At 60.7% G+C, this 56,078-nt stretch carries 58 protein-coding genes and 2 tRNA genes (1 of these 60 running past the window's edge); 19 read left to right on the top strand and 41 right to left on the bottom strand.

The window, feature by feature from the left end; translation table 11 throughout:
• The 14 genes from M3N55_RS00370 to dusB form a co-directional block, all read right to left on the bottom strand.
• A protein-coding gene (locus M3N55_RS00370) for an ATP-binding protein (RefSeq protein WP_249055309.1) crosses the window boundary here: on the bottom strand, nt 1-687 show its 5' portion. The gene continues 168 nt to the left of window position 1, outside the view; the window shows 687 of its 855 coding nt (coding positions 1-687); its start codon is at nt 685-687; the stop codon falls past the left edge of the window.
• Nucleotides 684-1,562, bottom strand: a complete 879-nt coding sequence (gene tatC / locus M3N55_RS00365) for a twin-arginine translocase subunit TatC (RefSeq protein WP_249055307.1) — start codon at nt 1,560-1,562, stop codon at nt 684-686. Before tatC ends, M3N55_RS00370 begins: the two co-directional genes overlap by 4 nt.
• Nucleotides 1,559-2,110, bottom strand: coding sequence for a Sec-independent protein translocase protein TatB (gene tatB, locus M3N55_RS00360; protein WP_249055305.1), 552 nt, complete (start codon nt 2,108-2,110; stop codon nt 1,559-1,561). Before tatB ends, tatC begins: the two co-directional genes overlap by 4 nt.
• A gap of 57 nt (nt 2,111-2,167) precedes the next feature.
• Nucleotides 2,168-2,404, bottom strand: coding sequence for a twin-arginine translocase TatA/TatE family subunit (locus tag M3N55_RS00355; RefSeq protein WP_249055304.1), 237 nt, complete (start codon nt 2,402-2,404; stop codon nt 2,168-2,170).
• Nucleotides 2,405-2,538: 134 nt separating this feature from the next.
• Complete coding sequence (locus tag M3N55_RS00350; RefSeq protein ID WP_249055302.1) at nt 2,539-3,393, bottom strand: GGDEF domain-containing protein; 855 nt, start codon at nt 3,391-3,393, stop codon at nt 2,539-2,541.
• A gap of 123 nt (nt 3,394-3,516) precedes the next feature.
• Nucleotides 3,517-4,824, bottom strand: coding sequence for a GTPase HflX (gene hflX, locus M3N55_RS00345; RefSeq protein WP_249055300.1), 1,308 nt, complete (start codon nt 4,822-4,824; stop codon nt 3,517-3,519).
• 11 nt (nt 4,825-4,835) lie between these two features.
• Nucleotides 4,836-5,069 carry an RNA chaperone Hfq gene (gene hfq / locus M3N55_RS00340; RefSeq protein ID WP_071470717.1) on the bottom strand — a complete coding sequence of 78 codons (234 nt, stop codon included), beginning with the start codon at nt 5,067-5,069 and terminating at the stop codon, nt 4,836-4,838.
• Between the two features lie 147 nt (nt 5,070-5,216).
• Entirely contained in the window at nt 5,217-6,737 is a 1,521-nt protein-coding gene (locus M3N55_RS00335) for a potassium transporter TrkG (RefSeq protein ID WP_249055299.1), read from the bottom strand.
• A 58-nt stretch (nt 6,738-6,795) separates the two neighbouring features.
• The gene (trkA, locus tag M3N55_RS00330) at nt 6,796-8,172 is read right to left on the bottom strand and encodes a Trk system potassium transporter TrkA (protein WP_249055297.1); all 1,377 of its coding nucleotides are present in this window, start codon (nt 8,170-8,172) and stop codon (nt 6,796-6,798) included.
• A gap of 69 nt (nt 8,173-8,241) precedes the next feature.
• Nucleotides 8,242-9,618, bottom strand: coding sequence for a nitrogen assimilation response regulator NtrX (gene ntrX, locus M3N55_RS00325; RefSeq protein ID WP_249055295.1), 1,377 nt, complete (start codon nt 9,616-9,618; stop codon nt 8,242-8,244).
• A 5-nt stretch (nt 9,619-9,623) separates the two neighbouring features.
• Nucleotides 9,624-11,858: a sensor histidine kinase NtrY-like gene (locus tag M3N55_RS00320; RefSeq protein ID WP_249055887.1), complete on the bottom strand. Its 2,235-nt coding sequence runs from the start codon at nt 11,856-11,858 to the stop codon at nt 9,624-9,626.
• Between the two features lie 125 nt (nt 11,859-11,983).
• Nucleotides 11,984-13,378 carry a response regulator gene (locus M3N55_RS00315; protein WP_249055293.1) on the bottom strand — a complete coding sequence of 465 codons (1,395 nt, stop codon included), beginning with the start codon at nt 13,376-13,378 and terminating at the stop codon, nt 11,984-11,986.
• Nucleotides 13,378-14,484 (bottom strand): two-component system sensor histidine kinase NtrB, encoded by a 1,107-nt coding sequence (locus M3N55_RS00310; RefSeq protein WP_249055291.1) that lies wholly within the window; start codon nt 14,482-14,484, stop codon nt 13,378-13,380. The genes M3N55_RS00315 and M3N55_RS00310 overlap by 1 nt, the downstream gene beginning before the upstream one ends.
• Complete coding sequence (gene dusB, locus M3N55_RS00305) at nt 14,481-15,467, bottom strand: tRNA dihydrouridine synthase DusB (RefSeq protein ID WP_249055289.1); 987 nt, start codon at nt 15,465-15,467, stop codon at nt 14,481-14,483. The genes M3N55_RS00310 and dusB overlap by 4 nt, the downstream gene beginning before the upstream one ends.
• Nucleotides 15,468-15,660: 193 nt before the next feature.
• Here dusB and M3N55_RS00300 point away from each other — a divergent pair, with 193 nt between their 5' ends.
• The 4 genes from M3N55_RS00300 to M3N55_RS00285 all read left to right on the top strand — a co-directional run bounded on the left by M3N55_RS00300 (nt 15,661) and on the right by M3N55_RS00285 (nt 18,562).
• The gene (locus M3N55_RS00300) at nt 15,661-16,812 is read left to right on the top strand and encodes a bifunctional 2-C-methyl-D-erythritol 4-phosphate cytidylyltransferase/2-C-methyl-D-erythritol 2,4-cyclodiphosphate synthase (protein WP_249055286.1); all 1,152 of its coding nucleotides are present in this window, start codon (nt 15,661-15,663) and stop codon (nt 16,810-16,812) included.
• 6 nt (nt 16,813-16,818) lie between these two features.
• Nucleotides 16,819-17,451, top strand: coding sequence for an imm11 family protein (locus M3N55_RS00295; protein ID WP_249055284.1), 633 nt, complete (start codon nt 16,819-16,821; stop codon nt 17,449-17,451).
• Nucleotides 17,452-17,600: 149 nt separating this feature from the next.
• Nucleotides 17,601-18,098 carry a phosphatidylglycerophosphatase A family protein gene (locus tag M3N55_RS00290; RefSeq protein ID WP_249055282.1) on the top strand — a complete coding sequence of 166 codons (498 nt, stop codon included), beginning with the start codon at nt 17,601-17,603 and terminating at the stop codon, nt 18,096-18,098.
• Nucleotides 18,095-18,562: a CinA family protein gene (locus M3N55_RS00285; protein ID WP_249055280.1), complete on the top strand. Its 468-nt coding sequence runs from the start codon at nt 18,095-18,097 to the stop codon at nt 18,560-18,562. The genes M3N55_RS00290 and M3N55_RS00285 overlap by 4 nt, the downstream gene beginning before the upstream one ends.
• Here M3N55_RS00285 and M3N55_RS00280 read toward each other — a convergent pair.
• The gene (locus tag M3N55_RS00280) at nt 18,559-19,005 is read right to left on the bottom strand and encodes a type II toxin-antitoxin system RatA family toxin (protein WP_249055278.1); all 447 of its coding nucleotides are present in this window, start codon (nt 19,003-19,005) and stop codon (nt 18,559-18,561) included. The two genes, M3N55_RS00285 and M3N55_RS00280, sit on opposite strands and share 4 nt — an antisense overlap.
• Nucleotides 19,006-19,073: 68 nt before the next feature.
• On the opposite strand from M3N55_RS00280, the gene hpt reads away from it, so the two are divergent.
• The 4 genes from hpt (at nt 19,074) to M3N55_RS00260 (ending at nt 22,389) form a co-directional block, all read left to right on the top strand.
• The gene (hpt, locus tag M3N55_RS00275) at nt 19,074-19,610 is read left to right on the top strand and encodes a hypoxanthine phosphoribosyltransferase (protein ID WP_249055272.1); all 537 of its coding nucleotides are present in this window, start codon (nt 19,074-19,076) and stop codon (nt 19,608-19,610) included.
• A gap of 85 nt (nt 19,611-19,695) precedes the next feature.
• A complete protein-coding gene (locus M3N55_RS00270; RefSeq protein WP_249055270.1) occupies nt 19,696-20,151 on the top strand; it encodes a c-type cytochrome in 456 nt (151 codons plus the stop codon).
• A gap of 93 nt (nt 20,152-20,244) precedes the next feature.
• A complete protein-coding gene (locus M3N55_RS00265; protein ID WP_249055268.1) occupies nt 20,245-21,129 on the top strand; it encodes a cytochrome c in 885 nt (294 codons plus the stop codon).
• A 171-nt stretch (nt 21,130-21,300) separates the two neighbouring features.
• The gene (locus M3N55_RS00260; protein ID WP_249055885.1) at nt 21,301-22,389 is read left to right on the top strand and encodes an AI-2E family transporter; all 1,089 of its coding nucleotides are present in this window, start codon (nt 21,301-21,303) and stop codon (nt 22,387-22,389) included.
• A gap of 2 nt (nt 22,390-22,391) precedes the next feature.
• On the opposite strand, the gene M3N55_RS00255 is transcribed toward M3N55_RS00260, so the two are convergent.
• The 19 genes from M3N55_RS00255 to speA form a co-directional block, all read right to left on the bottom strand.
• The gene (locus tag M3N55_RS00255) at nt 22,392-22,616 is read right to left on the bottom strand and encodes a ribbon-helix-helix domain-containing protein (RefSeq protein ID WP_249055266.1); all 225 of its coding nucleotides are present in this window, start codon (nt 22,614-22,616) and stop codon (nt 22,392-22,394) included.
• Nucleotides 22,613-22,789 carry a DUF4169 family protein gene (locus tag M3N55_RS00250; protein WP_249055262.1) on the bottom strand — a complete coding sequence of 59 codons (177 nt, stop codon included), beginning with the start codon at nt 22,787-22,789 and terminating at the stop codon, nt 22,613-22,615. The genes M3N55_RS00255 and M3N55_RS00250 overlap by 4 nt, the downstream gene beginning before the upstream one ends.
• Before the next feature lie 10 nt (nt 22,790-22,799).
• The gene (locus M3N55_RS00245; protein WP_249055259.1) at nt 22,800-23,114 is read right to left on the bottom strand and encodes a DUF6525 family protein; all 315 of its coding nucleotides are present in this window, start codon (nt 23,112-23,114) and stop codon (nt 22,800-22,802) included.
• Nucleotides 23,111-24,322 (bottom strand): GTP-binding protein, encoded by a 1,212-nt coding sequence (locus M3N55_RS00240; RefSeq protein ID WP_249055257.1) that lies wholly within the window; start codon nt 24,320-24,322, stop codon nt 23,111-23,113. Before M3N55_RS00240 ends, M3N55_RS00245 begins: the two co-directional genes overlap by 4 nt.
• Nucleotides 24,323-25,545: 1,223 nt before the next feature.
• A tRNA-Phe gene (locus tag M3N55_RS00235) sits at nt 25,546-25,620 on the bottom strand.
• Between the two features lie 96 nt (nt 25,621-25,716).
• Complete coding sequence (locus M3N55_RS00230; protein ID WP_249055255.1) at nt 25,717-25,899, bottom strand: DNA gyrase inhibitor YacG; 183 nt, start codon at nt 25,897-25,899, stop codon at nt 25,717-25,719.
• Complete coding sequence (locus M3N55_RS00225) at nt 25,896-26,933, bottom strand: ribonuclease E/G (protein WP_249055253.1); 1,038 nt, start codon at nt 26,931-26,933, stop codon at nt 25,896-25,898. The genes M3N55_RS00230 and M3N55_RS00225 overlap by 4 nt, the downstream gene beginning before the upstream one ends.
• Nucleotides 26,930-27,499 carry a Maf family protein gene (locus M3N55_RS00220; protein ID WP_249055250.1) on the bottom strand — a complete coding sequence of 190 codons (570 nt, stop codon included), beginning with the start codon at nt 27,497-27,499 and terminating at the stop codon, nt 26,930-26,932. Before M3N55_RS00220 ends, M3N55_RS00225 begins: the two co-directional genes overlap by 4 nt.
• A gap of 4 nt (nt 27,500-27,503) precedes the next feature.
• On the bottom strand, nt 27,504-27,722 hold the full coding sequence (gene infA, locus M3N55_RS00215) for a translation initiation factor IF-1 (protein ID WP_072245643.1): 219 nt from the start codon (nt 27,720-27,722) through the stop codon (nt 27,504-27,506).
• Nucleotides 27,723-27,821: 99 nt separating this feature from the next.
• Nucleotides 27,822-28,691 carry a carbon-nitrogen hydrolase family protein gene (locus M3N55_RS00210; RefSeq protein WP_249055248.1) on the bottom strand — a complete coding sequence of 290 codons (870 nt, stop codon included), beginning with the start codon at nt 28,689-28,691 and terminating at the stop codon, nt 27,822-27,824.
• Nucleotides 28,688-29,275 carry a GNAT family N-acetyltransferase gene (locus M3N55_RS00205; protein WP_249055247.1) on the bottom strand — a complete coding sequence of 196 codons (588 nt, stop codon included), beginning with the start codon at nt 29,273-29,275 and terminating at the stop codon, nt 28,688-28,690. The genes M3N55_RS00210 and M3N55_RS00205 overlap by 4 nt, the downstream gene beginning before the upstream one ends.
• Nucleotides 29,272-29,670: a ketosteroid isomerase-related protein gene (locus M3N55_RS00200; protein ID WP_249055245.1), complete on the bottom strand. Its 399-nt coding sequence runs from the start codon at nt 29,668-29,670 to the stop codon at nt 29,272-29,274. Before M3N55_RS00200 ends, M3N55_RS00205 begins: the two co-directional genes overlap by 4 nt.
• 4 nt (nt 29,671-29,674) lie before the next feature.
• Entirely contained in the window at nt 29,675-30,133 is a 459-nt protein-coding gene (locus tag M3N55_RS00195) for an arsenate-mycothiol transferase ArsC (RefSeq protein ID WP_249055243.1), read from the bottom strand.
• The gene (locus M3N55_RS00190; protein ID WP_249055241.1) at nt 30,134-30,613 is read right to left on the bottom strand and encodes a UPF0262 family protein; all 480 of its coding nucleotides are present in this window, start codon (nt 30,611-30,613) and stop codon (nt 30,134-30,136) included.
• 76 nt (nt 30,614-30,689) lie between these two features.
• On the bottom strand, nt 30,690-33,107 hold the full coding sequence (gene gyrB / locus M3N55_RS00185) for a DNA topoisomerase (ATP-hydrolyzing) subunit B (RefSeq protein WP_249055240.1): 2,418 nt from the start codon (nt 33,105-33,107) through the stop codon (nt 30,690-30,692).
• Nucleotides 33,108-33,278: 171 nt separating this feature from the next.
• The gene (locus tag M3N55_RS00180; protein ID WP_249055238.1) at nt 33,279-34,133 is read right to left on the bottom strand and encodes an agmatinase family protein; all 855 of its coding nucleotides are present in this window, start codon (nt 34,131-34,133) and stop codon (nt 33,279-33,281) included.
• A complete protein-coding gene (locus tag M3N55_RS00175; protein ID WP_249055236.1) occupies nt 34,130-35,296 on the bottom strand; it encodes a carboxynorspermidine decarboxylase in 1,167 nt (388 codons plus the stop codon). Before M3N55_RS00175 ends, M3N55_RS00180 begins: the two co-directional genes overlap by 4 nt.
• Nucleotides 35,296-36,519 (bottom strand): saccharopine dehydrogenase family protein, encoded by a 1,224-nt coding sequence (locus M3N55_RS00170; RefSeq protein ID WP_249055234.1) that lies wholly within the window; start codon nt 36,517-36,519, stop codon nt 35,296-35,298. The genes M3N55_RS00175 and M3N55_RS00170 overlap by 1 nt, the downstream gene beginning before the upstream one ends.
• Complete coding sequence (gene speA, locus M3N55_RS00165) at nt 36,512-38,419, bottom strand: biosynthetic arginine decarboxylase (RefSeq protein ID WP_249055231.1); 1,908 nt, start codon at nt 38,417-38,419, stop codon at nt 36,512-36,514. Before speA ends, M3N55_RS00170 begins: the two co-directional genes overlap by 8 nt.
• A 56-nt stretch (nt 38,420-38,475) precedes the next feature.
• Between speA and M3N55_RS00160 the strand changes: the two genes are divergently transcribed.
• The 7 genes from M3N55_RS00160 to M3N55_RS16825 all read left to right on the top strand — a co-directional run bounded on the left by M3N55_RS00160 (nt 38,476) and on the right by M3N55_RS16825 (nt 44,618).
• Nucleotides 38,476-39,267: a TIM barrel protein gene (locus tag M3N55_RS00160; protein WP_249055229.1), complete on the top strand. Its 792-nt coding sequence runs from the start codon at nt 38,476-38,478 to the stop codon at nt 39,265-39,267.
• A 68-nt stretch (nt 39,268-39,335) separates the two neighbouring features.
• Nucleotides 39,336-40,622 carry a homoserine dehydrogenase gene (locus M3N55_RS00155; protein WP_249055228.1) on the top strand — a complete coding sequence of 429 codons (1,287 nt, stop codon included), beginning with the start codon at nt 39,336-39,338 and terminating at the stop codon, nt 40,620-40,622.
• A gap of 116 nt (nt 40,623-40,738) precedes the next feature.
• Nucleotides 40,739-41,701: a class II fructose-bisphosphatase gene (gene glpX / locus M3N55_RS00150; RefSeq protein ID WP_249055226.1), complete on the top strand. Its 963-nt coding sequence runs from the start codon at nt 40,739-40,741 to the stop codon at nt 41,699-41,701.
• A gap of 72 nt (nt 41,702-41,773) precedes the next feature.
• Nucleotides 41,774-42,334 (top strand): cysteine hydrolase family protein, encoded by a 561-nt coding sequence (locus tag M3N55_RS00145; RefSeq protein ID WP_249055224.1) that lies wholly within the window; start codon nt 41,774-41,776, stop codon nt 42,332-42,334.
• Nucleotides 42,331-44,094: a single-stranded-DNA-specific exonuclease RecJ gene (gene recJ / locus M3N55_RS00140; RefSeq protein WP_249055222.1), complete on the top strand. Its 1,764-nt coding sequence runs from the start codon at nt 42,331-42,333 to the stop codon at nt 44,092-44,094. The genes M3N55_RS00145 and recJ overlap by 4 nt, the downstream gene beginning before the upstream one ends.
• An 89-nt stretch (nt 44,095-44,183) precedes the next feature.
• A tRNA-Glu gene (locus tag M3N55_RS00135) sits at nt 44,184-44,258 on the top strand.
• Nucleotides 44,259-44,387: 129 nt separating this feature from the next.
• Nucleotides 44,388-44,618 (top strand): hypothetical protein, encoded by a 231-nt coding sequence (locus tag M3N55_RS16825; protein ID WP_428982564.1) that lies wholly within the window; start codon nt 44,388-44,390, stop codon nt 44,616-44,618.
• Here the strand turns inward: M3N55_RS16825 and M3N55_RS00130 are convergent.
• The 3 genes from M3N55_RS00130 to M3N55_RS00120 form a co-directional block, all read right to left on the bottom strand.
• Nucleotides 44,508-47,459: a hybrid sensor histidine kinase/response regulator gene (locus M3N55_RS00130; protein WP_249055220.1), complete on the bottom strand. Its 2,952-nt coding sequence runs from the start codon at nt 47,457-47,459 to the stop codon at nt 44,508-44,510. The genes M3N55_RS16825 and M3N55_RS00130 overlap by 111 nt on opposite strands.
• Nucleotides 47,460-47,536: 77 nt before the next feature.
• A complete protein-coding gene (locus M3N55_RS00125) occupies nt 47,537-48,184 on the bottom strand; it encodes a response regulator transcription factor (RefSeq protein WP_249055218.1) in 648 nt (215 codons plus the stop codon).
• Nucleotides 48,185-48,793: 609 nt separating this feature from the next.
• Nucleotides 48,794-49,726: an IS5 family transposase gene (locus M3N55_RS00120; RefSeq protein ID WP_249055217.1), complete on the bottom strand. Its 933-nt coding sequence runs from the start codon at nt 49,724-49,726 to the stop codon at nt 48,794-48,796.
• 502 nt (nt 49,727-50,228) lie between these two features.
• Here M3N55_RS00120 and M3N55_RS00115 point away from each other — a divergent pair.
• Nucleotides 50,229-50,834 (top strand): response regulator, encoded by a 606-nt coding sequence (locus M3N55_RS00115; protein WP_249055215.1) that lies wholly within the window; start codon nt 50,229-50,231, stop codon nt 50,832-50,834.
• Nucleotides 50,835-51,234: 400 nt separating this feature from the next.
• Nucleotides 51,235-51,438, top strand: coding sequence for a hypothetical protein (locus M3N55_RS00110; protein ID WP_249055213.1), 204 nt, complete (start codon nt 51,235-51,237; stop codon nt 51,436-51,438).
• A gap of 252 nt (nt 51,439-51,690) precedes the next feature.
• On the opposite strand, the gene M3N55_RS00105 is transcribed toward M3N55_RS00110, so the two are convergent.
• Genes M3N55_RS00105 through M3N55_RS00095 form a run of 3 tightly spaced genes read right to left on the bottom strand, consistent with a single transcriptional unit; the run spans nt 51,691 to nt 54,792 of the window.
• Nucleotides 51,691-52,962: an MgtC/SapB family protein gene (locus M3N55_RS00105; protein WP_249055211.1), complete on the bottom strand. Its 1,272-nt coding sequence runs from the start codon at nt 52,960-52,962 to the stop codon at nt 51,691-51,693.
• A gap of 35 nt (nt 52,963-52,997) precedes the next feature.
• On the bottom strand, nt 52,998-54,410 hold the full coding sequence (locus M3N55_RS00100; RefSeq protein WP_249055209.1) for a dihydrolipoyl dehydrogenase: 1,413 nt from the start codon (nt 54,408-54,410) through the stop codon (nt 52,998-53,000).
• A 4-nt stretch (nt 54,411-54,414) separates the two neighbouring features.
• Complete coding sequence (locus M3N55_RS00095; protein WP_249055207.1) at nt 54,415-54,792, bottom strand: cupin domain-containing protein; 378 nt, start codon at nt 54,790-54,792, stop codon at nt 54,415-54,417.
• A 142-nt stretch (nt 54,793-54,934) separates the two neighbouring features.
• Here M3N55_RS00095 and M3N55_RS00090 point away from each other — a divergent pair, with 142 nt between their 5' ends.
• Nucleotides 54,935-55,222, top strand: coding sequence for a sll1863 family stress response protein (locus M3N55_RS00090; RefSeq protein ID WP_249055206.1), 288 nt, complete (start codon nt 54,935-54,937; stop codon nt 55,220-55,222).
• Entirely contained in the window at nt 55,171-55,602 is a 432-nt protein-coding gene (locus M3N55_RS00085) for a hypothetical protein (RefSeq protein WP_249055204.1), read from the top strand. The genes M3N55_RS00090 and M3N55_RS00085 overlap by 52 nt, the downstream gene beginning before the upstream one ends.
• 116 nt (nt 55,603-55,718) lie before the next feature.
• On the opposite strand, the gene M3N55_RS00080 is transcribed toward M3N55_RS00085, so the two are convergent.
• A partial coding sequence (locus tag M3N55_RS00080; protein ID WP_249055203.1) for a transposase occupies nt 55,719-56,078 on the bottom strand: 360 nt, incomplete at its 5' end.

Here is a 56,078-nt window from a genome sequence, read left to right as displayed (position 1 = left end):
AAGGTAATCATCCTGATCGCAGGCATGAAAGCCCAGCCACAATCCGAATCGATCCGACAGCGACACCTTCTCTTCCACAGCCTCTGCCGGGGCAATCGCAGAAGAGCGCTCATTCTCGATCATGTCGCGCGGCATAAGGTGGCGGCGGTTCGACGTGGCATAGAGCACCACGTTGTCGGGCCGCCCCTCGACACCTCCATCCAGCACCGCTTTCAGCGATTTGTAATGCTGGTCATCATGGCTGAAGGACAGGTCATCACAATACAGAATGAACCGCGCCTCTGGCGCGTGGCGCAGCATGTCCAGCAAGCGGCCTATGCTGGGCAGGTCTTCGCGCTGGATTTCGACCAGCTTCAACCCGGTTTCCGGCATCTGAGCGATCACTGCGCCATGCACGGCCTTGACCAATGACGACTTGCCCATTCCGCGCGCACCCCAGAGCAGCGCATTATTCGCCGACAGGCCACGGGCAAATTGCTGCGTATTCGCCAACAGGGTATCGCGGGCGCGGCCAATGCCGACAAGCAGGTCCAGATCGACCCGGTTTACCTTGGCGACAGGGTGCAAACGGTCCGGGCTGGTCTGCCAAACGAAGGCATCGGCCGCAGTCAGATCCGGGGCCGCACCCGGCGGCGGCGAAAGGCGCTCCAGAGCTTCGGCAATCCGCGTCAGCGTGGCGTCATTCATGGCTTACCCGCCTCGTCAGGCTGGTCATCATCTTCATCCTCATCCAGCAGCCCTTCGCGGCGCAAGCGCTCGTTGCGCGCTTTCTCGACACGGGCGACCAGCCAGATCGACACTTCATACAAGCCGTAGACCACCACAAACAGGATGATTTGGGTGATGACATCGGGCGGCGTCACAAGTGCAGCCAGTGTCAGAATGCCCACGACCGCCCATTTGCGTCCGGCTTTCAGGCCAGCTTCGGACACAAGCCCGGCCTTTCCCATCAAGGTCAGCAAAACCGGCAGTTGAAAACACATGCCGAAGGCGACAATGAAGCGGATCGTCAGGTTCAGGTATTCCTGCGCCGACCCTTGGAACACCACCGACAGGGGTGCCGCTGCGGTCGGGTCATCTACCATCGCCTCGCCACCTGCACCAAATTGCTGGAAGCCAAGGAAGAAATCATAGGCCAGTGGCGTGACCACGTAGAACGCAAAAGAGGCGCCAAGCAGGAACATCAGCGGCGACGAGATCAGGAACGGCAAAAACGCGCCCTGCTCGGAGCGATACAGGCCGGGTGCGACAAAGCGCCAAAGCTGTGTTGCGATCACCGGGAAGGCCAGCATGAAGCCCCCAAGGAAAGAGACCTTGATGGCGACGAAGAAACCTTCCTGCGGGCTGATAAAGATCAGGTCGCAATCTTGCCCGCGTTCGGCCAATGCAGTGCACAAGGGCGCTGTCAGAAAGTTGAAAATCGGCGTGGCAACCGTGAAACACAGCACCATTCCGACAACGAAAGCCAATGCCGATTTTATCAGCCGGTTGCGCAGCTCTGCCAGATGCTCGATCAGCGGCGCGCTGCTCTCGTCAATGTTGTCCTGTTGGGCATTGCTCATGTGGTGCTGTCCGTGCCGCCCTTGGGGCGTGTTGCAGCAGGCTGTCCCTTGGCGTCATGGCCCAACGGCTCCGACGCGCTGGCAGGCGTTGGCTCTGCATCCGGTTTTGCGGCATTCGGCGACGCTTCGGCAGATTGGGCGGCGTCCGGCTTTGGAGCTGCCCGCTTTGCGGCGTCGCTGCGCATGTTATCCATCTCGGTGGCGATGCGGTCAATCTCGTCCTCATCATCGCCGGGCGCAGAGGGTTTCTTGTCCTTGGAGCCGGGCGCGGGATCATCCTTGAGCGGGTTCCAGTTTTTCATCTGGTTCAGCTCGTCCAACCCCATCCCTTGCGGGTTGGTCATGCCGCGCAGATCGCGCGCCACGTCTTTCACGCCGGTCTGGTCTGCCGCATCCTCCATCGCGCGCGAAAATTCACGCGCCATCGACCGCGCCTTGGCAGTCGCCTGACCCAAGGTGCGAAACATTTTAGGCAGGTCTTTCGGGCCGACCACGATCAGCGCGACGACCCCTATGACCAGAAGCTCTGTCCAGCCAAGATCAAACATGCCGACACCCCTGCCCGCTTGCGGATTTCATCGCAATACCCGTCCTGTCCGCGGCGATCAGACCCGGTCCTTGCTGCTGTCCTTGTCAGTCTCGGGTGTGACATCGCGCGCGGTTTTGGCGGCGTCGTCATCCTGCTTCTCAATCTCTTCAGAGCCGTCCTTCAGACCCTTCTTGAATGAGGTGATGCCCTTACCGACTTCGCCCATCAGCGCACTGACCTTGCCACGCCCGAACAGGACAAGCACGACAACCGCGATGATGATGAAGCCCGCTGGGCCGATATTGTTGAGCATGTCATTCTCCCTTTGCCGGGCCAGCATGTGACGGACCCGAACCCATCGTATTCCATTTATGGATTAACACGCCCTAATCAAAGCCCCAAATTGCGCCAAGCGACAAAAACAGCGGGGCCTTGCCTGTCTTTGGCTTATTCTGCGGCCTGCAAGGCATAGGCGCGCATCATATCTTCGGCACCCTGAACGCGGTTGCGCCCACCTTCCTTGGCGGCATAAAGCCGGGCATCGGCAAGGGCGATCAGGCCATCGCGTGTGTCGGTCTGCTCATCCATCGTGGCCACGCCAAGGCTGGCGGTAAAGCCGACATGGCGGTAATCGCGCACAACAGCGGCCTCGACGACAGCGCGCAGCCGTTCGGCAATATCCAGCGCGGTCAGGTGGTCAGCCATGACCAGCACGCCGAACTCTTCACCGCCAAGGCGCCCAAGAAGGTCGCAGCGGCGCAATTCGGATTGCACGACATGCGCCACCGCGCGCAGCACCGCATCGCCCGCAGCATGGCCGTGGACATCGTTAACGGCCTTGAAGTGGTCAAGGTCGAACATAATCAGGCTACACGGCCGCCCACTGCGCTGATAGGTTGCGGCCGCGCGTCCAAGGTCGGACATGAAAGCACGGCGGGTCAGCGCCTTGGTCAGCACGTCCAGATGCGCTTCGGACCACAGCGCGTGTTGTTCGGCCACCAGCACGGCGAACCCCGCCAGCAGGTGCGAGGCACCCGATTCGAATTGTTCGGCATAGGCCCGCAACATGCCGAAACGACGGCCTTGCGTGACAAGCGGGTGTTCAAAGCAGGCCAGATGCTCGTCAGCCGGAGGGCGCGGCTCTCCATCCAGTTGGATGGTGACATGCCGCGCGCCGATGGTCTGGCGGATCAGATAGAAGATGGTGTCATAATGCCCCGGTGCGGGCGCATCCGCATCTGCAAACTCGGGCATCTGTGCCAAGTTTGCGGGCTTTTGAGGGCTATGCATTGAACTGCTCATGACGACACCTGTTTGGTAACGTCATCCTTTTTGCGCTTAACCATGAACTGGGCAAGGCGGGAATGTGGCAAGAACTTGTTAACCTTAACCATTGTCTGATGGGGCGCGCTTTCGCAGAGCCGATCAGTCCCGGTGGCGCAGCGCCCGGAACCGGGCTTGCTGGCGATCGGACCAATGCACATGCAGCACCGACTCGGCGTCGCCCTGTGTCTCGGCCTCTACCACACCCTGTTCGTAAAGCCATGCGCGCAACCGCCCGTCGGCATGGGTTAGCGTGACCGTATCATGGTGGCGCGCGTCATCAAGCTGTGCCGTGATGGCGCCAAACAGCGCGTCCAGTCCGGCACCTGTCAGGGCAGAGCCGACAAAAACGCCCTCGGCACGCTCTGCCTGCCGGTCGACCTGCAACCGGGTCGCGTCGTCAAGCTGGTCCGCCTTGTTCCACAAATCGATTCGCGGAGTATCGTCGTCCACGCCAAGCGAGGCCAAGACCTCTGCAACATCGGTGGCCTGCACTTCGGTCGAAGGATGGGCAATATCGCGAACATGCAGGATCAGATCGGCTTCCAGCACTTCTTCGAGGGTCGCGCGGAACGCAGCGACCAAAAGCGTGGGCAAGTCAGAGATGAAGCCCACGGTATCAGACAGGATCACATTCTTGCCCGTTGGCAGACGCACCGCCCGCATGGTCGGGTCGAGCGTGGCAAAGAGCATATCCTTTGCCATGACATTCGCACCGGTCAGGCGGTTGAAAAGCGTGGATTTTCCTGCGTTGGTATAGCCGACAAGCGCCACCACCGGGTAAGGCACCTTGCGACGTGCGGCGCGGTGCAATTCGCGGGTTTTGGCGACCTTGTCCAACTGGCGGCGCAGGCGGGTCATCTGCTCGTCAATGGCGCGGCGGTCAGCCTCTATCTGGGTCTCGCCGGGACCGCCGACAAACCCCAACCCGCCGCGTTGGCGTTCAAGGTGGGTCCATGCCCGCACCAGCCGCGTGCGTTGGTAGCTGAGCGCGGCCAGTTCGACCTGCAACACACCTTCGCGCGTGGCAGCACGATCGGCAAAGATTTCCAGAATCAGGCCGGTGCGGTCGAGCAGCTTGACGTTCCACGCCTTTTCAAGATTGCGCTGCTGCACCGGCGATACCGGACCGTCTATCAGGACCAGTTCAATCTCATCCGCTTCCAAAGCCTGCCGCAGCTCTTCCAGCTTGCCCTTGCCAAATAATTGGCCCGGATGGGCGCGCGGCAGGCGCACGACCTGCCCGCCCCGCACATCCAGCCCCGGCAACGCATGGGCCAGCGCCATAGCTTCTGCCAAGGCGTCCTCCGGCTCTCGCGGGCCGGGTTTGTTTTTAAGTTCTGGATGCAAGACGAACGCGCGAGTCAGGCGTTTGCCACCCTCGCCGCCCAATTCCGTCAGGTCGATCAATTCGCGAGCGATCAGCCTTCACCCTCGTATAGAGAGATCGGCTGACCCGGCATGATGGTCGAAATCGCATGCTTGTAGACAAGCTGGCTTTGCCCGTCGCGCCGCAGCAGCACGCAGAAATTGTCAAACCATGTGATCACGCCTTGCAGCTTGACCCCGTTTATCAGGAATACCGTAACCGGCACCTTGTTCTTGCGAACATGATTCAGAAATGCATCTTGCAGATTTTGTTTATCGCTGGCCATGCGCTTGCCTTTTTGTCAGGGCGGTTTGCTATACGCAGAGAGCCTCGTCTCCCCATTTGCCCAGTATGAAACGGCTTGTGCGAAACTTCTAGCCCTGACGCGCACAAATTTGCCCCATTGGCGAAATTTGCAAGCCGTTTTGCGCGCTTAACGCCCCAGCCTTGGCCAAAGCACCGACAACAGCATCAGCAATTCCAGCCGCCCAAGGATCATGCCCAGCGCCATGATCGCGCGCGCGGGGTCGCCCAGCGCCGCGTAAGATAGTGGCTCTGGCCCGGCGATCTGCGCCAAGGGGCCGGTGGTCGTGATCGCGGCGCTGGCATAGATCAGCGCATCCTCCAGCGGATGACCCAGCAGCACCAGCGCCATAACCAGCGCCGACAGGGTTAAGATGAACACCATCAGAAACAGCCAGGCCGAGAAAGCGCCTTCGCTGCGCAAACCGCGCAAGCGCGGCCCATCGCCGCCCATACCAGAGGGATGGATAAGTTTCTCGGCCTCGTGCTTGGCCTGCCAAAACAGCGCGAAACCGCGTAGCAGTTTCAGCCCACCCGCTGTGGTGGCAATTCCGCCACCCAGCATGGCCAGCCCCAGCAGCACGATGCCGGCAGGACCAGCATAGGCTGTCAGATCGGGCGCGCCAACGGTGCTGACGAACCCCGCCGTGCCCAGAAAGGACAGCGCGGTAAAGCCGGTGCCCCACAATTCGGCCAGGGCGCGTCCGGGCGCGGCGGCCAGCCCACCCGCACCATTGATCGCCCAAAGCCCGAATGTCACGATGGCCAGCAGCAGGGCCGCAAAGCGCAGTTCATCATCGCGCCAGACTGGCCCCGAATCCTGCGGCACAACCGCGCCGGGCCATCCGCGCCGCGTCAGGGCCAACCCCAGAAAAAGCGCAATCGCCAGTTCCTGCGCTATGCTATCGACCATGCCCCAATGCGGCACGATCCCAGAGGTGGACAGGGTAGACATGGCATAGACCAGCCCCACCAAAGGCGGCACGCCTTGCACAGACAGAACCACCCACAGCAAGCCCGTCACCCCGGCATAGGCGGGTGCGATCAGCCGAATATGCGACCAAAGGCGGCTTAGGTCGGCTTGCCCCGCGTCAACCCCGATCTGAGTCGCGCGCATCTTGCGCGACCAGTCGGGCAACGTGCCAATGGCTTGCGAGCGTGCGGTCACAAGGTCATAGCCCCCCATGTTCATCGGGGCCAACAAGGCTGCCGCGTAGACCAATACGAACAGCCCACCCAGCCACGCCGCCATCGCGCGCCAGACCAGCAGGCTGCGCGGCATATCCGGGTCAAGCACGGTTGCGCCCGTGGTGGTAAAGGCGGCGACCATTTCGAACCAGGCGTCGAACAGCGGCAGACCACCCGGCGCGGCTTCTGTCACCGGCAGCGCCATGAACAGCGGGATCACCAGGTAGGACGCGGTCAGAATGTAGAACGGGTGCGCCAGTGGACCGGGCTTGCGCTTTAGATTGCGCCGCGACAGGTAAATCAGGCCAGCAATGCTGCCAAGCAAGCTGGCGGAATACAGAAACGCCCGCGCGCTTTCATGTTCGCGCAGGGTAAAGCCCAGCGCGGCGGGCAGAATCATCGCCCCCGCCGTGACGGCCATCAACACGGCCATGACCGTCGTGCCGCGCGCGCTGTCTTTCATCGGCGCCCCTTTCGGCTGTCGTCGCGTGGCCTGCCTGCCGGATGCGGCGCCACGGCGGTCAGAAATGCTCTAGCGCGACCTGCAACAGGGCATCGACCTGCGGCACGTCTTCGGTCAAGGCAAAGACAACGACCTGATCGCCCTCTTGCAAGACCATGCGACTGTTGGGTTTCATGAATTTTCCGGCGCGCAGCACCCCGATCAGCAAAGCCCCTTCCGGAAAGGCAATGTCGCGGACCGCGCGACCCGCAATCTGGGAACTGCTCAGGACCTTGGCCTCGATCACCTCGGCCTCGCGGTCGCCCAGCATGTAGACGGACCGCACCAGCCCATGCCGGATATGGCGCAGGATGGAACTGACCGTCAGCGCTCGCGGGTTTATATAGGCATCCACGCCCATCGCATCGGCCAGTGAAACCATGCCCGGATCATTGACCAGAGAAATCGCCATGCGTGCGCCCATGCTTTTCGCACGCACCGCCGCCAGCAGATTGGTGCGGTCGTCGTCGGTCAGAAGCAAAACCGCATCAGTTTTCGAGATACGGGCTTCGTCCAGCAGGTCGGCATCCATCGCGTCGCCATGCAGCACGATGGAGCGCTCCAGCGCGTCGGCGGCAATTTCCGCCCGGACGCGGTCGCGCTCTATGACCTTGACGCGCACGCGCTCTGGCTGGCTTTCAAGCATCCGTGCCACCGACAGGCCAACATTGCCACCGCCGATGACCAGCACGCGTTCCTGCTTCGGGGCTTCCTTGCCGAACACCTCGAACACCCGCGAGACATCATCGGCATCCAGCAATAGGTAAACCGCATCGCCTGCGAAAAGCTGGTCTTCGGGTTCCGGCGCGAACATATGGCCCCCGCGCCGCACCCCGGCCACCATGACCCGCAATGTCGGAAACAGTTCTGACAACTGTCGCAACGGCGTGTTCAGCACGGCACATTTGTCATCCAGCACCAGCCCCAGCAGCAAAGCCCGGCCGTCGAAGAATTCATGAACATCGAAAGCCGACGGATAGGCCACCCGCTTCATCGCCGCCAGCGAGACTTCGCGTTCGGGGCTGATGATAACATCGATGGGCAGGTGTTCGCGTCGGAACAGATCGGAATATTTCGGGTCCAGATATGTCTGGGCGCGCAAACGCGCGATTTTCTTGGTCACGCCAAAGACGCTATGCGCGACCTGGCATGTCACCATGTTGACCTCGTCGGAATAGGTCGCGGCGATGACCATATCGGCGTCGCGCCCGCCCGCCTGTTCCAGAATCGCAGGATAGCTGGCAAAGCCAGTCACACCCTGCACATCCAGCGTATCGGTCGCCCGGCGCACCAGAACGGGGTTGTTATCGACGATGGTGACGTCATTACGTTCGCCCGACAGGTGGCGGGCAATCTGCCAACCCACCTGCCCTGCGCCACAGACAATGATCTTCATGGCCCGCGCCCCTTGGTTGCGGATATGGAAGCCCCTGATGTGCCAGCCCGCGCGCGGGCTTGCAAGGCTTTAGCCTTTGGCCGACAGTCGCGCGGTGTTCACGCCCAGCGATTTCAGCTTGCGATGCAGCGCCGAGCGCTCCATACCCACGAAACTGGCGGTGCGGCTGATATTGCCGCCAAACCGGTTGATCTGTGCCAGAAGGTATTCACGCTCGAACAATTCCCGCGCCTCGCGCAGCGGCAAGGTAGCCAGTGATCCCGACAGGATCAGACCGCGCCCGCCTTCGTCGGGCACACTATCGGCCTGAAGGTCGGAAATCTCTATCGGGCGCCCCGCATCGCCCAGGATCAGCGCGCGCTCTATCATGTTGCGCAACTGGCGGATATTTCCCGGCCAGGACAGCGTTTGCAGATGCGCGCGTGCGCCATCATCCAGCACGCGGCGTGGCAAGCCCTGCGCAGCATGCAACATGTCAATGAAATGCTCTGCCAGAAGCGGAATATCCTCGCGGCGTTCTTCCAGCCCCGGCACGCGGATCGGCACCACGTTCAGCCGGTCATGCAGTTCCTGCCGGAACAACCCATCGCGCACACGGGCGCCCAGCTCTTGCGTTGTCGCGGACATAACCCGCAGATCGACACGCACCTTGTCAGCACCGCCGGTGCGGATGAATTGCTGTTCTACCAAGACCCGCAACAGCTTGGATTGCGTGCCCAGCGGCATGTCGGCGACTTCATCAAAGAAGATCACGCCCCCATGCGCCTGCTCCAGCAAGCCCGGCTCGACCCCGCGGTCAGGCCCTTCGCGCCCGAACAGAACCTCTTCCATGCGCTCGGGTTCGACCGCCGCCGATGTAACCGTCACGAACGGGCCAGAAGCGCGGTCCGAATTCTCATGCACGAAACGGGCGGCCGCTTCCTTGCCGCATCCGGGCGGGCCGGTGAACATAAGCCGCGCGTTAGAGCCAGTGACCTTCTCCAACTGCCCGCACAGCGCCCGGTAAGCGGTGGATTCGCCCAGAAGCTGCGCCGACCCGACCTCGCGGCGCTTCAGGTCCAGGTTTTCGCGGCGCAAACGCGAGGCTTCCATCGCGCGCCCGATCACCACCATCAGCTTGTCGATGTTGAAGGGCTTTTCGATGAAGTCATACGCACCTTGCTTGATCGCAGCCACGGCAATTTCCACGTTGCCATGGCCAGAGATGATAACAATGGGAATATCCGGGTTCGACCGCTTGACCGACATCAGAATGTCGATCCCGTCCATCTTGCTGTCCTTCAACCAGATATCGAGGATCATCAACGCCGGCGGCTCTGCGTTGACTGCCGCCATCGCTTGATCGGAATCGGCTGCAAGCCGGGTTGTAAACCCTTCATCTTGCAAGATTTCCGAAATCAGCTCGCGGATATCGCGTTCGTCGTCGACGATAAGTATGTCACCCATAAGCGTTACCCATATTCCTGTGTGTCGTCTGAAATCTGAACGGCGGCCAGCATTGGCAGCCTGATATCGGCCATCGCGCCGCGCCGGGGCGCACCATCGGGGCCGGTGGCATCCGTCAGCCGCAAAGTGCCGCCATGTTCTTCTATGATCTTGCGCACGATAGACAGGCCAAGCCCGGTTCCTTCGGCGCGGGTCGTCACATAAGGTTCGAACAGCCGGTTGCGGTCCTGCGGCAAGCCAATGCCATTGTCGGTAATGGTAATGTGCAACTGGTCGGGGGCCGCATGCATGACCACGCCGATCTCGCCACTCGGGCTGGCGGGGTCTTCGGCATGGCGGCTGGCGATTGCCTCTCCTGCATTTTTGATAAGGTTGGTGAAGGCCTGCGCCATCATCGTATCATCGACTTCGACCACCACCGGGTCGGCAGGCAGCGACAGGGCAAAGGCAATCTCTGGCTGGCCACTTTCTTGCAACAGCGTGCAATCGCGCAAGATCGACACAAGGTCATGCGGGCGGCGATCCGGTTCGGGCATACGTGCAAAACGCGAGAATTCATCGACGATGCGGCGCAGGTCATTGGTCTGGCGCACAATAACCGTTGTCAGTTGCGACAGACTCTCGGCATCCTCTCCGTCCAGCTTGCGACCGAATTTTCGCGCAATCCGTTCCGCTGAAAGCTGGATCGGCGTCAGCGGGTTCTTGATCTCATGCGCGATACGGCGGGCAACGTCGCCCCAAGCGGCCATACGCTGGGCGCTAACCAACTCGGAGACATCATCGAAGGCAACCACATAGCCTTCCAGCCGCCCATCGCTGCGGCGCCGCTCCGCAAAGCGCACCAGCACCGTCTCCAACCGTCCCGACCGCACCAAGCGCAATTCCTCTTGCACGCGGTCTTGCCCCGGCGGCGCGGCGCGCAGTCGCTCGATAAGGGGTAGAAATTCGGGCGCGATTTCGGACAGATCGGGCGATTCTGACGGGTCTGAGGTGACGTCCAACAAAGTTTCCGCCGCTCGGTTAATGAAGGCAAGCCGTCCCTCGGCATCCAACCCGATCACACCCGCAGTCACAGAGCCCAGCACCGAATCGAACAGCCGCCGCCGCGCATCGATCTGGCGGTTGTTTTCCAGCAGGCGTTCGCGCTGCCCCTTGAGCTGACGGGTCATCTGGTTGAACACGCGCCCCAGAAGCGCCACCTCGTCATCATCGCGCATGACACGCACCTGCACATCCAGATCGCCCGCGCCGACCTGTTCGGCGGCCTCGACCAATCGCCCGACAGGACGCGCCAGCCGCTCGGCAAAGTTCAACCCCATCCAGACAGCGGCAAGAATCAGGATCAGCGCGAAACCAAGATAGAGCGCGCCGAACTGAAACAGAATGCGCCCGCGATCCTGTTCAAGTTGCTGATAAAACGCCACAGTTTCGCGTGTGTCATCCAGCAGCGCCAGGATCTCACCATCGACCGCCCGCGAGACATACAGGAAGCGGTCAAAATACTCGCCCAGCGGGACCAGCGCGCGAAACTCGTTCAAGGGCCAATCACGGATCAGCACCACACCATCGCGCGCAGCGCTGATATCCCCAGCACTTGGCGGGACATAGTTGAACCGGTAGGACCGCTCGCCCCGCGCCCGGATTTCGCCAGTGCCGTCGATCACAAAGGCCACACGCAACCCACGCTGCACGCGTGCCTGTGCTTCGGACAAAAGGTTGCGCAACTCGCCCTCGCCCAACATGGGAAAGACCCGTCGCGCGGCATCCAGATAGTCTGCCAAATCCTGAGCGTCTGCACGCAGGTCGCGCTCTTGTTCGAACTGGTAGGCTTCGGCGGCGGCCAGAGAGTTGCCGACCACGCGCTGCACCCGATCAGAGAACCATCCCTCCAGCCCGACATTGAGCGTGATGGCGGCAAAGACCGCGACCGTAATCGTGGGCACCATTGCAATCGCGGCAAAAAGCGTGGTCAGCCGCAGATGCAGGCGCGACCCGGCGCTGTCCTTGCGTCTTGCGGCCACAAGCCGGGCCACGCGCACCGCAACCAGCCCTGCCACCAGCAACATGTAGACAAGGTCGGCCAGCAACACGAGCGCCAAGCCGGACGTGCTGAACACGCCGTCCAATGGCCCCAGCGCCAGCAGCGTCAGCAAGACCAGCAGCGGTCCCGCCAACACCAGCGCGACCGTGCCGCCGGTTGACCTGCGCCGCTCGCGCAGGCCCGCCAACTGCCCCAGCATGCCAGAGTAGAACGCCGCTTGCCCCAATGAACCCCCGCTTTTCACCAATATGCCGGGGCATTTCCCCCGATTATGTGGGGATTGTGCCACAGGGAATGTGGTAATTCTACATCAAACTCGGCGCATCAGGCCAGCTTGCGGCGGCGCGACACCTCTATGTCAAGTTCGGTAATCTTCTTGCGCAAGGTGTTGCGGTTGATCCCCAAAAGCTCGGCGCAACGCGCTTGATTGCCGCCGGTAGCATCAAGCGCAATCTCAATCAGCGGCACCTCTATTTCGTGCAAAATCCGTGCATATAGCCCCGGCGGCGGCAGGTCCTGCCCATGCAGGTCGAAATAGCGCTTCAAGTGGCGGGCCGCCGATTCGGACAAAGATTCGCCGCCGATATCCTCGCCCACAGCCATTGCCGAGGGCTGGCTTTTAAGCGCCAGTTCCATCTCTGACCGGGCGATATTGGGGTCTTGGCCGGTCAGGGTAAGCCGCCGCAGCGTGTTCTGCAATTGGCGCACATTGCCCGGCCAGGAATAGCCGCGCACCAGTTCCAGAGAGTCGGGTGACAGCGCGCGCAAAGTCGCGCCATCATCGGCGGCCTGTGACAGGAAATGCTGCGCCAGCGGTTCCAGATCGTCGATCCGTTCGCGCAGCGCAGGCACGGCCAGCGTGACCCCGCTTAACCGATAATACAGGTCTTCGCGCAGGCTGCCTTCGCTCATGCAATGGGCAAGGTTTGTCTGCGCGGTGGCCATGATGCGCGGGCCATCATCGGGCAACCCGTCCAAAAGCCGCGCGACCCGCAACTGAGCTTCTGCCCCATAGGACGCCAGCTCATCCAGCAACAGCGACCCGGAGCGCACACGCGACACCAGCGCCTGCGCGGCATCCGGGCTGCGGAAATCCTCTGCCGTGGCCGAAATAAAGGGCTGCCCGCGCCGGTCCGACAGGTCATGCAAAGTGCGCGCGATCAGCGATTTTCCGGTGCCGGATTCGCCCGTAATCAGCACCGGCATGCTGGAATTCATCACCCGCGCGATCAGGCGATACAGTTCCTGCATGACCGGGGTGCGCCCGACCAGCGGCAGGCCTTCCATGCTGGACATGTCGCCGCGCGGTGCGGGTCTGGGCAACAGGTCGGCCTGCGCCGACGCCGCGACGAGTTTGCGGTTCTTCATGGCCGCGCCTGCGCGTTTCAGCAGATCCGGCAGGTCGAAGGGCTTGGGCAGATAATCATGCGCATCCACCTCGTTGGCCTGAATGGCCGTCATGATGGTGTTTTGCGCTGAAATCACGATGACTGGCAGATCGGGGCGTTCCTGGCTGATTTTCGGGATCATTTCGATCCCGTTGCCATCAGGCATCATCACATCGGTAATAACCAGATCGCCGCGCCCTTCCTCGACCCAGCGCATCAGCGTGGTCAGGCTGGAGGTGGCATGCACCTTGCATCCCGCGCGTGTCAGCGCCTGGGTCAGCACCGTGCGGATGGTGCGATCGTCATCGGCAACCAGAACAGTGCCATCCATCAGGAAAGCTCCTTTTGTTGTGCGGTGCGCGACCCGGCTTCGGGAGCGCGTGGCAGGGAAATTCGAAACATCGTGCGTCCGGGGCGGCTTTCGACCGACACCCAACCGTCATGCGCCGAGATAATCTTGGAGACCAGCGCAAGCCCCAGCCCGGTGCCGTTCTCGCGTCCCGACACGAACGGGTCGAACACTTCTTCGGCAATCTCGGGCGGCAAGCCGGGGCCATCATCAACGATTTCAACATGAATTGGCAGCGCCACCTCTTGCCCACCGGCCGCACGCACGCGCAAGGATTGCTCAAAGAACGTGCGAATACGGATACTGCCGCCATCTGGCTGCGCTTGGGCCGCATTCTTGAGCAGGTTCAGAAACACCTGCAACAATTGGTCGCCATCGGCCCAGACCGGCGGAAGCGACGGATCATAAGCATCACGGATGCGCATATGCGCGGCAAAGCCCACTTCGGCCGAGCGGCGCGCGCGTTCCAGAATGTCGTGAATATTGATCGCGCGACAGATCGGCGGACGCTGGTTGCCGAATTGCTCGACCTGGTCCAGCAGGTTCACGATCCGTTGGGTTTCAGCCACGATCAGGTCGGTCAATTCACGGTCCTGCGGGCCAAGCCCCATAGACAGAAGCTGCGCCGCCCCGGTAATCCCCGCCAGCGGGTTTTTGATTTCATGCGCCAGCATTTGCGACATGCCGATGGCAGAGCGCGCGGCGTTGCGGATACCGTCCACCTGCCCCAGTTTGCCCGCAATTTCGCGCGGGGTCACAAGCATCAGCACCAGATCGGGCCGGTCCACCATCGGCGCAAGCTGAATCGAGCATTGCACCGGTGGGCGCATACCGATGATAAGCGCGGCATCATTGATGAACACCGGCGCACGGTTGTTGCGGCAGCGTTCCAGCGCGCGGTCGATCTCTGCATCGACCTCTATCAGGCGCACAAGCGGGCTGTTCAGCACAGCGCGGCGCGACAGGCTTAAAAACTGTTCTGCCGCAGGGTTGCAATCGGCGACGCATTCGCGCCCGTCCACCTGCCCGATCATGAAAGAGGGCACTGGCAAGGCCGCCCAGATTGTGCCGGTGGCGGGGGGCGTCATGCTGCGGCCTCTTGATCGGGGGTTAACAGGTCTGGAAGCAGCGCCAGAACCTGTGCCGGCGCGGTTGCAGTCAGCACCGCCCGGCGCGCAGACGCGCCGCCGCCTGCGGCTTCCGCGTACCAGCCCAGATGCTTGCGTGCCACGCGCAGCCCAAGGTCGCGGCCATAAAAGCCAAGGATCGCCTCGTAATGCGCGCCGACCAAGGCGACCAGATCAGCCCCTTGCGGCGCAGGCAGCACGGGCTGGCCAGCCAGAACCGCCGCGATCTGCGCCAAACGCCAGGGGCGCCCCTGCGCGCCGCGCCCGACCATAACGCCAGCCGCACCGGATTGCATAAGCGCCTGCCGCGCCGCGTGCGGCGAGGTGATATCGCCATTCGCCACGACCGGAACATTCACCGCCTGCACCACCGGGGCAATCGCCGACCAATCGGCCTGTCCTTTGTAGAACTGGCACCGGGTGCGGCCATGGATTGTGACCATCCGAACGCCCGCCCCCGCCGCGCGGCGGGCAAGTTCCGGCGCGTTCAGACAATCGTCATCCCAGCCCAGCCGGGTCTTGAGCGTGACCGGCACATCCACCACGCCCACCACAGCATCGATCAGCCGCAGCGCGTGGTCCAGATCGCGCATCAGCGCAGAGCCGGACAGCCCGCCCACGACCTTTTTCGCAGGGCAGCCCATGTTTATGTCGATGATCCGCGCGCCTTGACCCGCCATCATGCGCGCGGCTTCGGCCATCCAATGCGCCTCACGGCCCGCAAGCTGCACGGCGGTCTGCCCATCCGCGACCCCAAGTTCTGCCTTGGCACGGGTCGAGGGGCGGGCGCGCACCATGTCTTCACTGGCGACCATCTCCGACACCACCAAAGACGCGCCGAAACCGGCGACCACCCGCCGGAACGGCAGGTCGGTGATCCCGGCCATAGGGGCCAGAAGCACAGGGCAACTTGTGCCCACATCAAAGGGGAACAGAACAGTCATCGAAGGCAGCAGCGGATATGGTTCATGCGTGAAGAAATAGCCGCAAGGCCGGGCCAAGTCCAACCCAACCCATGCATTCTTGGCGCATTTTTCATCATGCGCTTATTTTTTAGGCAAATAATATGGGGGCTCGCGCGCATTGTCAGCAAGCGGCGGCTGCGCGTATAGAAGGCAGAACAGGACCGAGGGGCGCATGAGCAATTCCACCGCAGCTATTATCGTTGCCGCAGGGCGTGGCACCCGCGCGGGCGACGGCCTGCCCAAGCAGTGGCGCTTGCTTGGCGAAGGCTGCGTGCTGGACCATACGTTGGACGCCCTGCGCGCGGGCGGGCTGACCCGACTGGTGCTGGTATTACATGCCGACGACATCGCGCGCGCGGCGTCACTGGACCTGCGCGGCGTGACGATCGTGACGGGCGGAGCGACGCGCACCGCCTCTGTGCGGGCCGCGCTCAATGCCTTGGCGGCAGACCCGCCTGACCGCGTTCTGATCCATGATGGCGCACGCCCCTTCGCCTACCCTCGCGTGATTGGCGATGTGATCGCCGCTCTGGGCCGTAATCCCGCCGCAGCCCCGGCCTTGGCCGTGGTCGATGCGCTCTGGCGCGGGGCAGATGGCGCGGTCGGCGTGCCTGTGCCGCGTGACGGGCTCTATCGCGCGCAAACCCCGCAAGGCTTTCATTTCGCGCCCTTGCTGGCGGCCCACAAGGCTTGGCAGGGCGACGCGCCCGACGACGTCGAAATCGCCCGTGCCCATGGCCTGCGCGTGGCGCTGGTCGCGGGCTGCGAGGATAACTTCAAACTGACCTACCCCGCCGACTTCGCCCGCGCAGAGGCGATACTGCAACGAAGGACACCGCAGATGACCGATATCCGCCTTGGCAATGGCTATGATGTGCACCGCTTTGGACCCGGCGATGGCTGCTGGCTGTGCGGTGTCAAGGTGCCGCATGATCGCGCGCTTCAAGGCCATTCCGATGCGGATGTGGGCATGCACGCTTTGACCGACGCTATTTACGGTGCGCTGGCCGAGGGCGACATTGGCCGCCATTTCCCGCCCTCGGACCCGCAATGGAAAGGCGCGGCGAGCCATATCTTCCTGCGCCATGCAATAGAGCTGGCCCGCGCGCGTGGGTTCAGGCTGGCCAATTGCGATGTAACGCTGGTCTGCGAGCACCCCAAGATCGGACCGCACGCGGGCGCGATGCAGGCGGCCTTGGCCGAGATCATGGCGGTCGAGGTCGGGCGCATCAGCGTGAAGGCCACCACGTCGGAACGGCTGGGATTTACAGGGCGGGAAGAGGGCATCGCCGCGATTGCGACGGCTTGTCTGGTGGCGGGGTAGCGCACAATGCCCCACGTCTTCGACATGCAACTTGGCAAGGTTCAGATCCCGGTGGAAATGCCCGACTGGAACGAGCGCTACATGAACCCGGCCCGGGGCGAAGAGGGGGGCCAGGCCGTCCATGCCTGGCGCGATGGCGCGCGGAAATCTTTGCCCGAGGAACTGCCGAAGGTGCTTGTCGCGGACAAGCCCCGCAAGTCCTGGCCCGATGCGTTCACCGGCATGAACGGCATATACGTCGTCTCCGGCCGCGCGAAGGATGTGATCGAGCGGTTCGATCCCGATCTTCACCAGTTCTTCGAGGTTCCCCTCCGCACCAAGCGTGGCGTCGAGATCGAAGGGCCGTGGTTTATCATGAACGTGACCGTGCGGCAGAACTCCATCGTCGTCGAGAAATCGCGGGTCCAGATGAGTACGAGAAGGCCGGACAAGCTCAATTCGTTCTGGGTCAATTCGACCACCAAAGACGTCGTCGTCGACACCTCTTGCCTCGCTCCGGATATCCATTTCTGGAGGGAGTCCCGCTTTTCAGGAAGCCTGATGGGCTCGGACGCCTTCGTGGCGGCGCTGAAGAAAGCGGGCGTCAAGTTCTTCCCGTCCTACCCCGCGACCAATCTCAACGACCTGAAGACAGGTTGAAAGATGGCCACGGGCACAAGGCGCGCGCCGTCCGGGTGACCGCCCATGCAGAAGGCATCGCGCAGCGCGCGGATTTGTGCTGTAAGGGCGGTTGAACGTGGGGGGGCTGCCCCCCGAAGTATTCGGGGCAAGATGAAGGGGACTTGGACATGCGCTTGACGAGCATGATCACAACATTCGGCGGCGTGGGCTACTTGCGCCCTGCCCCCGGCACATGGGGCAGCGTGGCGGCGCTGCCGGTGGCTTGGGCGCTACATGTTCTGGGCGGGTTCTGGTTGCTGTTGGCGGCGACATTCGTGGTCTTTGCGCTTGGCTGGTGGGCCACCATTGCCGAGACGCGAGAGACGCCCGATGCCGACCCATCCGAGATTGTCATCGACGAAGTGGTGGGCATGTGGATCGCGCTTTGGCCGGTGTCCTTGGGCGCGATGATGCAGGGCGTGGACGTGACAGCACTTTGGCCCGGCTGGGTCACAGCGTTTCTGGCGTTTCGCGCCTTCGATATCTGGAAGCCCGGCCCGGTTGGGCTGGCAGACCGGATGCACACGCCTTTGGGCGTAATGCTGGACGATGTGGTCGCGGGCTTTCTGGCGACGTTGGTCGTGGCCGTGGCAGCGGTGGTCAGCCACGGAATGATGGGCGCATGAGCGCGGGCGCGGTGTTAGAGGCGGCGCGCGCGCGCGGCGTGATGCTGGCGACCGCGGAAAGCTGCACTGGCGGGTTGATTATGGCCGCGCTGACGGCGGTGCCGGGGTCATCCGACGTGGTGGACCGTGGGTTTGTGACCTATTCCAACGCGGCCAAATGCCAGATGCTTGAGGTCGCGCAAGCCACGCTCGACGCGCAGGGCGCAGTGTCTGAAGACGTTGCACGCGAGATGGCGCAAGGCGCGCTGGTCCGGTCACAAGCCGGGCTGGCGGTGGCGGTGACAGGTATTGCCGGGCCGGGCGGATCAGAGCACAAGCCCGAGGGCCGGGTGTGCTTTGGATTGGCGGATGCAGAGGGCGTGGTCACGGAAACGCTAGAGTTCGGCGCAATCGGGCGCGACGCGGTGCGCGCGGCCACGGTAGACCATGCGCTGGCAATGGTGCTGAGACGGTTGCGGGCTTAACCGTAAAGCGCCTTGGCGCGGGCCTCGAACGCGCCGACGACGCGGCGCATGGCCTGATCGAACACCACCCCGATGATCTTTTGCAGCATGGGCGATTTGAATTCGAAATCGACGTGGAAATCGACAACGCAGCCACCATCCTCGGCATCCTGCACCGTCCAACGCGACACCATATGCTTGAATGGCCCATCCAGATAGGCGGTGTCGATCACGCCATCCTGGGGAAACAGCCGCACCCGGCTGCCGAAGCGCTCGCGAAACACTTTGAACGAGATCACCAGATCAGCTTCCATCTCCTCGCCGCCATCGATGGGCTTGCGCGACCGGATGCGCGCGGCAGCTGTCCATGGCAGAAATTCCGGGTAGCGTGCCACATCCGCCACCAGATCATAGATCTGACGGGGCGTGTAGGGCATGTGGCGGTGTTCGGTATGGGTGGGCATGCGCGGATCGGGCCTTTTGTCTGGGCAGGACATGTCTTAGACTTGGCGTGAAAAATCAAGGGGCCGAGATGTCGCAAAAACCCTATCAGATCGACCAGATGATAAGCGCCAAGCAAATCGCCGCGCGGGTCGAGGAGTTGGCGGGAGAGATAAGCCGCGAATTCGCCGCCACCGACAAGCTGGTTGTGGTGGGCTTGCTGCGCGGGTCATTCATATTCATCGCCGATCTTGTGCGCGAGATTGACCTGCCGCTGGAGGTCGATTTTCTGGAGGCGTCGAGCTACGGCAACAGCACCCAATCCTCACGCGAGGTGCGGGTGCTGAAAGACCTGACCGGCAAGATCGCCGGGCGCGATGTTCTGGTGGTCGAGGACATTGTCGATACCGGCTTTACCCTGCACCATGTTTTGCAAATGCTGCTGGCGCGCAACCCAGCCCGGCTGGAGGTTTGCGCATTGCTTGACAAACCCTCGCGCCGCGAGGTCGACATTCGCGCGCGCTGGACCGGGTTCGAGATACCAGACGAGTTCGTCGTAGGTTATGGCATTGATTATGCACAGAGAAACCGCAACCTGCCCTATATTGGAAAAGTGCGCTTCGTATAATCCCGGCGATCACGCGTGCGTGTGTTTGAAACGTCACGAATGCAGGCTAGGCTTCTCACCTCAGTAAGACACGAGGAGTTTCGAGATGGCATTTTACAAGATAATCACCGGTGCGGCGCTTGCGGTTGCCCTGGCCGCCCCGGCACTGGCCCAAGACAACCCTAGCGTGGCGGCCCGTCAGGGTCAGTTCAAGCTATACGGTCATAACCTGTCAGTTGTGGGCGGCATGGCGCAGGGACGTATGGAATATGACGCCGCGATGGCGCAGACTGCGGCCGACAACCTGTTCCACCTGACCCGGCATGACCAATCACGGCTTTGGCCAGAGGGGACCGATTCGTCTTCGCTCATCGAAACCCGCGCGAAGGCGGAGATATGGGAGAATCTGGACGACTTCACCGCCAAGTTCGTTGCCCTGCAAGAGGCGTCTGTCGCGCTGCAAGCTGCGGCGGGCAATGGGCTGGATGCGCTGCGCCCTGCCGTGGGTGCGCTCGGCCAATCCTGTGGCGCCTGCCATGAGGATTATCGCGAGGAAAGCTGACGCTGATCTTGCGATTTTAGATATGCGGGCCGTTCCAGTGCTGCCTGTGCGGCCCGCATGCACAGTTGAATGCATTGTTTGACGGGGCAAGATATGAAACCGGCGGTATATGGTCTTTTGGCACTTGCGGTTATCGGCGGGGTCACTGGCTGGTTCATCACCCGCCCCACCGCCCTGCCCAGCACTGTGTCAGACCGGCTGACTGGCGATGCAGAAGCGGGCGAACGCGTCTTTTTGGCGTCGGGCTGCGCGTCCTGCCATATGGGCACAGACGATGGCGCAGACCCAAAGCTGTTGTTGGGGGGCGCGGCATTCCAGACCCAGTTTGGCACTTTCTACGCACCCAATATCAGCCCCGACCCGGACCATGGCATCGGCGACTGGTCGCAAGCGCAGTTCCTGAATGCCGTGATGCGCGGGGTCTCTCCCGAAGGGCAGCATTATTTCCCGGCCTTTCCTTACACGTCCTATACCAAGGCCGACCCGCAAGACATGGCGGATCTATACGCCTACATGATGACCTTGCCTGCGGACGCAACGCCGTCGCGCGCGCATGATGTGGCCTTTCCGTTCGACATCCGCCGCAGCGTCGGGCTGTGGAAGGTGCTTTACATGAACCGCGATTGGGTGGTGACGGGCGATCTGACAGAGCAGGAAACCCAAGGCCGCTACCTGGCCGAGGCGCTGGCCCATTGCGCCGAATGCCACACGCCGCGAGGTGCTTTGGGCGGCCTCGATCGCGCGGCTTGGCTGGAAGGCGCGCCCAACCCATCGGGCAGCGGGCGCATTCCGCCCATCTCCGGGGCAGATTTCACATGGTCCGCATTCGACATCAGCGCCTATCTGGAAACCGGCTTCACGCCGTCCTTTGACGTGGCTGGCGGGTCGATGGCCAAGGTCATCGCCAATCTTGGCCAGCTCGAGAAACCCGAACTCGACGCGATAGCCGCCTATATTCTACGCGCCGCGCAGCAGTAACCCATTTGCCACGACATGGCCCGGATCATGCCTTGCCGGTGGCCCTTTTCACGCCCATACTACGCGACATAGCGTTTGCACGACGGAGCCATGTCAGAAAATCAGAAAACCATCACGCCACTTTCTGCGCGCCTCAGCTTTGGCGAGAAATTCCGGCTGCAAACATGGCTCATGGGCATCATCGCCTTCGCGGTGGTGCTGTTCTTGCTGGTGCAGGCAAAATTCATCCTGATTTCGCTCGCCATTGCGATCATCCTGTTCTCGCTGACCTCGGATGCGATCAACTCGATCCAGAGCATGAAGATCGGTAATTTGCGGGTCACGAACTGGGTCGCGTCGGTGCTGGCGGTTGCCTTGATCGCGTCGGGACTGCTTACCATGGCCGGGCTGGTGATTTCGCAGATCAACACGGTGCTGACCACCACGCTTGCCTATACAGAGGACGCGCAACGCGCCATCGCGCGCATGTTTGCCTGGATGGGTGAAGATGTCGAAGCCTCGGTCCTGGCCACCGTCCGCTCGATAGAAGTGTCCGGCTATTTGCGCTCGGCGGCCGGGCAAGCGGGGACGCTGTTGTCGCAGGTGGTGCTTATCATCCTGTTCGTGGGCTTCCTGTTTGCCGAACGCGTCTGGTTCGGCACAAAGCTGGAAAAACTCATGAGCGATGAAGCGCAGGCCCGCAGGGTCAGTGCGATCATCGGCTCCATCATCCGGCGTGTGAACCGTTACCTGCTGGTCAAGACATTGATTTCGGCGGTCACAGGCGGGTTGATCTTTGCTTTGCTAAGCGTGTTCAATCTGCAATTCGCGCTGGCCATGGCACTCTTAACCTTTGTGCTGAACTTCATTCCCTCGGTTGGGTCCATCATTGCGACGCTGGTCGTGACATTGGTGGCATATATTCAGGTTGCAGAACCCTCAACCGCAATCCTGATCTTTGTTATCGCAGGCATGATCCAGTTTTTGCTGGGCAACGTGATCGACCCAATGCTCATGGGCCGAACGCTGCGCCTGTCCTCCTTCGGGATCATCATCTCGCTTGCCTTCTGGGGCGCGGTCTGGGGCGTGCCGGGGATGTTTCTTGCCGTGCCCTTCATGGTGGCCGTCATGATCGTCTGCTCGCATATTCCAACCGCAAGGCCGGTGGCGGTCCTGTTGTCGCGCGAAGGGTTGCCGGAAGAAGAATTCCCCCTTCCCCAATCCGCTGATACGGACACGGCGGAAGATGACGGTTACGCAAAGGCGGTCGGGGCGGAATAGGCTTAGCCTTTGGCGCGGCGCAGCGCGTCTTGCAACACATGCACCCGAATGGCAGAGGCCAGCCCCATATCGCCGCGCGCCGCGTCTATTCTTGCGGCCAACGCGTTCAGCGCCACGCCGTCACGCGCCGCAATCGCACAAAATTCGCGCCAGAATGCCGTTTCCAGCGACACCGAGGTCCGGTGCCCGCGCAAGGTCAGCGAATGTTTGACCGGGCGCGCAGTCATGGCTCGCGCTTATGGCCGTCCAGATGCGCACGGGCTTTGTCCGATTGCGCCTGCTCTGCCTGCTTTAGCGCGCGACTGCGCCCATGACGGGCTGCATTTTCATCCCCCGCGCGGCGCTTGGCATCACGGGCGCTCTGTTTTCGGATGGTCCGCAGGTTGATGATCTTGCTCATGTCGCAAAGACTAGCCGCGCCCTGACCCATCGGCAACGCTGTTTTCAGTGCCGCGCGCGGCAGGATGCTCCGCCCCCCAGATTGCGGCGGCATCGCGGGCAACAAGTTTGCGTTCCGCGGCGTCCAATTGCGCCAGCGCGCGGCCCGTGTCTCCCGTCCGGGCCAGCGCGCGCGCAAAGACCTTCTGCACAGAGCCGGGACGCCATGGCAGCGCCGCCCCTGCCAACCAATTGCGCAATTCGGGCGGCAGACGGTCAAAATCCTGCATCGGGTCGCGCGTCCGGATTTTCGCGCGCAGATTCGTGCGGCGGTTACGCGCGCTCATGCGGCCTCTACCCGGCGCCAAAGCGGGAACGGGTCCGGCAGGTCCGGCAGGCTGTCCGGCCCCTGCGCCTGATGCTCGGGAAGCAAGCAGGCGTCCAGCGTGGCTTTCAGCGCGGCCCAGTCAATCCCTGCGCCGATAAAGACAATTTCCTGCCGTCGGTCGCCCCACGGCTCCACCCAATGCGCCGCCATATAGCTGCGCGCGGCATCGTGGTCGGGCCAGCGATCACGCGGGACAGCGGCCCACCAAGTTCCCAAGGGCTTGACCGATGAGAGTGCCCCCGCAAGCGAGAATTCCGCAACCCAGTCGGGCCGCGTGGCGATCCAGAAATGCCCCTTGGCGCGGATCACACCCGGCAGTTCACCATTCAGCACCGCCATGATCTTTTCCGGCGCGAAGGGACGGCGCGCACGGTACACATGGCTGGAAACGCCATATTCCTCGGTCTCGGGCATGTGATCGGCAAAACCATACAGCTCTTTGGCCCACATCGGATGCTCATGCGCGGCCTCGAAGTCGAACAGCCCGGTGTTTAGAATTGCATCCGCGGCAACATCGGAATGGTCGGCTTCATAAATCCGTGCATCAGCGTTCAAACTACGGATGATCTTGCGCGCGGCATCCGTCCGCTCTGGCCCGGCATCATGCACCTTGTTCAGGATCACCACATCGGCAAACTCAATCTGCTCGACCAGCAGATTGACCAATGTGCGGTCGTCATCTTCGCCCAATGTCTCACCCCGGTCACGCAGAAAATCATGGCTGGAATAGTCGCGCAGCAGGTTCACCGCATCGACCACCGTGACCATGGTATCCAGCCGCGCCACGTCGGACAGGCTGTCGCCGCCTTCATCGCGAAAATCAAATGTCGCGGCCACGGGCAAAGGTTCGGAAATTCCGGTTGATTCGATGAGCAGGTAATCAAATCGTCCCTCGGCGGCCAGTTTGCGCACCTCTTGCAGCAGATCATCGCGCAAGGTGCAGCAGATGCAGCCATTCGACATCTCGACCAGCGTCTCATCCATGCGCGAGAGCTCGGTTTCGGCGCGCACCAAATCGGCGTCGATATTGACCTCTGACATATCATTGACAATGACCGCCACGCGCAGCCCGTCGCGATTGTTCAGAACCCGGTTCAGAAGCGTCGTTTTCCCTGCCCCAAGGAACCCTGACAGGACGGTGACAGGCAAACGATGGTCGCGGGGCATGGCAAGATCCTCAACTTGAAAATGTTATGTTATCATATAACACTTTAAGGTGCCAAGACCACCCGGCACGGGAAGAAATTTGCCAAGAAACGCTGTTCGGTTTCCGCAAAATGCGTTATGATTGCCCTATGTCGATCAACAAATTTCGCAAATTCCTTTACGCATTGGCCAAGTATTCTGGCGATGCGCAGGCCATAACCTCGAAACGCAAAGGGGCCGTTTCACGGCGAATTGGGCGCCGCATTGCGGGCAAAGTGACTGGTAAAGCCTTGGGAAAGCTATTCAAATAGCTTGGTGCCATATGCTCACAGTGGCTGCGTTGCTTCGCTGTTTGCTGATATGAGCCCATATTCACCCAAGGCCTTGAGCATGTGACAACCTTACACATCTGCCAAGTTCCGTGCCACAAAGTGATCGTTCGATGAGGAAAAAGGCGGTCAGGGTCGGCCGCGTCATACACTCAGAGAGTAGACTGCCAAGATTTGCAAACATGCCGGACAGCGGCCTGCGATCAACCAGGTCAGCAACTTCCAGCACCACCGGCATTGCAAAATAAGAGTCTTCAAAGAAGAGCGGCGATATTGGTTCGCCCCGCAAGGTGCTGGCCTTGCCGTGACGCGAAACGAGTCTCCTATGGGCGCTGTTGTGGAACTCTGACCGTCGCTTAGCCATCTGTCGCAATTGAGCCGTGCCCGGAACGCTCACCGTTCGATCATAAGTGACCTTGCTCAGTGCCGGCGAAGTTTATCGCCATCCGACCAGTGCCGAAACCGCCTGCCATGCTACGACCTGAAAGCCCCGAGCTATCAACATATCTGGAAAGGCTTTGGCGTCAGCTCAGGCGTAGGCGCCCAAGTGTATGTCGCCACATAGGTCGATCGGGTCGGCACAGGTTCTTGCGCCGTCATTGCAGTGGCGCTGGATACATGCTGGCGTAGGATGCGCTTACCCGGAAACTTCTGGCTCTGGGGCCGCCGATGGCGCCAGTATTCTCCGAAATGATCGGCAGCTTTCCTGGCTCTGTCTAGGGAAATCTTTGGCGTTCTCGCGCGCGACATGGTGCGATCCGAGGCGAAGTGTAGTGACAACTCAGTTCGCTTGGAACACCACAGCTAAAGAAAAAACATGCCGCCTTTTACGAACGTGAAATCGTCGCGAACTTGGCCTACAGCTTATAGCATTGGCTAAAATCCAAAGCGTTACCAACATGTTACCATGATAAATGGTGCCCGGGGGCGGAATCGAACCACCGACACGAGGATTTTCAATCCACTGCTCTACCCCTGAGCTACCCGGGCACGGGTCTTGTTTGAGGGACTGTTTCAAGCCTGCCTCTGTGGGTAGCGGTGTATTATGTCAGGCGGGTTTCACTGTCCAGAGGCAATTCGAAAAAACTACCGCGATTCAGGGGGCTGCTGAGCATCTCCGTCAGGCGTGTCATCCTCGGCATCTGTCAGAGGCACGGGGATTGCGTAATCCGCCCGTAGCCAACGGGCCAGATCGACATCGGCGCAGCGGCGCGAACAGAAGGGGCGATACTCTGGCACCGCCGATTTGCGGCAAATCGGGCAGCTCATGACAGCAGCACCGACAGCGCCACACGGTCGCGTTTGCGGGTCAGTTCGAAATTGCCCAAGGGTGTGAAGCCCGCCAGCACCGTATCGCGCCCATCGCGTTTGAAAGCGGCGCCCAGCACCTGTTCCAGCACCTGTTTTTCGCGTTTCGGGTAGGGGGCAAGATCGATCACCACCTGCCCACCAAGCCCGCGCAGTCGCAATTGGCGCGGCAGGGCGCGGATCGCGGCGATATTGGCTTTCAGCCCGGCAGCGGGGCTGGTGTCGGGGCCCGTGTTGATGTCGACCGCGACCAGCGCACGGGTGGGTTCGATCACCATTGACGCCCCATGCGACAGCCCCACTTCGGCGCGCGTCAGCTTATAAAGCGCGTCATCTACCCCGTGCCGTGCGAAGCTGCCAAGGCTGTCATCCAGCGTATCAGCCGCCGCCCAGTCGCGCCATGCAAGTTCATGCGCGCCGGGCGCGGCCACAAGCAATTCGGGCTTACCAGCGGCATCGGCCAGCACGTGTTCGGCAAGGCTGCGCATCTGGAGAATATCATCGGCGATCGTGGCCTCATCGGCCTCCAGACAAGCAGAGCGCAGGATAAGGCCAAGGCTCTCCCCGGCCCCATCCATACAGTCGCGCGCCAGCGCATCCAGATCGGCACGCAGCGCGCCGTCATCAATCTGGCGCGAGATGTTCAGCCCCGGCGCATCGGGCGTGACAATCGCGTAGCGGCTTTTGAACAGCAGGCGTGTGGTGACGGGCACCGCTTTGCCAGCTTCGGCCAGCCCTGTCACTTGCACCAGTATCGGGTCGCCGGGGCGCAACCCTTTGGTCTGGCGCAGGAACCCGCTTTGGCCGTCGGGCAGATCGACAAACGCGCCGCCCATACCCTTCACGGGCCGCCCAAACTTGCCACGAAACAGCGTTTCCGGCGGGATGACCCAGTCGGGCGGGTCGATGGTGAAATCTTCCAGAACGCCATCAACCATCTGCGCCGCAGCTTGCCGCGTGCCGATCTGGTCCAGCGCGATTGTGCTACCCTTCATGCGCTCCACCTGTAGCCTGCCGCGCGCAGAAGCGTGGCGGTTTCGGCGGCGGGCAGGCCCATCACGCCGGTATAAGACCCCTGCATCCACGGGATAAAAGCCGCGCCCAGCCCTTGGATGGCATAGCCCCCCGCCTTGCCCTGCCATTCGCCAGACGCAAGATAAAGGTTCACCTCGTCATCCGACAGGCGTTTCATCTTGACGACACTAAGCTGCGTCCGCGTCCAGACACGATCCCCAAGCCTGAGCGCGACAGAAGTGATGACATCATGCCGCCGCCCCGACAGCTTGTGCAAAAACGCAGCCGCTTCGCCAGCATCGCTCGGTTTGCCCAAAATGCGCCGGCCCAGTGCAACGGTTGTGTCGGCACATAGCAGCAGGTCATCCGGGTTGGTGGTGAGGGCGTCCAGCTTGGCGCGGGTCACGCGCTCGCAATAAGGGCGCGGCAGTTCCGCCTTGTGCGGCGTCTCGTCTATGTCCGCTGCCACCACGCCATCGGGCGTGATGCCAAGCTGCGCCAGAACCTCTAGCCGTCTTGGGCTGCCAGAGCCGAGAATCAGGCGCATGGCATTACTTGAAGCGGTAATTGATCCGCCCCTTGGTCAGGTCGTAGGGGGTCATTTCCACCTGAACCTTGTCGCCAACCAGAACACGAATGCGGTTTTTCCGCATCTTGCCTGCCATATGCGCATTGATCTCATGGCCGTTTTCCAGCTCGACCCGAAATGTCGCATTAGGCAGGAGTTCTCTGACGACACCGGGAAATTCGAGCAGTTCTTCCTTGGCCATGGTCACTCCGTCCGTTATGGGCGCGCGTTTGCCGCGCGTGCGCTGCTAGATGCGCGCATTGTGGCGTTTTTTCAAGCCAAATATGCAAATAGGCCGATGCTAGTCCCGCCCAAGTCGGATTTTTTGCTCTGGCCAATGGGCGTAGTTCAACACCGCACCGTTGCGCCGCACCTTGTGGATGGCGCTCAGATCGATCTCTGCCACCGCCCAGCCGGGAGCGTTGAGCGCGGTTTCGGCGATGATCCCGTTGTCCGGAAGGCCCGTGTCGGGCGGGCCATAAATGGCCGCGGCACCGGTATTCGCATCGACGGCCGGGCACCACTCTGCCGCACCCACTGTAGGAGCCTGCACGACGATGCATTGGTTTTCCAGCGCGCGCGCCATCGCGCCGATCTTGACGCGGGTGTAGCCCGCCACCCCTTCGGTGCAGGAAGGTGCGAGGAGGATCTCTGCCCCGGCTTCGGCCAGCGCGCGACCCAGCAGCGGGAATTCCGCGTCATAGCAAATCAGGATACCGATGCGCCCCAAAGGGGTGTCGAACACGCGCAAGCCGTCTTGGCCGGGGGCAATGTCCCAGTCCTCGCGCTCGAAGCGGGTCATGATCTGCTTGTCCTGATGGCCGATCACGCCCTCTGGCCCGTAAAGCGTGGCGCGGTTCACGGGCCGCGAGGCCCCGGCTTGCGCCGGGGCGGACGCACCAAGGATATGCACGCGGTGCTGTGCGGCCAGGGCGCAATGCAGATCAGTCACGCGGGGGGCGTGGCGCATGACCTCTGTCAGCGCGGCTTCCAGATCGGCGGCAACCGCAGCCCCGCCAAGGCTGGCCAGTTCCATTGATCCATATTCCGGGAACACCAGCAGATCGGCCCCGGTTGCGGCACCCGTGGCGACCCAGTTGGTCAATTTGGCGGCGTAAGCGTCCCAATCGGTCAGGAAATCCAGCGGGTAAGCGGCGGCTGCGAGTTTCATAATCGGCGCATCCAGACTTGCAGGGGCTTCGCGGTCTCCGCATCCTCGCCAATATCGCGCCATGTGAACTGGGCCACGACACCCCGCAGGGGCGCATAGCCGCGCTTGCGCCAGAACCCGTCGAGCGGGCGGTAGCCTTCGGGCCGCGCTGGGTGGTCGCTCGCGCGCTGCACGCTGCAAAAGGCGGCGTGGCTTAGGCCCAAGGCGCGCGCTTGATCTTCGCGCAGGTCGAAAAACCTGTGCCCCGCTCCCTGCCCCCGATACTCTGGCAGCAACACCGATTCAGCACAGTAGAACACCTGTTCGGGGTCATGGCCGGTATTGTCGAACGCCGCGCGAAATTTTGGGTCGGCATCGACCATCGGCAGGCCGGTCGCGGCGCCCACCAAACGATCACCATCAAACGCCGCCGCAACAATCGCGCGCGGGTTGTCACGGTAAACCGCCAGATATTCGCGCTCATAGGCCAAATCGCCGTCATAGAGATATGGCCAGTCGCGGAACACCCGGATACGCAGATCCGCCAGCCCGTCTATGACCAGGCCAATCGCCGCACCCGTCAACGCCTCATACCGCAAGCTCATACCGAAACCTGTGCGATCCAGTCTTGCAGGTTGTAATAGGTCGTCACACGGGTAATCTTGCCATCCCGCAGCGCGAAAAACGACCCGGCGGACAGGACATATCGCTGCCCGCGCGCCTCTGGCAGACCCGGATCGGTTTGCAGATATTCACCATGCACCACGAATTCCGCCGCCGCGCGGCTGCCGTCCCCTGATGCGAAAATCACCATATCGCGCAACTCTTCGCGGTAGCTGACGCCCATATGGCTGCAAAATTCGGCAAAGGCCACGCGCCCGCACCGGACCTCGCCTTGGTTGACATGGTGTTCCACATCGTCGGACACCAGCGACAGCATGGTGTCCGTGTCGCCCGCGTTGAAGGCGGTGAAATACTGCTCGATTACATCGCGGCTCATAAGGCTACCCTTCGGTCGGCGGCCCAAACCGGGCCAACAGGCGTTGCTTGATCTGGTCACGGGCCTGACGGTAGGCGGTCAGCTTGGCGTCGCGCGTCTCTCCCAGCCCTGACGGGTCCATGATCGGCCAGTATTCTACGTCGATATGGGCAAAGCGTGTAAGCTCCAGCGCCTGCCTTTGGCTTGCAGGCGACAGCGCAATAATCAGATCGAAGCCGCCAAGGTCATCGCCCCAATCCATCATCTCTTCAAACGAGCGCGAACGATGGCGCGCCAATTCGACCCCGTCTTCCAAGCTGACGGAAATGGAAAACCCGTCAATCTCGCGGTCTGAATGCACACCCGCCGACTGGACATAGGCGCGCTGACCATAAAGCTTTTTCATGAACCCCTCGGCCATAGGCGAGCGAACGGAATTATGGTCGCAGCAAAACAGCACGGAAGAGGGGAAACCCGTGCTCATTCAACCCCCGAAATGCAGCACGCAGACCAAGGTAAACAGGCGGCGCGCGGTGTCTTTGTCCAGATCCGCCTTGCCCTCCAGTCGTTCCTGCAAGATGCGCGCGCCCTCATTGTGAATACCGCGCCGGGCCATGTCGATCGCCTCGATCTGACTGGGCGGAAGGGATTTGACAGCTTCGAAATAGCTGCCGCAAATCTGGTAGTAATCCTTCACCACCTGCCGGAACGGCCCAAGCGACAGGTGCATCTCGCTGACCGTCTCACCCGCGTCATCGCGCAGGTCTATGACCAGACGCCGCTCGCGGATTGCCAGCGTCATGTGAAATGGACCCTGCGGTGCATCCTGCCCGTCGCGGCCCAACAACGTAAAGCTGTTATCCTCCAGCAGGTCGAACACGGCGACCTTGCGTTCCTGTTCCACCTCTGGCGTGGGCGTCGGCAGCCCGGTGTCGTCGATCTCTATCTTGCTGATACGGCTCATGGTCACTCTGGCAAATCATCCTTGACCCAGAGTGTTGCCCCACGCGCCCGCGCGGCGCAAGGGGCATTGCCACGCATCAGGCGTCCAGGTTCTCCACACTCAGCGCGTTACGCTGGATGAAGTCGCGCCGCGGTTCGACCACATCGCCCATCAGCTTGGTGAAAAGATCATCGGCTTCGGCCAGATCATCGACCTTCACCTGCAACAAGGTGCGCGCTTCCGGGTCAAGCGTGGTTTCCCAAAGCTGGTCGGGGTTCATTTCCCCCAGCCCCTTGTAGCGTTGCAACGACAAACCCTTTTCGCCTTCGGCCAGAATGGCGTCCAAAAGGTCTACCGGGCCGTAAATCGTTTGCTTGCGGTCGCGGCGCACCAGTTCGGCGGGCTTGGCATAGGTATCTTGCAGGCTTTGTGTATGGGTCGCCAGACGCCGCGCCTCACCCGAGCGCAAGACCTGCCCGTCCAGCCGGCGCACCTCTTCCACACCGCGCAACACGCGCGACAGTCGCAAGCCACCATCCTGCGTGGGCCGCCCCTCCCAACCGCGCTCATATTCGGCGGCAATCAGGTCCAGTCGTGCCGCCACGCTATCGGCCAAATCCTGCGGACGTGCGGCCAGGGATTCGGCCATCAGCGCACCTGCAATGGTCGCCTGTTCCAGAATATGCTGCGGATAATGTGTTGGAAACGCCTCCAGCGAGCGGCGCACAGCGCGCGCTTCTGTCACGATGCGCGCAAGGTCTTGCGCAACAATTTCCTCACCCGTGGCCAGACGCAGAACAGCACCCTCAACCCCTTGTTCGATCAGGTAATTTTCTAGCGACGGCTTATCTTTCAGGTAAACCTCGGACTTGCCACGCGCGACCTTGAACAAGGGCGGCTCGGCAATATACAGATGCCCCGCCTCTATCAGTTGTGGCATCTGCCGGAAGAAGAAGGTCAACAGCAGCGTGCGGATATGCGCGCCATCGACATCTGCATCGGTCATGATAACGATCTTGTGGTAGCGCAGCTTGCCAAGGTCGAATTCATCGCGGCCGATGCCCGTGCCAAGCGCAGTAATCAGCGTGCCAATTTCCTGACTGCCCAGCATCCGGTCAAAGCGCGCTCGCTCCACATTCAGGATTTTGCCGCGCAGGGGCAGCACAGCCTGGTTCTGTCGCGAGCGCCCCTGCTTGGCGGACCCGCCAGCGCTGTCACCCTCGACCAGAAACAATTCCGATTTTGCAGGGTCACGTTCCTGACAATCGGCCAGCTTACCCGGCAGGCTCGCCACGTCCATCGCGGTCTTGCGCCGGGTCAACTCGCGGGCCTTGCGCGCCGCTTCGCGCGCCAAGGCCGCCTCGACTATCTTGCCGACAATGCCCTTGGCATAGTTCGGGTTTTCTTCAAGCCACTCCGCCAGCTTTTCGTTCACAAGGCTTTCCACGGCGGGACGCACTTCAGAACTGACCAGCTTGTCTTTGGTCTGGCTGGAAAATTTCGGGTCGGGCACTTTCACCGACAGCACACAAGTCAGCCCCTCGCGCGCATCATCGCCGGTAAAGCTGACCTTTTCCTTCTTGGCGATCCCGCTCGATTGCGCATAGGCGTTGATCGTGCGCGTCAAGGCGCCGCGAAAGCCTGCCATATGCGTGCCGCCATCGCGTTGCGGGATATTATTGGTAAAGGGCAGCACATTTTCATGGTAGCTGTCATTCCACCACATCGCCACTTCCACGCCAATACCGTCACGCTCGCCGTTGATGTAGATCGGCTCAGGCATGACAGGGGTCTTTGACCGGTCCAGATGGCGAACAAATTCGCGCACGCCGCCTTCATAGAACAACTCCGTCTTCAGCGGTTCCGCCGGGCGATGATCTTCCAGAATGATCCGCACACCCGAATTGAGAAACGCCAATTCGCGCAGCCGGTTTTCCAGTGTCTTGAAATTATACTCAAGGTTTGAAAAGGTCGTGGTCGAGGCCAGAAACCGCACCTCGGTCCCGGTCTTGCCTTGGCTATCGCCGACCACTTCCAGATGGCGCACCGTGTCGCCACGCTCGAACCGCGCGATATGCTCTTTGCCCCCGCGCCAGATCCGCAGCTCCAGCCAGTCCGACAGCGCATTCACCACCGAAACGCCAACGCCGTGCAAACCGCCCGATACCTTGTAGCTGTTCTGGTCAAACTTGCCCCCCGCGTGCAGCTGGGTCATGATAACTTCGGCCGCCGAGACCCCCTCTTCAGTGTGAATATCGGTCGGCACCCCACGCCCGTTATCCATAACAGACACCGAGCTGTCGGCATGGATAATCACGCTGACGAAATCGGCATGACCGGCCAAAGCCTCGTCAATGCCGTTATCGACGACCTCATAGACCATGTGATGCAGGCCCGACCCGTCATCCGTGTCGCCAATATACATGCCGGGCCGCTTGCGCACGGCATCCAACCCCTTCAAAACCTTGATGGAATCGGCACCGTATTCGTCGATCTTCTGGGCTTCGGCAGACATGCATATTCATCCTTGATTAGCTGCCCCACTTATAGGCAGTTCAGACAGGATTGTCACGCACATGACACAAGATTTAGCGGTTTAGACCCGCATTTACCCCATTCATCCTTGCCCAAATATCCTCAGGGGGTGAATGAGGGCGACAGCCCCCAGAGGGGGCGCGAGCGCCCCCTAGCCCCCTTGGGCAATCCCGATCAGCGCATAGGTCAGTTGCGCGGCGGTGAAGTCCCACACATCCGCGCCTTCGATGGGCGCCAGTTCGACCACATCGATGCCCACGCAGCGTCGTCCCCTCAGCGCCGAGCGCACCAGCGCCAGCGATTGGTAATACCCCAAGCCCCCCGGCACTGGGGTGCCGGTTGCGGGCATCAAGGGCGCGTCCAACCCATCGACATCGAAGGTGATGTAAACATCTTCGGGGAAGTCATCGGCCAGCGTGACCTCGGTGATATTGCCCATGACCAGTTCTTCCGCGTCAATATAGGTCACGCCCAAGTCTTCGCGCAAAGCGGCCTCTTCGGAGGATAGCGCCCGCACGCCGTATTGCGCCAGCGCCATGCCCTCTTCCTCGACCAGAAGCTGCATGACAGAGGCATGAGAATGCCGGAACCCTTGGTAGGCGCGGCGCAAGTCGGCATGGGCGTCGATCTGGACAATCCCGATGCGTCGGCCAAGCGCGCGCGACACACCCATCGCCGCAGCCCATGTCAGGCTGTGCTCGCCGCCCAAAGTGACCGGAATTTGCCCGGCCCGCGCTATTCCTTCGGTGCGCGCGGCCAATGCATCCAGCGCCGCGTCAAGCGGTTGCTCGCAATCGATGGGCGGAGTGGTGTAAATGCCTGCCGCGCAAGGTTCCATCCCGCGCCACAGGCGTTCCAACTGGTCAGAGGCTTCGATCAGCGCGGCCGGGCCGTTGGCTGTGCCGGACCCGTAGGACACGGTTTTCTCCAGCGGCATGGGCACGATCTGGAAGCGCGCTTCTGGTCCACGCTCGGAATTGGTCAGTTCAGAGTTCAGGAAGATCATGACAGGCGGCCTTTGAAGTCACTGTAATCGAATTCACGGATCACGCGCAGCGCATCCGTGTCGCTGTTCCAGACCGCAAGCGCAGGCAGTCTCACCCCGTTGAAAGTGGTGGTTTTCACCATGGAATAATGCGCTTGGTCCAGGAACGCGACGCGCGTGCCAATCTGTGGCACCGCGTCGAAATCATACCGCCCGATCACATCCCCCGCGAGGCAGCTTGGGCCACCAAGCCGCACCGCGCAATCGCCCCCCTCGCCCAGCAGGGCGGGGCGGTAAGGCGCTTCGATCACATCGGGCATGTGGCAGGTGGCGGAAATGTCGAGGATCGCGTTCGCGCCGTCATTCTCGACCACGTCCAGAACTTCGCCCACAAGGATACCGCAATCGAGCGCCACGGCCTCTCCCGGTTCCAGATAGCAGTGCAGACCGGTTTCCTCACGCACGCGCCGCAGGAAGGCGATCAGCCCCTCGCGGTCGTAATCCGCACGGGTTATATGATGGCCGCCGCCAAAATTGATCCATTTCAGGTGCGGCGCAAGCGCGCGGATGCGTGGCGCGATATGGTCCCAGATCGCCAGCAGCGGCGACAAGTCCTGCTCGCAGAGAGTGTGCATATGCAGCCCGTCCACGCCCGCAAGCGCGCTCGCATCAATCTGCTCCAAGGGCGTGCCAAGCCGCGAACCGGGAGCGGCGGGGTCGTATTTGGGGTCATCGCCCAAGGGCAGACCGGGGTTGAACCGCAGGCCCACATGAATCTCGCGCCCCGACGCGTGCAGCACGGGCAAAAAGCGGTCCTTGGCGGCGGGTGTGTTGAAGATGATATGATCGGACAGAGCCGCGATTTCGGGCATTTCAGACGGTTTATACCCCGCCGAATAGGTCTCGACCAAGCCGCCATATTCCTCGCGCCCCAGCCGCGCTTCCCATAGGCCAGACGCGCAGACGCCCGACAGGTAGCGGCTGACCAAGGGCGCGAGGTCCCACATGGAAAAGGCTTTCAGCGCGCACAGCACCGTCGCGCCGGACCGCGTCTGCACATCGGCCAGCACCTTCATATTCGCTTCCAACCGCGCTTCATCGACCACGAAGCAGGGGGACGGCACGCGGTGCAGGTCGAACCGGGCAAAGGCGCCCGGATCGCCCGCGAAGGTCTGCATCGCCATCAGAAATCAGCCGGGGCCGAAAGCTCGGTGACGGTCCATGGCAGCCCGTGTTGGTTCAGCATCTCCATGAACGCATCCGGGTCAAGCTGTTCGGTATTGAACACGCCCGCGCCCGACCATGCGCCGTTCAGCATCAGCGCCGCACCAATGAAAGCAGGCACGCCGGTGGTGTAGCTGACAGCTTGCGATCCGACCTCGCGGTAGCATTCCTCGTGGTCGCAGATGTTCTTGATATAGAACGTCTTTTCGCCAGAGCCATCCTGCGCCGGGCCGGTGATGATATCGCCTATATTGGTCTTGCCCTTGGTGCGCTCGCCCAAGTCGCCGGGGTTAGGCAGCACGGCTTTCAGAAATTGCAGCGGCACGATCTTGTGGCCCTCATAGTCGACCGGTTCGATCCCCGTCATGCCGACATTCTGCAACACCGTGACGTGGTTGATATAGGCATCGCCAAAGGTCATCCAGAAGCGCGCGCGCTCAATTTCGGGGAAATGTGTCACAAGGCTTTCCAGCTCTTCGTGATACATCAGATACATGTTCTTGGGGCCAACCGCCTCGAAATCGAACTCGACCGATGTGGACATGGCGGGGCTTGTGACCCAGCCGCCATTTTCCCAGTGGCGCACTTCGGCGGTCACTTCGCGGATGTTGATTTCCGGGTTGAAATTGGTCGCGAATGCATGCCCGTGATCGCCGCCATTACAATCGAGAATATCGATAAGGCGAATGCCCGATAGATAATGCTTGCGAACGTAAGCGGCGAAAATCGAGGTTACGCCGGGGTCGAACCCCACGCCCAAGGTCGCCATCAAGCCCGCTTGCGCGAATTGGTCCTGCAACTTCCACTGGTGGGAATATTCGAACTTGGCCTCTTCCGGCGGCTCATAATTGGCGGTGTCCAGATAATGCACGCCGGTGCGCAGGCAGGCCGCCATCAGGTCCAGATCCTGATAGGGCAGCGCAAGATTGACCAAAAGCGCGGGTTGCACCGTTTCGATCAGCGCAACTGTGGCGTCCACGTCGTTGGCGTCGACTTCATAGGTTTCAATCTCGACACCCGTGCGCGACTTCACCTCGCGCGCAATCGCCTCGCATTTCGACAGCGTGCGCGAGGCCACGCAGATGCGGCCCGGAAACAGGTCCGGGTTCATTGCCATCTTATGCAGCGTGACAGAGGCAACCCCGCCCGCGCCGATAACCAGAACGTCCTTATTGTCAGCCATGGGTGTGTTCCTCATGTTCGTAATAGGTGTAGCCATTCATCGCGTGGCGATAGGTTTCCATCAGCATCCGCCGTTGCGAGGGGTTCAGAGTGCCATCGCGCACGCCGCGTTCCACGATCCGCTTGAACGCATCCAGACATTGGCGCGGCTCGTATTCGACATAGGCCATCACTTCGGACACCGTATCGCCTTCGACCTCGTGCTGCAATTCAAGCACGCCATCCTCGTTGAAATCTACGGTCACGATATTGGTGTCGCCGAACAGGTTGTGCAAATCGCCCAAGGTTTCCTGATACGCGCCGACCAAGAAAATGCCGATGAAATACCGCTCGTCGGGTCGCAATTCGTGGATGGGCAGCGCATTGCCAATGCCGTGGCCCAGCACGAATTGGTCGATCTTGCCGTCGCTGTCGCAGGTGATGTCGGACAGGACCGCGCGGCGCAGAGGCGTTTCATTCAGCCGCTGCAAGGGCGCGATGGGCACAAGCTGGTCAATCGCCCAGACATCGGGAAGCGACTGGAACAGGCTGAAATTGGCGCGGTAGATGTCGCGATGGGCCGACAGCGCTTCCAGCACTTCCTGCGGCACGTCATCGGGGTTCTGCGCAACCAGATCCTTGATGCGCCCCACGATATACAGGAAAATCTGTTCGGCGCGCGCGACCTCTTCAATGCCGATCACACCACGGCGGAACATGGCGCGCAATTCCTCGCGGTAATATTCGGCGTCGTTCAGGCATTCCTGAACCCGGCGCAGCGACAAATAGCCAGAGATTGCCGCCATGTCCGACAGCATGTGGTGATCGTCCGCTTCCGGCGTCAAGGGTGCGGCGCGGTCGAAATAGCTGGCTTCCAGAATGTCCGACAGCAGCATGGATGAATAGGCCACAATTGCGCGACCCGATTCCGTGACCAGCGTGGGGTGCGGCACCTCGGCCTCATCCATCTGGTATTTCACGGTTTCGACCACGTTGGTGCAATATTCTTCCATCGTGTAGTTCATGGAATTGTCGTTGGCCCGCGCCTCGCCGGTGTAGTCGATGCCCAGACCGCCGCCCAAGTCCAGATATTCCAGCGGCACGCCAAGACGGCGCAATTCGGTGTAGAAGCGGCAGGCTTCGTCCACCGCCTGACGAATATCCATGATCTGCGGCACTTGGCTGCCCAGATGCGCGTGTTGCAACACAAGGCAATCCAGCATGTCGGCGTCGCGCAGCTTGTCGATAAGGTCCACCACTTCCTTGGTGGTCAGCCCGAATGTAGAGCGGTCGCCGGAACTGTCGGCCCAATTGCCCGTCACCCGCCGCGTCAGCTTGATCCGCACGCCCAAAGCGGGCTTTTCGCCCAGCCGCTTGGCTTCGGCAATAACCGTGTCGGCCTCTCCCGGCGATTCGATGACCAGAACGCAGTTAATGCCGGCCTTGCGCGCCAAAATGCCAAGGCGGATGAATTCGGCATCCTTGATCCCGTTGCAGATCAGCAGCGCGCCCTTGGGCAGATCGCGCGACAGCGCCAGAATCAGTTCCGGCTTTGACCCGGCTTCCAGCCCAAACTGAAACGGACGGCCATAATCCACGATCCGGTCAATGACCTCTGCCTGCTGGTTCACCTTGATCGGGAACACGCCGCGATAGGTGCCCTGATAGCCGCTGGTTGTGATGGCGCTGGCGAAGGCTTGGTTCAGATGTTCCAACTGGCGGCGCAAAAACGCGCCCACCCGCACCAGAACCGGCGTGTGCACACCGCGTTCGTGCAGCTTGTGCAGCAGGTCGGGCAGGCTGGCGGGTGTGTCACCCGGCCTCTCGGGGTTCACCAACCCCAGATCACCGTTCTCCATCCGGGCGAACATACCTGCCCCCCAGCGATGAATACCGTATTCTTGAAAGACGCGATCTGGCATGAACCCTCCCCTTCTGCGTGGTGGGATAACGTGAAGCGCCCGCATAGGAAATCCATGTGACAAACGCAAGAAATTCCGCGAATTTCATGGCAATTCAAGACTGGGGCAAGACTGGGGGTAGAATGCTGATTTCGGCCAATCTGGGGTTTTTATTCACCGACCTGGCCCTACCGGACCGGGTGCGTGCGGCACGCAACGCGGGCTTTGACGCGGTCGAATTTCACGACTTGCCCAAGGGGACCGATCTGGAAGTGCTGCGCGCAGCCTTGGGGGACATGCCGCTGCTGGGGCTGAACACCTTCATGGGGCCAAGCATGGGCCGTGCGGCGCGGTCGCGCGCCGAATTTGCCGATGATTTTACAAGCGCCGCACATGCCGCCCAAGCCCTTGGTGCCCATGCCATTCATGTTGTTGCGGGCATGGATGGCGATCAGGCCACCTACCTGCACAATCTGGAACACGCGCTGGCCCGCACCCCCTGCCGCATTGTCATAGAACCGATCAGCGCAGCGGGCTATTTCCTGTCGGGCTTTGCGCAAGCCGACGCGATTCTCGACCATGTGGGCGACCCGAATTTGCGGATCATGGCGGATTGGTTCCACTTGCGCGCCGCGCATAGCGAAAGCCACGCGCTGGATATTCTGACCCGGCTTTGGCCGCGCATTGGCCATGTCCAGCTTGCCCGCGCGGGCGACCGTGGCGCGCCCTGCCCCATGACCGACCCCGAAATCGCACGCCTGTTGCCGCATCTGCATGCGCTGCATTGCGCGGCGATTGGCTTGGAATACCGCCCCGATATTGCCCCAACCCGCAGCTTTGCCGACACAATCGCCGCCCTTCGCGCCTGAGCGCGTTGCAAGCCTCGTCCCAAGCGGCTAACAGGCGCGAAACCGCCAGCCTGAACGGAGTGCCAGACATGACCCACCCCTTGCGCCTTGGAATTGCCGGGCTTGGCACGGTCGGCACCGGGCTTGTGAAACTGGTCCAGAACAATGCCGCGCTGATAGAGGCGCGCGCCGGCCGTCCCATTGTCATTTCCGCCGTTTGCGCCCGCTCACGCTCGCGCAATCGTGGCGTCGATATCTCGGACTATGCTTGGGAAGATGACCCTGTTGCGCTGGCCCGGCGCGACGATGTGGATGTCGTGGTCGAGTTGATGGGCGGCGAGAATGGGCCCGCCAAGGCGCTGACAGAAGCGGCCATTGCAGCGGGCAAAGACATTGTCAGCGCGAACAAGGCACTTCTGGCGCTGCACGGGCAAGCACTGGCCGAAGCCGCCGAAGCCAAGGGCGTGGCCCTGCGGTTCGAGGCAGCGGTCGCGGGCGGCATCCCGGTCATCAAATCGCTGATGGAAGGGCTGGCAGGCAACAAGATCACCCGCATCAAGGGCGTGATGAACGGAACCTGCAATTACATCCTGACCCGGATGGAAGACGCGGGCCTGCCCTATGACACCGTGTTCGAAGAAGCCAACCAGCTCGGCTATCTGGAAGCCGATCCCACGCTGGACGTGGGCGGCATTGACGCCGCACATAAACTGGCGCTGCTGGCGGCCATCGGCTTTGGCGTGCAGCCCAATTTCGACGCGATCGAGTTGGGCGGGATCGAGAAAATCTCTATCGAGGATATCCGCGCTGCCGCAGATATGGGCCTGCGCATCAAGCTGCTGGGCGTCGCACAGATGACCGGGCGCGGGCTGGAACAGTCGATGACGCCTTGCCTTGTACCTGCCGACAGCCCTCTGGGGCAGCTAAAAGGCGGCACAAACATGGTCGTGATCGAAGGCGACGCGGTGGAACAGATCGTGCTGCGCGGCCCCGGCGCGGGCGAAGGCCCGACCGCAAGCGCGGTCATGGGCGATGTGATCGACATTGCGCGCGGGCTTCGTTTGCCGGTGTTCGGCCAACCCGCCGCCACTTTGGCACAACCCATCGCGGCCCGTGCCACCGCTTCGAAACCCTTCTACCTGCGCATGACGCTGATGGACAAACCCGGTGCGCTGGCCAAGGTCGCCGAAGCCTTGGGCAATGCGGGCGTGTCGATCAACCGGATGCGCCAGCAAGGCCATGCCGATACCCGCGCGCCGGTCTTGGTCATCACCCACAAGACCACCCGTGACGCCATCGACCATGCCGTGGCCCTGTCGCTGAAAACCGGGGTCGTGGTGGGCGACCCGGTCGCTTTGGCCATCGAAGAGGACTGAGTCCCATATGTCGCAGGCACGTCGCTGTTAGCGCACCCAGTCACACCAGCCCTTGTGGATTGGGGGCCAGAGCCGCTAGAGCTTTGACAATAATATCTTGTCAGGGACCGACCATCATGACCACCATTTCCGATTTCCAGGACCGATTGCTCTCGCTTGGCCTTGCCCGCGTGTCGGAAGCGGCCGCCTTGGCCTCTGCCAAACTGGTTGGGCGCGGCGACGAAAAAGCCGCCGATCAGGCCGCCGTCGACGCGATGCGCACCCAGTTGAACATGCTCGACATCAAGGGCCGCGTTGTCATCGGCGAAGGCGAGCGGGACGAAGCGCCCATGCTGTATATCGGTGAGGAAGTCGGCACCGGCACCGGCCCAGAGGTCGATATCGCGCTGGACCCGCTGGAAGGCACCACGCTGACCGCCAAGGATTTCCCCAATGCGCTGACCGTGATCGCCATGGCCCCGCGCGGGTCGATGCTGCACGCGCCCGATGTGTATATGGACAAGCTGGCCATCGGCCCCGGCTTTGCCCCCGACACGGTGACGATGGACATGTCCCCTTCCGAGCGCGTGCGCGCTTTGGCCAAAGCCAAGGGCTGCGATGCCTCCGACATCACCGTTTGCGTGTTGGAACGCCCGCGCCACGAAGACATGATCGCCGATATCCGCTCCACCGGCGCCGCGATCCGGCTTATCATGGATGGCGATGTGGCTGGTGTGATCCATTGCGCCGAAGCGCAATTGACCGGCATTGACATGTATATGGGGTCGGGTGGCGCGCCCGAGGGGGTGCTGGCGGCATCCGCGCTGAAATGCATGGGCGGACAGATTTATGGCAAGCTGTTGTTCCGCAACAACGATGAAATCTCGCGCGCCCGCCGCGCCGGGATCGAAGACTTGGACAAGGTCTATACCCGTGACGAGATGGTCACAGGCGATGTGATCTTTGCCGCAACCGGCGTGACGGATGGGTCCATTGTGCAGGGCATTCGGACAGAACCGGGTTGGGTGACGACCGAAACGCTGCTGATGCGCTCCAAGACCGGATCGCTGCGGCGGATGACCTATCGCTCGCCACTTTAAGCGCGGCACAGGGGGGCGCTGCCCCCGCCCGGCCCGTTCCGGGCCGGACTCCCCCGGAGTATTTGAGGCAAGATGAAGATGGATTGCGCTTTGGTCTTGATTGACTTTCAGGTCGGGTTCGAAGACCCGGCCTGGGGCGCGCGCAACAACCCCGACGCCGAGGCAAAGGCCGCGCGGCTTTTGACGGCGTGGCGCGCCACTGGCGCGCCCGTTGTGCATGTGCGCCATCTGAGCAAGACGCCGGGCAGCCCGCTGAGCGGGACCGGCACCGCGTGGATGCCGGCGCTTGCACCACTGGAGGGTGAAACATGCGTCGAGAAATCGGTAAATGCGGCCTTTATCGGCACCGGGCTAGAGGCAGCGTTGCGCGCTCAAGATGTGACCGATCTGGTGATCGCGGGCCTGACCACACCGCATTGCGTGTCCACAACCTGCCGCATGGCGGCGAATCTGGGGTTTCGGGTAATCTTGGCACATGACGCCTGCGCCGCCTTTGCTGCCAATGCCGATGAAAGCTGGCAGGGCACTTCCAAAAGGCACCTGACACCAGATGCGATCCATAACGCAGCGATCAGCCATCTGCATGGCGAGTTCGTCACCGCCCGCGCAGTCACGGATATATTGACCCAATGACGGAACCGCGCGCCTTTCTTGGGGTCGAGAGCTCTGCGCTTGGGCGCCGCTGGGTCGGCCCGGATGTCGCGCGCGACCGGCAGGCAGAGGCGATCTGGCAAGCGACCAACCTGCCGCCCGCCGTCTGCGCCATTCTGGCCCGCGCCGAGGTCGCGCCCGAGACAGCACAGGATTATCTGACACCGTCTTTGCGCGCACTACTGCCGGACCCGCGTGGCCTGAAAGAGATGGAATGCGCCGCCACGCGCATTCTGCAGGCTGTGACCGGGCGCGAACGCATCGCAATTTTTGCCGATTATGATGTGGACGGGGCCTGTTCGGCGGCGCTGCTGCTGGACTGGCTGGCGGCCTTGGGCCGTGGTGCCACGCTTTACGTGCCCGACCGCCTGACAGAAGGCTACGGACCAAACGCCCCCGCCATGGCAAGGCTTGCCAATGACCACGACCTGATCATCTGCGTCGATTGTGGCACCATGGCACATGAGGCATTGGCCGCTGCAACACAAGCGGATGTGGTCGTTCTGGACCATCACTTGGGCGGGGAAACTCTGCCGCCCGCTCTGGCCATCGTGAACCCCAACCGGCAGGACGAAGATGGCGGGCTGGGGCATCTCTGCGCGGCGGGGGTGGTGTTTTTATTACTGGTTGAAGCGAACCGCCAAGGCCGCGGACAAGGCATACAAGGCCCGGACCTCATGACGCTTCTGGACCTTGTGGCGCTGGCTACGGTGGCCGATGTCGCGCCACTGCTGGGCGTTAATCGTGCATTCGTTCGACAGGGGTTGAAGGTCATGGCAAGCCGCAGCCGTCCGGGTTTGCGCACGCTGTCGGATATTGCGCGGCTGGACAGCGCGCCGCGCGCCTATCATCTGGGCTATGTTATCGGGCCGCGGATTAACGCGGGTGGCAGGATCGGGGGGGCCGACATGGGCGCGCGGTTGCTGGCCACGCGCGACGAGGCGGAAGCTGACGCATTCGCCACGAGACTGGACCTGCTGAACACCGAGCGCCGCGAGATTGAAGCCGCCGTGCGGGCCAGTGCCCTGGCGCAAGCCGAAACACGCGGCACGGATAGCCCGCTGGCCTGGGCTGCAGGCGATGGCTGGCATCCCGGCGTGATCGGAATTGCCGCCGCGCGCCTGAAAGAAGCGACCAACCGCCCCGCTGTCGTTATCGCGCTGGAGGGCGAGATCGGCAAGGGCTCTGGCCGTTCGGTGCCCGGTGTCGACCTTGGAGCAGCGATACACCGACTGGTGCGCGAAGGCCTGCTGCTGGCGGGCGGCGGTCACAAAATGGCAGCCGGGCTGACCGTGGCGCGCGATGGGCTAGAGGCCGCGATGGACCGGCTTGCAGAGCTTTTGGCGCAACAGGGTGCCGGCAATGAAGGTCCACGCAGCCTGCGGCTGGATGGCGCGCTGATGCCCGGAGCCGTCACGCCGGAACTTGTCGCTCAGTTAGAAGCCGCCGGCCCGTTCGGAGCCAGCGCCCCTGCCCCGCGCTTCGCGCTGGCCAACATGCGCATCGAAAACCCGCGCCGCATGGGGGACACCCATCTGCGCTTTCGGTGCAACGGAGGCGACGGCACGCGGCTGGATGTAATCTGCTTTGGGGCTTTCGACAGCCCGCTTGGCCCGCTGATAGCTGCCCGTCAGGGCAGAAACTTGCACCTCGCCGGGCAGGTTGAAATCAATTTCTGGGGCGGGCGCCAGACCCCGCAACTCCGCCTCGAGGACGCGGCAATACCCCGTGACACAGGCTAAAAATTTTCCTGTCACAAAGCACCACTTTTCACGCGATCCCCTCTTGCGCAGCCCATTCGCTTTGACTAAACACCGCCTCACAACAGAGTGGCCCGTTCGTCTATCGGTTAGGACGCCAGGTTTTCAACCTGGAAAGAGGGGTTCGATTCCCCTACGGGCTGCCACTTCTCCCTTATGGTATTACATATTCGTTTTGTTTGCCTTCACGACCCAAGTCCAGGTATGAATCTAGGGGCAAGCCGGATCGTGGAGCTGTGTCAAACTAGCTCATAAAGCAATGTCGAATATGATCGGTGAAAGTCACGATCCCGGCTGACGTGAACCACATATTTGGCAAACCGGCGTTCAAGAAGACACTCAAGACGTCGGGCAAGACAGTTGCCATAGCCCGCTCTGGTCCTCTCCCCGCCACGTCATTTGCGCTCATCGCTGGGTTGTGCAGGCACGGCCTGCCTTCTGGTGGTATAAGAGGCTTCGATGTTGGCCAGAAAAGCACCTTGGTCCAACGGTTTGCCATGTATTGAGTGGAATAACGCGCGTTCCTGTGGATACAGGCCGGGCTGCGCAGTTATCAGGATACAAGGCAGCGCAGGGTCAATGGTTTGCACTGATTTCGCCAATTGGAAACCGTTCACTTCTGGCATGTCGTAATCGGTTACGATGACAGACCAGAGGGATGGCTCTTCGCGCACAAGCTCAACGGCCTCGCGGGGGTCCGCAGTTGCGATGGCGACACCGCCCTCGGCTTCGATAATGCCACTCAGGATTTCGGTGAAATCTATGTTGTCGTCAACGACCAGCACATTGCAGCCGGCCAATCGGCCCTCTGGCGGCAACATTGACGGCATCGGCGCTGATCGGGCCGCGGTGTTCTGTGTCGGCCAGGCAATGGTGACGGCCGTCCCCTGCCCTTCAGCGGTATCAAACCAAAGCGCTGCATTGTTGTCGGCAACGATCGTCGCGACGATGGGCAATCCCAGACCGGTCCCCTTTTGGCCTTTGGTTGTCATATAACGTTCAAACAGACGCGACCGGATGTCGTCGGGCACGCCGGTGCCGTTGTCTGCAACCTGAAACACGACATAGCTTTCGTTTTCTGAAAAATAGCCAACATCGGGGTCGCGTGTTGGGATCTGGCCCTGTTCGCCCAGCAAAGACAGAACCACCTCTGTCGGTGCTTCGTTTCTGGCCTCGCAGGCGTTCAAGGTCAGGTTGAAAAGAGCCTGCATCACCTCGGTGCGATTGGCCATGACTTTGCGATTTCCAGAAGACAGCTTGGTGTGAAGCCGACAGGAATTCCCGACCTTGGTTTCAATAAGGGACACCACGTCTATCATAGCCTCGCCCATGTCGAGGGCTTCGCGGGTGGAGCTTTTGCGCTCCAGCTGTCCCAGCCGGGCAACAAGATCTTCCATCGCCGCCGTAGCCCTGTTTATGCGCCGTAGGTCGGACCGCGCGCTGGGATCAAGCTGTTTGCTACCTTCCATAAGCGTTACTGTGCCAGCAACGACGGCCACGAGGTTGTTGAGGTCATGAGCGATGGCCGACGCCACCTGCGCCATGGCTTCACGGCGCTCTGCCAGTTGCAAGTCATCGCGCAGCAGGTTGCGCTCGGCCTCTATTTGCTTTCGGCGGGTTATATCGCGCATGACGCAAACAAGTTCGTTGCGGGGCGTCAAACTAAGGGTCGCTTCCATATCGAACGTAGACCCGTCTGTGCGCTGGCCCTTCAATTCGCCCTGCCAGCTTCTGTAGGTCGTCAAATCCACAAAGCCGACGGAATTGATATACTCACGGTCAGCCGGCGGAAGCAGGTCTCTCCAGTCAAGCGTGCTCTTGTCGACATCCTCGGGGATGCCAAACATCCGGTGATGGGCAGGGTTCATGTAGCTGTAGCGCCCGTCTGGATTTAAGATCGAGATACTGTCATTTGCAGAATCGATCGCCGCCAACTGGAGTTCCAGTGCGTCTTTATGCTGCTGCATAATGCGCGTAATATCGGTCTGGACCGCAAGGAACCCTTCCAACTCGCCATCGGTATCAAAGAGCGGTTGGATATCGGTGCTGGCCCAGTAGCTTTCCCCGGAACGCGTAAGATAGGGGATTTCCGCGCGCACCGGCTCATTGTTTTTCATCTCTGTGTCAACAAGCGCGAAAGCACCATCATTGCCATCGCTATAATCGCGCAACGCCTCTGCCGAGTTGAGGCCGCGCAATTGATCCAAAGTCCAGCCCGTCAGGTTCTCAAAGGCCGGGTTGACCCAGGTGATCCGCCTTTCGGAATCGGTTACGACCACGGGGTTCGAGGTCAGGCGGGCGATCTGGCCCAGTCGGCGCAACTCGATCATCCCTCGGTGCTGTTCGGTCACGTCCCGGATCAGAAATACGAAACCCGCCTCATCGGTGCTTACGGCTTTCAAACCCGCCGAAACCATGTACCAATGTGTCTCGCCATCCAGTGTCATCGCCACAATCCGGGGCGGTTTAGCTCTGCCTTGGCACAGGTCATCCATCATAGCGCGTGATGTTGCGGCCACGTCTGGCGGCAGGACGTCTTCGATCAACCGACCCAAGAAAGTTTCGGATGGAATGATCGGGCGCGCACCAAAACCGACGTGGTATCCGACGAAACGCCCGGCCGCGTCTGTTTCCAGCATAAGATCGGGAAGCGCCGACAAGACAGCTGCCATCCTGTCTCTTTGCTGTTCAACCTCGGCCATTACCTTTCTGCTGAGCGTTTCCGCTTCGCGATACCCCAACGCAATGCTGATCGTGTTGGCAAGGGATTCCAGCAACTTGATTTCTGCCAAAGTGTAGGATCGCTTGGACCGAACCGCATCATACCCAACAAATCCGACCAGCGTTTTGTCACGAAACATTGGCATCGCAAGCAGGGATTGAATCTCCTGCGCTGCCAGGGTTTCACGAAGTTCCGATTCTCGCGGCATATCCGCGACGGACGGAATGTAGACAAAATCGCCGTTCTGAAACGCCGGGACCCATTCATCCATGATCTCTATGGGCAAGTCCTGAAGCATTCCGATCATCGGCTCGATACCCGATGCCGACCATTCATGCGTATTGTCCAGCTTGTCCGGCGGACGAATACAAAACACATATGTCCGATCGGATGACGTGAGCGCCCCGGCCTTGGCAAGCGCCTTGTCAATGACACCATCTAATGCCGGGCCGTGCGTACTTAGCAACTCTGTGTTCAGTTGCAGGATTTCGCTCTGCCAATTATAAAGGCGCTCGAAAGCTGCTGGGCTTCGGTCCTCATTATCGGGAACGGCATATAGTACGATTTCACCGCTCTGGTGTGTGCCTTTGGCAAGCGAAAACCCGGATGACGCTTCTTCACTCATTATGATCCCATTCAGCTGGCCCGCCGCAAATAACGGCCGGACACCCTTATATAGAACCTATAGCACACACCCCCCTGTCAGACCAGCCTGAGGCGCCGCGCTTCTATAACTGCTTGAGTGCGGTTTTTTACATCGAGCTTGCGGCAGATCGACTTCACGTCGAACTTCACAATGCTCTCCGCAAGATCCAGCTTTAGGCCAATTTCTTTGTTAGCCAGCCCTTCGGCAAGATAGCCTAACACCATCACTTCGCGCGGTTTAAGTCCCAGCTCGTTCGTTGGCGGCGAAAAATACGACGCGGTGATTGCTGCCGGAACAAAAACTTCACCATCGGCGATGAAATTGATCGCATGTTTCAGGGTCTTCAGGGGCAGCGTTTTCGGCACAAAGCCAGCGGCCCCCATCTCCAACGCGCGTTCCATCACGCCATGCCCTGCGACCCCGGAAAACAAAGCCACGCCACCATCGTTGACGGCGATCAGCTTTTGCAAACCATTAAGACCACGTTCGCCCGGAAGATCGTAATCGAGGAGGATGACATCGAAGCGCCCACCTTGATTAATGAGATCGACTGCCTCTTCGGTAGAGGATGCGGTTTCGAGAGTCATGCTCTCGTTATTCGCGGACAGGGCCAGCGAAATCGTTTCGGCAACGAGCGAATGATCGTCTACCAGAAGCACCCTCTTCTTGGGAGTTTTGCTACTCTGTTCGAGACCAACCTGCATCTTTTTCCTCAAGACCCATCATAATTAACCGTCGCCTTCACTTCCCACCCTACATAGGGGCTGGTCGACGAGTTGGTCAATATCACCGGACCGCGAATTTGATCGAATAAATAGGAAAATAATAATATCTTTGTGACCGAATTGCTAGGTAAGGTTCCGCCGATGACATCACAAAACGTCTGCGTTTGCCCTAACAGGCCCAATATGACCAAAACGTGCGACATGATGCATGGCAGCCAACAGGGGGGGGCAGAAACGCTTCCTCTGTAAATATATATATCTTTCGATATAATGTCCAACTTTAGATAAATTATTAATAAAAATATACCTCAAAATTTACAAAATTTCCTGTTATTTTCTTAATATCTTTACAGTATTTATCATCTCATTTGGTTCGCTCGATTTTTGTTCTTAGGTGAGCCCAGAGAAGGCTTGGGTATAACGAGATCACTTGTTTGAGTAGTTCGTGATAATCCCAAGAAATTACTTCCTGTCTGGAACTTCCGCCTCATTCGCCGATCAAAAGGCGGTGCGATGTGGATTTGAACACTGAATGGCGTTATTGCATTACCCACGCCTGAGGCGTGACTGCCCCTTACCGCGCTGACGTCATGCCAGGCGGATGATCTCGGCAGTGCCGAGGGCGTTGAAGCGGTTCATGAGGGCGATGCGGATGTGGATTTCGGCGGTCTGTCGGTTGGGGTCTCGTGCCATGATATGCTCGCCGAAGGATTTCAGGCCGCGCATCTTCGCCTCGATCCGGCTGCGGGCGTGGTATCCGGTCCAGCGTTTCCAGAGCGCCCGCCCATAGTATCGCGTCGCGCGCAGGGTGTCGTTGCGGGCGCGTGCAGCCGGGCAGTCCTCCTTCCAGAGCCGCCTGTTCCTGCGGATCGGGATGATCGGAATGACGTTGCGGTCGATGATAGCCTTGTGGCAGCGGCGTGTGTCGTAGGCGCCATCGGCGGTGATCGTGCCTGTCTGCTCGCCTGCCGGGATCTGGCCGAGCAGGTCGGGCAGCACGGGGCTGTCGCAGTCGCGGCTGGGGGTGAATTCCACCGCTCGGATGTCGGATGCGGCCGGGTCCATGGCCAGATGGACCTTGCGCCATTGGCGTCGGCCTTGCACCCCGTGCTTGCGAGCCTGCCATTCGCCATCGCCGAGGAACTTGATCCCGGCGCTGTCGACCAGCAGGTTCAGCGGGCCATCTGCGCGGCGATAAGGGTCCTGGACGGCCAAGGTCTTTTGCCTGCGGCACAGCGTGGAAAAGTCCGGCACGGGCCAGTCCAGGCCGGCCATTCGCAGCAGGCTGGCCACCATTCCGGCGGTCTGGTGCAACGGCAACTTGAACAGGACTTTGATCGATAAGCAGAACTGTATGGCCGCATCGGAAAACACCGCCGGACGTCCAGGTCGACCGTCACGCGGCGCACGCCAGGTCATGTCCTTGTCGACCCAGATCAGCAGAGACCCCCGCTGCCTGAGCGACGCGTTGTAGCTGGACCAGTTCGTCGTGCGATAGCGGGCGGGGGATGGCTTGCTCATGCACCGCGTCTAACGCCATGGAGTCGCGAAGTGAATCCCTGGTCGTCAGACTTTTGCAACAACGCCCGTCTAAGCTATCAAAAGTTAGTAACTTTCATCTAATGCCTACATTTTCAAACTTATCACCAATAGGCCATTGCTGCCAAGTTGGTATATACAATCTAGAGGAGAATTTCGCGTTGGGTGGAGGGTCCAGGCCATAATCGTGGCCGACTCGGACAAGCCAACTGAGACGCAAGCGAGAGCGCTAAATTAGTACTTTAGGTAATGCATGCTTTCAGGTGAGACAACGCGAATGAAACTCAACACACGACTTCTATAATAGGAAATGCCGTTGCTTGGTATAGGGCTCCGGAAATTGCCGATGCTTTGGCCTAAGCCAAGGCCCGTGCCTTGGTCATCTGTCCGAAGCCTGCCAAGAATTGTTAACATCCGGTTTGGTTACGTCAGGCAAGTTTCTGAAACCTCACGGCATCAGCCCATCACTATCGAGGGAAATGATATGTCTTTTCTAAGACCCCATATCAAACCAGATCATTCCGAAGAATTTCGCGGGATCGACTGCGCGGATAGCCATCCAATCCCCGCCCATCGGCGGAAGCTCGACCGCTTTGGCCTGGTGTCAGAGCGCGATCTGTCTGACCGGATGGACGTCAAAGCAGAAGATGCAACGCTGCCGCGGCACAGGGCTGTTATCGTGGGCTTTCAAGAGCAGGTCCTGTCGCAAGTCGTGTCATATCTGGCAGAAATGCGGATCCGCATCTCTGTGTCTATGTGCAACTTTGTGGAGCTTCATGCCGCTATGGAACATTTGTCAGGGTTTGATCTGATTATCATGAACCTTGATAGCTTTGACGATATCGAGGACGCTATCGAGGCATTGGTGATGTTCAAAAAGGCATATAGCAGTTTCACCATTGTTGCCATCTCAGAGCATGTCAAAGCCGACGATTTTGGCACAAGCCGCCGCCCGATGTGCGACGCGACACTTAAAAGCCCGTTTGGGCCACATCGATTCAAGGATGCCGTGGAAGCTGCGCTGGAAAACCACGCTGAGGCCAACTGTGACGACTCCAAACCATGGTTTACCGAAAGCGTGTCAGCATAAGCTTGGCTGCGCTTTGAGGGAACCGATTTCCTGGAAGCAACTGAATCCTACTGGATAAGTGATGCGAAAGGTCTCTGGCTAAAACACATTTAATATAAACCCGTATTCGCTTTCGCATTTCCGACAGACCATGCCGCACGCTTGGACGGCGTGCATTGGCGCTGGCTTGATGAAATTTTATGCTGCGGCAACGCCGATATTTTGGAACTATGACGGTCCCACTTCCGGTTACTCATGCATGTCTTTTCTATCCCCAGATTTCCAAGACGGCGCCCACAGCAGATTTGACACACTCTCTTTCGAGAGTGAATATCATCTTTTGTATACACCTCTCTCATAATCGCACGAGAAATTTGAACTCTTAGATGGTAATATCACCTATGGCAAACGAGGTTATTATATGAGCGATGTCGTATCAGTAAAGCGCCAATTCGACGATCACACTAATGTCGAACACGGCGCAGAAACCGACCGTTATCAAGCTACGGCGGCTCAGGATGGTGCACGTCACTTCCCCGCCGGTTGGTGGCTGTTGCCCTCTGCCGCGCTCGGGTGTTTTGCTTGGTTTCTGATCTTCCGTGCCATTTGGACATGGCTGGTTTGAAGGCAATCGCCGTCCAAGGCGCATAAGGTTGCGGTATAAGTTGGAAGTCGTCTTGCCTTGCATCACACGCTTTTGCGTGCCCGACACCATCGGAAAATCCTGACGTTTTCGGAGAACTTTTCTGCGGCGCTTGGTCTTTAATGTGTGGCAGCTCTTTTCTGTCGTTCATCACAGGCTCGGTGTGGCAAATTGTTGCGATCGGATGCTTTCACATCATCGACGCCGCGAAAACACGTCCCGATTTCGATATCGTCAGATGCCCCAGCCCAGCACCCACAAACTGACCGCACCCGCCATGATAACGGCTGCATAGACCGGGCCAACACGCAGGCCCAGCGCGCTGCCACCTACCCCAAATGATATTCCGGCCTTCACCACCGTATTGACTGCGGCAGCAATGAAAATCGCCGTCGCGCCAGTCGTGCGTGCCAGATCGTCAGCGACGAGGTTTGAGACCGAGATGGTCAGCGCATCGACATCTGTTACGCCCGACAAGGCTGCGCCCGCGTAAACCCCGGTCGAGCCCATCCAATCCCGAAGTGTCTGGACCGCCAGCAATATAAGGCTTAGCAACGCGCCAAATGCCAGCGCCGCGCTTAACTCGAGCGGGTTATCAAGCTCTTCCAGTGGCCCCTGCCCTTCCTCCGCATGTCTGGTTGGGAACCAGAGCACAGCGGCACCTGCAAACCCGAACCCCGCCATCACGCCCATCGGTATCGCCAAAGGCGCCACCAAACTGGGCTGAAAAACCGCCACAAGCACCAAAATGCGCAGAAACGTCACTGATCCCGCGATCACAATTCCTGCCGCTGCATGCTGGACCAGATCAGTCTGCAAGCGCACCAGCCGTGACAGTGCCAATGTCGTCGAGGTCGAGGAGGCAAGGCCGCCAAACAACCCCGTCACAAGCGGACCAAGGCTTGCCCCACCAAGTCGGATCGCAGCGTAGCCAAAGAAGGACAACCCCGCAACAAGAACCACCGCCCACCAAATTTGATAGGGGTTCAGGGCGGCTCCGGGTCCGTAGCCCTGATTGGGTAAAAGCGGCAGGATCACGACCGACAGCAGGCCAAGCTTCAAAACAGCCTCTAATTCCAGCCGTTTTATGCGCGACACCCATCTGTGCAGCGGTTTCTTCATGGACAGCATAACCGCCGCGATCACCGCGACAGCCGCCGCCGCGGGCATATTGCCCAGAACCGACGCCGCCCCAAGCGAGAAGGCAAGCAGGAATGCAATCTCTGTTGTCAGACCAACGTCATCATCTTCTTTGAGACGCAGCCAATAGCTGACCCCCAGAAGCACAGACAGCCCCAGAAAGGCCAGGGCAAGAACGACAGGTGCCGTAAGGGACGCAAGCCAGCCATTGACCCCACCCAGAAGCCCCGCAAGTGCGAATGTGCGCAGACCCGCGATCCGTCCGCCCTCGCGCTGGTCGCGCTGATGGCGACCCCGCTCAAGGCCAAACAAAAGCCCGATGGCAAGCGCGACCCCAAGGCGCTGAAAGAGTTCGAGTTCATCCATGACCAGAATACTTAACCCGTGGTCTTATGGCGGTGTCAGTCCAGCGCATCATAGCCGATTGCCTCGCAGTCCGAGAGGTCGGAGCCGCCGGCTTCGGACACAGCTTTTGCCAAGTCACGCAGGGCGCTGCGCAGTCCTTCTTCAAGAACGGGATGGTAGAACGGCATTGCAAGCATGTCAGCCACACGCAACCGCTGCTCCACCGCAAAAGCCAGCAGATGCGCCAAATGCTCGGCTGCAGGCGCGCAAATCTCTGCCCCCAAAAGCCGTCCAGTGTCGCGCGTGGCGTAGATGTGGATCACGCCGCCGCTGGTCTGGGCCATGCGCGCCCGCGACTGTTTCGAGAAATCGAAACTGCCTGTTTCAAAGTCACTATCCTTCAGATTGGAGCGGGTCGCACCGACCTGCGCGATCTGGGGTGTTGAAAACACGATGGAAAGCGGCGTGCGCCGTGAAAACCCTGTCCCAGAGGCACCGGGCGCGGCCATACGGCCTGCAATATGACCGTCGTCAGCGGCCTCGTGGAGCAACGCGCGGATGCCGTTCGCGTCACCAGCCAGAAATACCTGATGATCGCCAATCCGAAGGGTGCAGGGGTCAATTTCGGGCATCCCCTTGTCATCAAGTGGCACGTCCAATGTATCCAGCCCAAGGCCGTCGATGTTGGGCCGCCGCCCGATCGCGGCCAAGACCGCATCCGCGTCAAACGCCCCCCCCGCGCCGCTGACGCGAATTGCATCACCCGTCCCGGTCAGGTCGGCTTCGGTGCCAAGATACAGATCGACATCTTCGGCGATCAGCGGACGAAAGACGTCAAGCACCTTTTTATCATCAATCCCGGCCAGACCGTCGACCGCATCGAAGCCGGCCACGTCCAGCCCCAGACGCGCCAGAGCTTGTGCAATTTCAACACCTATGGCGCCCATGCCGATGACCGCGATGCGGCGCGGCAAGTCTTGCTGTTCAAATAAGCTGTCGGTGGTCAGGATACGATCCCCGAACTTGTGCCACGGACCGGGCACCACCGGGCTGCTGCCGGGGGCAAGGATGATCGCGCGCGCCTCGATCTCTGTCCCGTTCACCTCTATCCGTCCGGGACCAAGCAGCTTTGCGCGCCCCGACAACGCACGATCACCAAGCTGTTCCGGCACCGCTTCCGGCCCCTTCACGAACTCATCCCGCATCTTGCGGACCCGCGCCAGCACGGCTGGAATATCGGCGCGCAGCCCCTCTGCCCCACGGATGCCGAATTCCTCAAAAGTGCTGCGCCGATGGAAGGCGTTGGCGGCCTCTATCAGCGCCTTGGAGGGCATACACCCCTCGGCGGCACATGTGGTGCCCCAATGGCCGTCATTGACCACCAGAAAATCATCGGTGTATTGGCGCACTTCGCGCAACGCCGAAAGACCCGCGCTCCCCGCGCCCACAATAACGGTATCGACGTTCATGGGCTTACTCATCCGCGTCGGCTTCGGCCTTGGTTTCATGCTCTGTTCCGGGCGCGTGCTCGGGCGGGCTATAGGTGGTAAAAAGCTTCAGCATCCCAGACCCGGTATTGCGGAAGTTATGAAACGTGCCCGATGGCACGATGCTGACATCACCATCCGCGATATTGCTTTCCACGTCCCCGATTTTGGCCAAACCGCTGCCGGCGACAAAGTAAAGCAATTGGTCGTGCCCGTCATGCACCTCTCCACCAATTTCACCGCCTTCGGGGATCGCCATCAACACTAATTGTGTCTTGTCGCCCGTCCAGAGCACCTTGCGGAACTCCTCATTCTCGAGGGCGAGGGTCACGACGGGCAATGACAATTTCTGGGTTTCGCTCATGTGTCAGTCTCCTTTTAGCGGACTTCACAATATCATCCGTAAATCTTCATCGGTCTTTAACCTTGATCAACCCCATCAGCGGGTTGGCTTGTTAGTGTGGAGCGTGACTGAAGATAAACCCACAAATCGCAAGGAGGTCGCCATGTCCGAACGCGAACAATATATCGAAAAAACCAAGGCGAAAATCGACCAGTGGAACGCCGAGATCAAGAAGATGAAAGCGCAGGTCGATGAGGCAGAGGCCGATGCCAAGATCACGGCCCAGAAACAGCTCGACGACGCCCGCAAGCAGCGCGACGAAGCAGAGCAAAAGCTTAAAGAAATGCGCGAGGCCAGCGATGATGCCTGGGATGACATGAAGTCGGGCTTTGACAAGGCATGGGACAGCATTTCGGGCGCGTTCGACAATGCGATGTCGCGCTTTCGGTGAAAAATGCAACGGGAAAACCGCCGGAAACTCTTTGCGGGCTTCCGGCGGTGTGCCGCCCCTGTTGGCCATCGGTGCTGGCGCAGCAGGAAACCGCCTCCCTGACAGCGCAGACCCGAGAATCACCCGGAATGGCCAGAGAGCAGGACTTAATCACTGGTCTCCCTCCCGGCCTCTTTGACCAGATGATCGACCTGCGCCAGGGTGTTGGTCATAGCTTCATCAAGGCGTTCAAGACCGTCTGTTATTGTTTCGATATCGTCATCACGGATCAAGTCTTCAAGCTTACGCAGTTCGGCGGACAGCGTCCGGGCACCAAGGACATCCGCGAACCCGATCAGCTTATGAACCAGACGACCGGCCTTGAGGTTGTCGCACCCTAACAGGCCGCTGAAATAGTCTCCAAGCCGGAACGCTGTCCTTTCATGAGGGCTGTGTTGTGCGATCGCGCGGCCGGTCGGCGCGGTCTGCGTGTGCGCCAGGGGCCTTTTCTTCCGCGTCACTCAGCCAGCAACCGGGGCAATCTTGTAAGGTTATTGGCGGCCATGGTCAGGATGAACCGCGACCGGACGCGCTCGACGCCGCGATACATGGTTTGGGCCATGCCGCCGATTGTTTTCGCCCAGCCGAACGCCTTTTCGATCTTCTTGCGGTGCTTCTGGGACAGAGCGTAGCTCTCGTGCCGGGTGGTTCGGCGGTCGATTGCTGAATATCTCGATTTCTGGGCGACATGGGGCGTGACGCAGGCGTGGCGCAGGTCGGACACGAACCCCGCCGCGTCATATCCCTTGTCAGCACCCAGCGTCAGCCGCCGGGTCGATCCGGGGGAATGGCGATAAACCATGTCCAGCGCTGCCTT

This window comes from Roseinatronobacter domitianus (assembly GCF_023336755.1).
GTDB classification, from domain to species: domain Bacteria; phylum Pseudomonadota; class Alphaproteobacteria; order Rhodobacterales; family Rhodobacteraceae; genus Roseinatronobacter; species Roseinatronobacter domitianus.
This window is presented reverse-complemented; position numbering and strand designations above follow the sequence as displayed.

Coding starts and splice junctions, on each gene's coding strand:
- M3N55_RS00310 (WP_249055291.1), bottom strand. CDS start 14,484: ATGACGCCCCCCGCCACCGGCACAATCTGGGCGGCCTTGCCAGTGCCC.
- M3N55_RS00270 (WP_249055270.1), top strand. CDS start 19,696: ATGGCATTTTACAAGATAATCACCGGTGCGGCGCTTGCGGTTGCCCTG.
- M3N55_RS00180 (WP_249055238.1), bottom strand. CDS start 34,133: ATGATCTTCCTGAACTCTGAACTGACCAATTCCGAGCGTGGACCAGAA.
- M3N55_RS00085 (WP_249055204.1), top strand. CDS start 55,171: ATGGGACAGCATTTCGGGCGCGTTCGACAATGCGATGTCGCGCTTTCG.
- M3N55_RS00095 (WP_249055207.1), bottom strand. CDS start 54,792: ATGAGCGAAACCCAGAAATTGTCATTGCCCGTCGTGACCCTCGCCCTC.
- M3N55_RS00130 (WP_249055220.1), bottom strand. CDS start 47,459: ATGAGTGAAGAAGCGTCATCCGGGTTTTCGCTTGCCAAAGGCACACAC.
- M3N55_RS00250 (WP_249055262.1), bottom strand. CDS start 22,789: ATGAGCAAGATCATCAACCTGCGGACCATCCGAAAACAGAGCGCCCGT.
- M3N55_RS00200 (WP_249055245.1), bottom strand. CDS start 29,670: ATGAGCCGCGATGTAATCGAGCAGTATTTCACCGCCTTCAACGCGGGC.
- M3N55_RS00245 (WP_249055259.1), bottom strand. CDS start 23,114: ATGAGCGCGCGTAACCGCCGCACGAATCTGCGCGCGAAAATCCGGACG.
- ntrX (WP_249055295.1), bottom strand. CDS start 9,618: ATGGGTGACATACTTATCGTCGACGACGAACGCGATATCCGCGAGCTG.
- M3N55_RS00280 (WP_249055278.1), bottom strand. CDS start 19,005: ATGCCCACCCATACCGAACACCGCCACATGCCCTACACGCCCCGTCAG.
- infA (WP_072245643.1), bottom strand. CDS start 27,722: ATGGCCAAGGAAGAACTGCTCGAATTTCCCGGTGTCGTCAGAGAACTC.
- M3N55_RS00205 (WP_249055247.1), bottom strand. CDS start 29,275: ATGAGCTTGCGGTATGAGGCGTTGACGGGTGCGGCGATTGGCCTGGTC.
- M3N55_RS00285 (WP_249055280.1), top strand. CDS start 18,095: ATGAGCGCGGGCGCGGTGTTAGAGGCGGCGCGCGCGCGCGGCGTGATG.
- hpt (WP_249055272.1), top strand. CDS start 19,074: ATGTCGCAAAAACCCTATCAGATCGACCAGATGATAAGCGCCAAGCAA.
- M3N55_RS00100 (WP_249055209.1), bottom strand. CDS start 54,410: ATGAACGTCGATACCGTTATTGTGGGCGCGGGGAGCGCGGGTCTTTCG.
- M3N55_RS00175 (WP_249055236.1), bottom strand. CDS start 35,296: ATGGCGATGCAGACCTTCGCGGGCGATCCGGGCGCCTTTGCCCGGTTC.
- M3N55_RS00110 (WP_249055213.1), top strand. CDS start 51,235: ATGAGCGATGTCGTATCAGTAAAGCGCCAATTCGACGATCACACTAAT.
- gyrB (WP_249055240.1), bottom strand. CDS start 33,107: ATGTCTGCCGAAGCCCAGAAGATCGACGAATACGGTGCCGATTCCATC.
- trkA (WP_249055297.1), bottom strand. CDS start 8,172: ATGAAGATCATTGTCTGTGGCGCAGGGCAGGTGGGTTGGCAGATTGCC.
- M3N55_RS00355 (WP_249055304.1), bottom strand. CDS start 2,404: ATGCTCAACAATATCGGCCCAGCGGGCTTCATCATCATCGCGGTTGTC.
- M3N55_RS00115 (WP_249055215.1), top strand. CDS start 50,229: ATGTCTTTTCTAAGACCCCATATCAAACCAGATCATTCCGAAGAATTT.
- M3N55_RS00315 (WP_249055293.1), bottom strand. CDS start 13,378: ATGGATGGCACTGTTCTGGTTGCCGATGACGATCGCACCATCCGCACG.
- tatB (WP_249055305.1), bottom strand. CDS start 2,110: ATGTTTGATCTTGGCTGGACAGAGCTTCTGGTCATAGGGGTCGTCGCG.
- speA (WP_249055231.1), bottom strand. CDS start 38,419: ATGCCAGATCGCGTCTTTCAAGAATACGGTATTCATCGCTGGGGGGCA.
- glpX (WP_249055226.1), top strand. CDS start 40,739: ATGACCACCATTTCCGATTTCCAGGACCGATTGCTCTCGCTTGGCCTT.
- dusB (WP_249055289.1), bottom strand. CDS start 15,467: ATGACTGTTCTGTTCCCCTTTGATGTGGGCACAAGTTGCCCTGTGCTT.
- M3N55_RS00090 (WP_249055206.1), top strand. CDS start 54,935: ATGTCCGAACGCGAACAATATATCGAAAAAACCAAGGCGAAAATCGAC.
- M3N55_RS00105 (WP_249055211.1), bottom strand. CDS start 52,962: ATGGATGAACTCGAACTCTTTCAGCGCCTTGGGGTCGCGCTTGCCATC.
- M3N55_RS00260 (WP_249055885.1), top strand. CDS start 21,301: ATGGGCATCATCGCCTTCGCGGTGGTGCTGTTCTTGCTGGTGCAGGCA.
- M3N55_RS00300 (WP_249055286.1), top strand. CDS start 15,661: ATGAGCAATTCCACCGCAGCTATTATCGTTGCCGCAGGGCGTGGCACC.
- M3N55_RS00225 (WP_249055253.1), bottom strand. CDS start 26,933: ATGAAGGGTAGCACAATCGCGCTGGACCAGATCGGCACGCGGCAAGCT.
- M3N55_RS00335 (WP_249055299.1), bottom strand. CDS start 6,737: ATGAAAGACAGCGCGCGCGGCACGACGGTCATGGCCGTGTTGATGGCC.
- M3N55_RS00320 (WP_249055887.1), bottom strand. CDS start 11,858: ATGCTGGGGCAGTTGGCGGGCCTGCGCGAGCGGCGCAGGTCAACCGGC.
- hfq (WP_071470717.1), bottom strand. CDS start 5,069: ATGGCCAGCGATAAACAAAATCTGCAAGATGCATTTCTGAATCATGTT.
- M3N55_RS00240 (WP_249055257.1), bottom strand. CDS start 24,322: ATGCCCCGCGACCATCGTTTGCCTGTCACCGTCCTGTCAGGGTTCCTT.
- M3N55_RS00220 (WP_249055250.1), bottom strand. CDS start 27,499: ATGCGCCTGATTCTCGGCTCTGGCAGCCCAAGACGGCTAGAGGTTCTG.
- recJ (WP_249055222.1), top strand. CDS start 42,331: ATGACGGAACCGCGCGCCTTTCTTGGGGTCGAGAGCTCTGCGCTTGGG.
- M3N55_RS00125 (WP_249055218.1), bottom strand. CDS start 48,184: ATGCAGGTTGGTCTCGAACAGAGTAGCAAAACTCCCAAGAAGAGGGTG.
- M3N55_RS00230 (WP_249055255.1), bottom strand. CDS start 25,899: ATGAGCTGCCCGATTTGCCGCAAATCGGCGGTGCCAGAGTATCGCCCC.
- M3N55_RS00210 (WP_249055248.1), bottom strand. CDS start 28,691: ATGAAACTCGCAGCCGCCGCTTACCCGCTGGATTTCCTGACCGATTGG.
- M3N55_RS00170 (WP_249055234.1), bottom strand. CDS start 36,519: ATGGCTGACAATAAGGACGTTCTGGTTATCGGCGCGGGCGGGGTTGCC.
- tatC (WP_249055307.1), bottom strand. CDS start 1,562: ATGAGCAATGCCCAACAGGACAACATTGACGAGAGCAGCGCGCCGCTG.
- M3N55_RS00120 (WP_249055217.1), bottom strand. CDS start 49,726: ATGAGCAAGCCATCCCCCGCCCGCTATCGCACGACGAACTGGTCCAGC.
- M3N55_RS00145 (WP_249055224.1), top strand. CDS start 41,774: ATGAAGATGGATTGCGCTTTGGTCTTGATTGACTTTCAGGTCGGGTTC.
- M3N55_RS00295 (WP_249055284.1), top strand. CDS start 16,819: ATGCCCCACGTCTTCGACATGCAACTTGGCAAGGTTCAGATCCCGGTG.
- M3N55_RS00190 (WP_249055241.1), bottom strand. CDS start 30,613: ATGAGCCGTATCAGCAAGATAGAGATCGACGACACCGGGCTGCCGACG.
- M3N55_RS00255 (WP_249055266.1), bottom strand. CDS start 22,616: ATGACTGCGCGCCCGGTCAAACATTCGCTGACCTTGCGCGGGCACCGG.
- M3N55_RS00290 (WP_249055282.1), top strand. CDS start 17,601: ATGCGCTTGACGAGCATGATCACAACATTCGGCGGCGTGGGCTACTTG.
- M3N55_RS00195 (WP_249055243.1), bottom strand. CDS start 30,133: ATGAGCACGGGTTTCCCCTCTTCCGTGCTGTTTTGCTGCGACCATAAT.
- M3N55_RS00265 (WP_249055268.1), top strand. CDS start 20,245: ATGAAACCGGCGGTATATGGTCTTTTGGCACTTGCGGTTATCGGCGGG.
- M3N55_RS00350 (WP_249055302.1), bottom strand. CDS start 3,393: ATGAGCAGTTCAATGCATAGCCCTCAAAAGCCCGCAAACTTGGCACAG.
- M3N55_RS00155 (WP_249055228.1), top strand. CDS start 39,336: ATGACCCACCCCTTGCGCCTTGGAATTGCCGGGCTTGGCACGGTCGGC.